Origin of the sequence: Streptomyces sp. HP-A2021, from assembly GCF_022807935.1 — a bacterium.
Lineage (GTDB): Bacteria > Actinomycetota > Actinomycetes > Streptomycetales > Streptomycetaceae > Streptomyces > Streptomyces afghaniensis.
Map to the genome: position 1 here is coordinate 7,975,151 of NZ_CP094344.1, position 57,671 is coordinate 8,032,821.

The 57,671-nt window shown below is 70.9% G+C and carries 53 protein-coding genes (2 of these 53 running past the window's edge); 44 read left to right on the forward strand and 9 right to left on the reverse strand.

The window, feature by feature from the left end; genetic code table 11:
• Together MQE23_RS36090 and relA are read left to right on the forward strand one after the other, a co-directional pair.
• A protein-coding gene (locus tag MQE23_RS36090; protein WP_020276523.1) for an adenine phosphoribosyltransferase crosses the window boundary here: on the forward strand, window positions 1-263 show its 3' portion. It extends 277 nt beyond the left edge of the window; the window shows 263 of its 540 coding nt (coding positions 278-540); the start codon falls outside the window, past its left edge; the stop codon is at window positions 261-263.
• A 205-nt stretch (window positions 264-468) separates the two neighbouring features.
• Complete coding sequence (gene relA, locus MQE23_RS36095) at window positions 469-2,982, forward strand: GTP pyrophosphokinase (RefSeq protein WP_020276525.1); 2,514 nt, start codon at window positions 469-471, stop codon at window positions 2,980-2,982.
• A gap of 65 nt (window positions 2,983-3,047) precedes the next feature.
• Here relA and MQE23_RS36100 read toward each other — a convergent pair whose 3' ends face one another.
• Together MQE23_RS36100 and MQE23_RS36105 are read right to left on the reverse strand one after the other, a co-directional pair.
• The gene (locus MQE23_RS36100) at window positions 3,048-4,277 is read right to left on the reverse strand and encodes a DUF349 domain-containing protein (RefSeq protein ID WP_020276526.1); all 1,230 of its coding nucleotides are present in this window, start codon (window positions 4,275-4,277) and stop codon (window positions 3,048-3,050) included.
• A 136-nt stretch (window positions 4,278-4,413) separates the two neighbouring features.
• Window positions 4,414-5,259: a peptidylprolyl isomerase gene (locus MQE23_RS36105; protein ID WP_020276527.1), complete on the reverse strand. Its 846-nt coding sequence runs from the start codon at window positions 5,257-5,259 to the stop codon at window positions 4,414-4,416.
• A gap of 167 nt (window positions 5,260-5,426) precedes the next feature.
• Here MQE23_RS36105 and MQE23_RS36110 point away from each other — a divergent pair, with 167 nt between their 5' ends.
• Window positions 5,427-6,134 (forward strand): MBL fold metallo-hydrolase, encoded by a 708-nt coding sequence (locus MQE23_RS36110; protein WP_243381317.1) that lies wholly within the window; start codon window positions 5,427-5,429, stop codon window positions 6,132-6,134.
• Between the two features lie 11 nt (window positions 6,135-6,145).
• Window positions 6,146-7,408, forward strand: a complete 1,263-nt coding sequence (gene hisS, locus MQE23_RS36115) for a histidine--tRNA ligase (protein ID WP_020272905.1) — start codon at window positions 6,146-6,148, stop codon at window positions 7,406-7,408.
• A 54-nt stretch (window positions 7,409-7,462) separates the two neighbouring features.
• Here the strand turns inward: hisS and MQE23_RS36120 are convergent, their stop codons facing one another.
• Genes MQE23_RS36120 through MQE23_RS36135 form a run of 4 tightly spaced genes read right to left on the reverse strand, consistent with a single transcriptional unit; the run spans window position 7,463 to window position 10,993 of the window.
• A complete protein-coding gene (locus MQE23_RS36120; RefSeq protein ID WP_020272906.1) occupies window positions 7,463-8,089 on the reverse strand; it encodes a response regulator transcription factor in 627 nt (208 codons plus the stop codon).
• Window positions 8,086-9,282 (reverse strand): sensor histidine kinase, encoded by a 1,197-nt coding sequence (locus MQE23_RS36125; RefSeq protein WP_243381319.1) that lies wholly within the window; start codon window positions 9,280-9,282, stop codon window positions 8,086-8,088. Before MQE23_RS36125 ends, MQE23_RS36120 begins: the two co-directional genes overlap by 4 nt.
• On the reverse strand, window positions 9,279-10,124 hold the full coding sequence (locus tag MQE23_RS36130; RefSeq protein WP_243381321.1) for an ABC transporter permease: 846 nt from the start codon (window positions 10,122-10,124) through the stop codon (window positions 9,279-9,281). Before MQE23_RS36130 ends, MQE23_RS36125 begins: the two co-directional genes overlap by 4 nt.
• Window positions 10,121-10,993, reverse strand: coding sequence for an ABC transporter ATP-binding protein (locus MQE23_RS36135; RefSeq protein ID WP_243381322.1), 873 nt, complete (start codon window positions 10,991-10,993; stop codon window positions 10,121-10,123). The genes MQE23_RS36130 and MQE23_RS36135 overlap by 4 nt, the downstream gene beginning before the upstream one ends.
• 142 nt (window positions 10,994-11,135) lie before the next feature.
• Between MQE23_RS36135 and MQE23_RS36140 the strand changes: the two genes are divergently transcribed.
• From MQE23_RS36140 to nusB, 17 genes are all read left to right on the forward strand, one after another.
• On the forward strand, window positions 11,136-11,792 hold the full coding sequence (locus MQE23_RS36140) for a vitamin K epoxide reductase family protein (RefSeq protein ID WP_243381331.1): 657 nt from the start codon (window positions 11,136-11,138) through the stop codon (window positions 11,790-11,792).
• A 56-nt stretch (window positions 11,793-11,848) separates the two neighbouring features.
• On the forward strand, window positions 11,849-13,204 hold the full coding sequence (locus MQE23_RS36145) for a replication-associated recombination protein A (protein ID WP_243381332.1): 1,356 nt from the start codon (window positions 11,849-11,851) through the stop codon (window positions 13,202-13,204).
• A 300-nt stretch (window positions 13,205-13,504) separates the two neighbouring features.
• Complete coding sequence (gene rpsD / locus MQE23_RS36150) at window positions 13,505-14,119, forward strand: 30S ribosomal protein S4 (RefSeq protein ID WP_010046470.1); 615 nt, start codon at window positions 13,505-13,507, stop codon at window positions 14,117-14,119.
• Window positions 14,120-14,297: 178 nt separating this feature from the next.
• Complete coding sequence (locus MQE23_RS36155; protein WP_082319874.1) at window positions 14,298-14,738, forward strand: DUF948 domain-containing protein; 441 nt, start codon at window positions 14,298-14,300, stop codon at window positions 14,736-14,738.
• A 9-nt stretch (window positions 14,739-14,747) separates the two neighbouring features.
• A complete protein-coding gene (locus MQE23_RS36160) occupies window positions 14,748-15,119 on the forward strand; it encodes a hypothetical protein (protein WP_020272913.1) in 372 nt (123 codons plus the stop codon).
• Window positions 15,119-17,791 carry an alanine--tRNA ligase gene (gene alaS, locus MQE23_RS36165; protein WP_020272914.1) on the forward strand — a complete coding sequence of 891 codons (2,673 nt, stop codon included), beginning with the start codon at window positions 15,119-15,121 and terminating at the stop codon, window positions 17,789-17,791. The genes MQE23_RS36160 and alaS overlap by 1 nt, the downstream gene beginning before the upstream one ends.
• A gap of 16 nt (window positions 17,792-17,807) precedes the next feature.
• On the forward strand, window positions 17,808-18,272 hold the full coding sequence (gene ruvX, locus MQE23_RS36170; protein ID WP_020272915.1) for a Holliday junction resolvase RuvX: 465 nt from the start codon (window positions 17,808-17,810) through the stop codon (window positions 18,270-18,272).
• A gap of 121 nt (window positions 18,273-18,393) precedes the next feature.
• Entirely contained in the window at window positions 18,394-20,124 is a 1,731-nt protein-coding gene (gene mltG / locus MQE23_RS36175; RefSeq protein ID WP_020272917.1) for an endolytic transglycosylase MltG, read from the forward strand.
• A gap of 40 nt (window positions 20,125-20,164) precedes the next feature.
• The gene (locus MQE23_RS36180; protein WP_243381333.1) at window positions 20,165-20,992 is read left to right on the forward strand and encodes a shikimate dehydrogenase; all 828 of its coding nucleotides are present in this window, start codon (window positions 20,165-20,167) and stop codon (window positions 20,990-20,992) included.
• Window positions 20,993-21,043: 51 nt separating this feature from the next.
• Window positions 21,044-21,439, forward strand: a complete 396-nt coding sequence (locus tag MQE23_RS36185; protein ID WP_020272919.1) for a hypothetical protein — start codon at window positions 21,044-21,046, stop codon at window positions 21,437-21,439.
• A 143-nt stretch (window positions 21,440-21,582) separates the two neighbouring features.
• Window positions 21,583-22,767, forward strand: coding sequence for a chorismate synthase (aroC, locus tag MQE23_RS36190; protein WP_037669457.1), 1,185 nt, complete (start codon window positions 21,583-21,585; stop codon window positions 22,765-22,767).
• Complete coding sequence (locus MQE23_RS36195) at window positions 22,764-23,276, forward strand: shikimate kinase (RefSeq protein WP_243381334.1); 513 nt, start codon at window positions 22,764-22,766, stop codon at window positions 23,274-23,276. Before aroC ends, MQE23_RS36195 begins: the two co-directional genes overlap by 4 nt.
• Window positions 23,273-24,364, forward strand: coding sequence for a 3-dehydroquinate synthase (gene aroB / locus MQE23_RS36200; RefSeq protein WP_020272922.1), 1,092 nt, complete (start codon window positions 23,273-23,275; stop codon window positions 24,362-24,364). Before MQE23_RS36195 ends, aroB begins: the two co-directional genes overlap by 4 nt.
• A 164-nt stretch (window positions 24,365-24,528) precedes the next feature.
• Complete coding sequence (locus MQE23_RS36205; RefSeq protein WP_082319875.1) at window positions 24,529-25,392, forward strand: Pro-rich N-terminal domain-containing protein; 864 nt, start codon at window positions 24,529-24,531, stop codon at window positions 25,390-25,392.
• 389 nt (window positions 25,393-25,781) lie between these two features.
• On the forward strand, window positions 25,782-26,891 hold the full coding sequence (locus MQE23_RS36210) for an aminopeptidase P family protein (protein WP_020272924.1): 1,110 nt from the start codon (window positions 25,782-25,784) through the stop codon (window positions 26,889-26,891).
• A gap of 49 nt (window positions 26,892-26,940) precedes the next feature.
• Window positions 26,941-27,507: an elongation factor P gene (gene efp / locus MQE23_RS36215; RefSeq protein WP_010046444.1), complete on the forward strand. Its 567-nt coding sequence runs from the start codon at window positions 26,941-26,943 to the stop codon at window positions 27,505-27,507.
• A 2-nt stretch (window positions 27,508-27,509) separates the two neighbouring features.
• On the forward strand, window positions 27,510-27,944 hold the full coding sequence (gene nusB / locus MQE23_RS36220; protein ID WP_020272925.1) for a transcription antitermination factor NusB: 435 nt from the start codon (window positions 27,510-27,512) through the stop codon (window positions 27,942-27,944).
• 252 nt (window positions 27,945-28,196) lie between these two features.
• Here the strand turns inward: nusB and bldD are convergent, their stop codons facing one another.
• On the reverse strand, window positions 28,197-28,700 hold the full coding sequence (gene bldD, locus MQE23_RS36225; protein WP_010046440.1) for a transcriptional regulator BldD: 504 nt from the start codon (window positions 28,698-28,700) through the stop codon (window positions 28,197-28,199).
• 266 nt (window positions 28,701-28,966) lie between these two features.
• On the opposite strand from bldD, the gene pyrR reads away from it, so the two are divergent.
• The 14 genes from pyrR (at window position 28,967) to MQE23_RS36295 (ending at window position 45,618) form a co-directional block, all read left to right on the forward strand.
• Window positions 28,967-29,533, forward strand: a complete 567-nt coding sequence (pyrR, locus tag MQE23_RS36230) for a bifunctional pyr operon transcriptional regulator/uracil phosphoribosyltransferase PyrR (RefSeq protein ID WP_020272926.1) — start codon at window positions 28,967-28,969, stop codon at window positions 29,531-29,533.
• A 102-nt stretch (window positions 29,534-29,635) separates the two neighbouring features.
• Window positions 29,636-30,613, forward strand: a complete 978-nt coding sequence (locus MQE23_RS36235; RefSeq protein WP_020272927.1) for an aspartate carbamoyltransferase catalytic subunit — start codon at window positions 29,636-29,638, stop codon at window positions 30,611-30,613.
• Window positions 30,614-30,618: 5 nt separating this feature from the next.
• A complete protein-coding gene (locus tag MQE23_RS36240) occupies window positions 30,619-31,905 on the forward strand; it encodes a dihydroorotase (RefSeq protein ID WP_020272928.1) in 1,287 nt (428 codons plus the stop codon).
• Complete coding sequence (locus MQE23_RS36245; RefSeq protein WP_020272929.1) at window positions 31,902-32,471, forward strand: hypothetical protein; 570 nt, start codon at window positions 31,902-31,904, stop codon at window positions 32,469-32,471. Before MQE23_RS36240 ends, MQE23_RS36245 begins: the two co-directional genes overlap by 4 nt.
• Window positions 32,468-33,610 (forward strand): glutamine-hydrolyzing carbamoyl-phosphate synthase small subunit, encoded by a 1,143-nt coding sequence (gene carA / locus MQE23_RS36250; RefSeq protein WP_020272930.1) that lies wholly within the window; start codon window positions 32,468-32,470, stop codon window positions 33,608-33,610. Before MQE23_RS36245 ends, carA begins: the two co-directional genes overlap by 4 nt.
• Window positions 33,603-36,911 (forward strand): carbamoyl-phosphate synthase large subunit, encoded by a 3,309-nt coding sequence (gene carB, locus MQE23_RS36255; RefSeq protein WP_020272931.1) that lies wholly within the window; start codon window positions 33,603-33,605, stop codon window positions 36,909-36,911. Before carA ends, carB begins: the two co-directional genes overlap by 8 nt.
• A gap of 71 nt (window positions 36,912-36,982) precedes the next feature.
• Window positions 36,983-38,089 (forward strand): quinone-dependent dihydroorotate dehydrogenase, encoded by a 1,107-nt coding sequence (locus MQE23_RS36260; RefSeq protein WP_020272932.1) that lies wholly within the window; start codon window positions 36,983-36,985, stop codon window positions 38,087-38,089.
• A complete protein-coding gene (gene pyrF / locus MQE23_RS36265) occupies window positions 38,086-38,931 on the forward strand; it encodes an orotidine-5'-phosphate decarboxylase (RefSeq protein WP_243381335.1) in 846 nt (281 codons plus the stop codon). The genes MQE23_RS36260 and pyrF overlap by 4 nt, the downstream gene beginning before the upstream one ends.
• A gap of 299 nt (window positions 38,932-39,230) precedes the next feature.
• Window positions 39,231-39,554, forward strand: coding sequence for an integration host factor (locus tag MQE23_RS36270; RefSeq protein ID WP_003977346.1), 324 nt, complete (start codon window positions 39,231-39,233; stop codon window positions 39,552-39,554).
• Window positions 39,555-39,612: 58 nt separating this feature from the next.
• The gene (gene gmk / locus MQE23_RS36275; RefSeq protein ID WP_037669465.1) at window positions 39,613-40,206 is read left to right on the forward strand and encodes a guanylate kinase; all 594 of its coding nucleotides are present in this window, start codon (window positions 39,613-39,615) and stop codon (window positions 40,204-40,206) included.
• A gap of 71 nt (window positions 40,207-40,277) precedes the next feature.
• Window positions 40,278-40,550, forward strand: a complete 273-nt coding sequence (rpoZ, locus tag MQE23_RS36280) for a DNA-directed RNA polymerase subunit omega (RefSeq protein ID WP_003988945.1) — start codon at window positions 40,278-40,280, stop codon at window positions 40,548-40,550.
• Window positions 40,551-40,664: 114 nt separating this feature from the next.
• Complete coding sequence (gene coaBC, locus MQE23_RS36285) at window positions 40,665-41,867, forward strand: bifunctional phosphopantothenoylcysteine decarboxylase/phosphopantothenate--cysteine ligase CoaBC (protein ID WP_020272935.1); 1,203 nt, start codon at window positions 40,665-40,667, stop codon at window positions 41,865-41,867.
• Window positions 41,868-42,104: 237 nt separating this feature from the next.
• A complete protein-coding gene (gene metK / locus MQE23_RS36290; protein ID WP_243381336.1) occupies window positions 42,105-43,313 on the forward strand; it encodes a methionine adenosyltransferase in 1,209 nt (402 codons plus the stop codon).
• Window positions 43,314-43,470: 157 nt separating this feature from the next.
• Complete coding sequence (locus tag MQE23_RS36295) at window positions 43,471-45,618, forward strand: primosomal protein N' (RefSeq protein ID WP_243381337.1); 2,148 nt, start codon at window positions 43,471-43,473, stop codon at window positions 45,616-45,618.
• 113 nt (window positions 45,619-45,731) lie between these two features.
• Here the strand turns inward: MQE23_RS36295 and MQE23_RS36300 are convergent, their stop codons facing one another.
• Window positions 45,732-46,277 (reverse strand): hypothetical protein, encoded by a 546-nt coding sequence (locus MQE23_RS36300; protein WP_037670065.1) that lies wholly within the window; start codon window positions 46,275-46,277, stop codon window positions 45,732-45,734.
• Window positions 46,278-46,603: 326 nt separating this feature from the next.
• Between MQE23_RS36300 and fmt the strand changes: the two genes are divergently transcribed.
• Both fmt and MQE23_RS36310 read left to right on the forward strand, forming a co-directional pair.
• On the forward strand, window positions 46,604-47,536 hold the full coding sequence (gene fmt, locus MQE23_RS36305) for a methionyl-tRNA formyltransferase (RefSeq protein WP_020273542.1): 933 nt from the start codon (window positions 46,604-46,606) through the stop codon (window positions 47,534-47,536).
• Between the two features lie 69 nt (window positions 47,537-47,605).
• The gene (locus MQE23_RS36310; RefSeq protein WP_243381338.1) at window positions 47,606-49,033 is read left to right on the forward strand and encodes a transcription antitermination factor NusB; all 1,428 of its coding nucleotides are present in this window, start codon (window positions 47,606-47,608) and stop codon (window positions 49,031-49,033) included.
• Here MQE23_RS36310 and MQE23_RS36315 read toward each other — a convergent pair.
• A complete protein-coding gene (locus MQE23_RS36315; RefSeq protein WP_051185607.1) occupies window positions 49,014-51,206 on the reverse strand; it encodes an MMPL family transporter in 2,193 nt (730 codons plus the stop codon). The two genes, MQE23_RS36310 and MQE23_RS36315, sit on opposite strands and share 20 nt — an antisense overlap.
• 14 nt (window positions 51,207-51,220) lie before the next feature.
• Here MQE23_RS36315 and rpe point away from each other — a divergent pair, with 14 nt between their 5' ends.
• From rpe to MQE23_RS36350, 7 genes are all read left to right on the forward strand, one after another.
• Window positions 51,221-51,907 (forward strand): ribulose-phosphate 3-epimerase, encoded by a 687-nt coding sequence (gene rpe / locus MQE23_RS36320; RefSeq protein ID WP_243381339.1) that lies wholly within the window; start codon window positions 51,221-51,223, stop codon window positions 51,905-51,907.
• Window positions 51,908-51,985: 78 nt separating this feature from the next.
• Complete coding sequence (locus tag MQE23_RS36325) at window positions 51,986-53,029, forward strand: sugar-binding domain-containing protein (protein ID WP_020273537.1); 1,044 nt, start codon at window positions 51,986-51,988, stop codon at window positions 53,027-53,029.
• A 24-nt stretch (window positions 53,030-53,053) separates the two neighbouring features.
• Window positions 53,054-53,407 carry a barstar family protein gene (locus MQE23_RS36330; protein WP_037670069.1) on the forward strand — a complete coding sequence of 118 codons (354 nt, stop codon included), beginning with the start codon at window positions 53,054-53,056 and terminating at the stop codon, window positions 53,405-53,407.
• A 109-nt stretch (window positions 53,408-53,516) separates the two neighbouring features.
• A complete protein-coding gene (locus MQE23_RS36335) occupies window positions 53,517-54,959 on the forward strand; it encodes a GuaB1 family IMP dehydrogenase-related protein (RefSeq protein ID WP_037670068.1) in 1,443 nt (480 codons plus the stop codon).
• A gap of 78 nt (window positions 54,960-55,037) precedes the next feature.
• Window positions 55,038-55,604 (forward strand): GNAT family N-acetyltransferase, encoded by a 567-nt coding sequence (locus MQE23_RS36340; RefSeq protein ID WP_020273534.1) that lies wholly within the window; start codon window positions 55,038-55,040, stop codon window positions 55,602-55,604.
• Between the two features lie 168 nt (window positions 55,605-55,772).
• Window positions 55,773-57,239 carry an amino acid permease gene (locus tag MQE23_RS36345; RefSeq protein WP_037670063.1) on the forward strand — a complete coding sequence of 489 codons (1,467 nt, stop codon included), beginning with the start codon at window positions 55,773-55,775 and terminating at the stop codon, window positions 57,237-57,239.
• A 10-nt stretch (window positions 57,240-57,249) separates the two neighbouring features.
• Window positions 57,250-57,671, forward strand: partial view of an Lrp/AsnC family transcriptional regulator gene (locus MQE23_RS36350; RefSeq protein WP_010046396.1) — the 5' portion only. The gene runs 31 nt beyond the window's last position; the window shows 422 of its 453 coding nt (coding positions 1-422); the start codon lies at window positions 57,250-57,252; its stop codon lies off the right edge, out of view.

A 57,671-nucleotide genomic window follows, 5' to 3' on the forward strand; every position in this document is an offset into this window, starting at 1 on the left:
TCGGCCAGGCCTACGACCTGGAGTACGGCTCGGCGGAGATCGAGGTGCACGCCGAGGACCTGACCGCCGACGACCGTGTCCTGGTCGTCGACGACGTCCTCGCCACCGGCGGCACCGCCGAGGCCTCGGTCCAGCTCATCCGCCGGGCCGGCGCGGAGGTCGCCGGCCTCGCCGTCCTCATGGAGCTCGGCTTCCTCAACGGCCGCGCCCGCCTGGAACCGGCTCTGAACGGCGCCCCGCTGGAGGCGCTGCTCACGGTCTAGGAAGCCCCCGGCAGTCCGGTGGACATCGCCATGACACCGGCACGACACCGCGGAGGCGGGCCCGGAGAAATCCGGCGCCCGCCTCTCGTGTTTCTTGGGTAGACGGTCCTCACATTGGCCTGAAGGCGATCCTGGGGTCCAGGATGGCTACCATGGGGTCTCCGGAGCCTGACCGGGGGACCCGGATCGCGCACGAGGAGCCCTCTTGCCAGACGAGGCCCAGCACCTGACCGCCGCCAAGCCCGAGTCCGCCTCGGCAGCCGCGGCCAAGCCCGCGCCGAACGCGCCCCACGCGAAGAACGACACCCGCGGGCCGGTCGAGCACGCCCAGTCGGCGCCGGTCGACAAGCCCGCCGAGCAGGCGCGCCCCAAGCCGGCCCCGCCCGTGCGCCAGGCAGGCGGCCAGCCGGCCCGTACCGGCTCCTCCAACCGCGTCCGCGCCCGCCTGGCCCGTCTCGGCGTGCAGCGCGCGAACCCGTACAACCCGGTGCTGGAGCCGTTGCTGCGGATAGTGCGCAGCAACGACCCGAAGATCGAGACGTCGACGCTCCGCCAGATCGAGCGTGCCTACCAGGTCGCCGAGCGCTGGCACCGCGGCCAGAAGCGCAAGAGCGGCGACCCGTACATCACGCACCCCCTCGCCGTGACGACCATCCTCGCCGAGCTGGGCATGGACCCGGCCACCCTGATGGCGGGCCTGCTGCACGACACGGTCGAGGACACCGAGTACGGCCTGGACGACCTGCGCCGCGACTTCGGCGACGTCGTCACGCTGCTCGTCGACGGTGTCACCAAGCTGGACAAGGTCAAGTTCGGCGAGGCCGCGCAGGCCGAGACCGTGCGCAAGATGGTCGTCGCCATGGCCAAGGACCCGCGCGTCCTGGTCATCAAGCTCGCCGACCGCCTGCACAACATGCGCACCATGCGCTACCTCAAGCGCGAGAAGCAGGAGAAGAAGGCGCGCGAGACCCTGGAGATCTACGCGCCGCTCGCCCACCGCCTGGGCATGAACACCATCAAGTGGGAGCTGGAGGACCTCGCCTTCGCGATCCTCTACCCCAAGATGTACGACGAGATAGTCCGTCTGGTCGCCGAGCGCGCCCCGAAGCGTGACGAGTACCTCGCCATCGTCACCGACGAGGTCCAGCAGGACCTGCGTGCGGCCCGCATCAAGGCGACCGTCACCGGCCGCCCGAAGCACTACTACAGCGTCTACCAGAAGATGATCGTCCGCGGTCGTGACTTCGCGGAGATCTACGACCTGGTGGGCATCCGCGTCCTCGTGGACACCGTCCGCGACTGCTACGCGGCCCTCGGCACGGTGCACGCGCGATGGAACCCGGTCCCCGGCCGGTTCAAGGACTACATCGCGATGCCCAAGTTCAACATGTACCAGTCGCTGCACACGACGGTCATCGGCCCCGGCGGCAAACCGGTCGAGCTCCAGATCCGTACGTTCGACATGCACCGCCGCGCCGAGTACGGCATCGCCGCGCACTGGAAGTACAAGCAGGAAGCCGTCGCCGGTGCCTCCAAGGTGCGCACGGACGCGCCCAAGTCCTCCGGCAAGGACAAGGACGCCATCAACGACATGGCGTGGCTGCGGCAGCTGCTCGACTGGCAGAAGGAGACCGAGGACCCCGGCGAGTTCCTGGAGTCGCTGCGCTTCGACCTCTCCCGCAACGAGGTCTTCGTCTTCACCCCCAAGGGCGACGTCATAGCGCTCCCGGCGGGAGCCACCCCCGTGGACTTCGCCTACGCGGTCCACACCGAGGTCGGCCACCGCACGATAGGGGCCCGGGTCAACGGCCGGCTGGTCCCGCTGGAGTCCACCCTCGACAACGGCGACCTGGTGGAGGTCTTCACCTCCAAGGCCCCCGGCGCCGGTCCCTCCCGCGACTGGCTCGGCTTCGTCAAGTCGCCGCGAGCTCGCAACAAGATCCGGGCCTGGTTCTCCAAGGAGCGCCGCGACGAGGCGATCGAGCAGGGCAAGGACGCCATCGTCCGCGCCATGCGCAAGCAGAACCTGCCGATCCAGCGCATCCTGACCGGCGACTCCCTGGTGACCCTCGCGCACGAGATGCGCTACGCGGACATCTCAGCGCTGTACGCGGCGATCGGCGAGGGCCATGTCTCGGCGCAGAACATCGTGCAGAAGCTGGTCCAGGCCCTCGGCGGCGAGGAGGCCGCCACCGAGGAGATCGACGAGTCGATCCCGCCGGCCCGCGGACGCAGCCGCAAACGCCGCTCCAGCGCCGATCCGGGCGTCGTCGTGAAGGGCGTCGAGGACGTGTGGGTCAAACTGGCCCGCTGCTGTACGCCCGTCCCCGGCGACCCCATCATGGGCTTCGTCACGCGAGGCAGCGGCGTATCGGTTCACCGCACCGACTGCGTCAACGTCGACTCGCTGTCCCGTGAGCCCGAGCGCATTCTCGAGGTCGAGTGGGCGCCCACCCAGTCCTCGGTCTTCCTGGTCGCCATCCAGGTCGAGGCCCTGGACCGCTCCCGGCTTCTGTCGGACGTCACCCGCGTCCTGTCCGACCAGCACGTCAACATCCTCTCCGCGGCCGTGCAGACCTCCCGCGACCGCGTCGCCACCTCCCGCTTCACCTTCGAGATGGGCGACCCGAAGCATCTCGGCCATGTGCTGAAGGCGGTCCGGGGCGTGGAGGGCGTCTACGACGTGTACCGGGTGACGTCGGCGCGCAGCAGGTCGTAACAGTCCGTAGCACCATGCGAAAGGGGGCCCGTACGGCAGGTACGGGCCCCCTTTCGACGGGCTGATCAGCCTCCGAACTCCTGGAGACCCTTCAGCGCCTGGTCCAGCAGCGCCTGGCGGCCCTCGAGCTCACGCTCGAGCTTGTCGGCCTTGGCGTTGTTGCCCTGCGCCCGGGCCTGCTCGATCTGGCCCCTCAGCTTGTCCACGGCGGCCTGGAGCTGGCCGGTCAGGCCCTCGGCACGCGCACGTGCCTCCGGGTTCGTCCGGCGCCACTCGGTCTCCTCCGCCTCCTGGAGGGCCCGCTCGACGGCGTGCATACGGCCCTCGACCTTGGGCCGGGCGTCGCGCGGCACATGACCGATGGCCTCCCACCGCTCGTTGATCGAACGGAACGCGGCCCGCGATGCCTTCAGGTCCGTGATCGGCAGGAGCTTCTCGGCCTCCTCGGCCAGCTCCTCCTTGAGCTTCAGATTCTCCGCCTGCTCGGCGTCCCGCTCGGCGAAGACCGAGCTGCGCGCGGCGAAGAAGACGTCCTGGGCGCCGCGGAAGCGGTTCCACAGGTCGTCCTCGTGCTCGCGCTGGGCCCGGCCGGCGGCCTTCCACTCGGCCATCAGCTCGCGGTAGCGCGCTGCCGTCGCACCCCAGTCCGTCGAGTTCGACAGCGCCTCGGCCTCGGAGACCAGCCGCTCCTTGGTCCGCCGCGCCTCCTCGCGCTGGGCGTCCAGCTGCGCGAAGTGCTGCTTGCGCCGCTTGGAGAACGCCGACCGCGCGTGCGAGAACCGGTGCCACAGCTCGTCGTCGGACTTGCGGTCCAGCCGCGGCAGACCCTTCCAGGTGTCCACCAGGGCCCGCAGCCGCTCACCGGCCGCCCGCCACTGGTCGGACTGCGCCAGCTCCTCCGCCTCGACGACCAGCGCCTCCTTGGCCTTGCGCGCCTCGTCGGACTGCTTCGCCCGCTGCGCCTTGCGCTCCTCGCGGCGCGCCTCCACCAGCTCGGTGAGCTTGTCCAGCCGGACCCGCAGGGCGTCCAGGTCGCCCACCGCGTGGTGTGCGTCGACCTGCTCCCGGATGTGGTCGATGGCCGCCTGGGCGTCCTTCGCCGACAGGTCGGTGGTCTTCACTCGCTTCTCGAGGAGGCCGATCTCGACAACCAGGCCCTCGTACTTGCGCTCGAAATAGGCCAGCGCCTCCTCAGGGGAGCCTGCCTGCCACGAACCGACGACCTGCTCGCCGTCGGCCGTACGCACGTACACGGTCCCCGTCTCGTCGACGCGGCCCCACGGGTCGCTGCTCACAGCGCCTCCTCCACATGATGCCTGCGAGGGGCCTGAAGCTCCCCCGGGCATCGTCCACAGTTTCGTCACGGCCAACATAGGCGACCGGCGGGGGGCCTGTCCGCATCCCGCGCGACCGAAATTACGCAGTTGAGGGTCAGGATTTCGCGACCGTGGCCTTGTTGATCACGACCGTCGCGTTGGGCGCCGTGTTGCCCGTCTGAGGGTCGGGAGCCTGGGCTCCGGCGGCGGCGATTTTCTTGAGAACCTTCATGCCCGCCTCGGACACCGTCCCGAACGGTGTGTAGTCGGGCGACAGCTGACTGTCCTGGTAGACGAGGAAGAACTGGCTGCCGCCGCTGTTGCGGCCCTGCTTCGTCTGGGCGTTGTACTGGTTCGCCATCGCGACCGTGCCCGCCGGGTACACCCCGCCCTTGAGGCTCTTGTCCTTCAGATTCTCGTCCGGGATCGTGTAGCCGGGCCCGCCCATGCCGGTGCCCTGCGGGTCGCCGCACTGCAGGACGTAGATGCCCTGGTTGGTGAGCCGGTGGCACTTGCTGTGGTCGAAGTAGCCCTTGCCGGCGAGGAAGTTGAACGAGTTGACGGTGTGCGGGGCCGCCGACGCCTTCAGCGCGATGTCTATCTCGCCGCAGGTCGTGTCCAGCTTCATCGTGTACTTCGCCGACTCGTCGATCGTCATCGCCGGCTCCTTCTTCCAGGTCTCCGGCTTGACCTTGCCCGCGGCCGGCTTCTCGCACGGGTCCGGGGCCTTGCTGGGCGATGCGCTCGGGGTGACCTCCGCGCCCGCGTTCTCCTTCTTGCCGTCGTCCTCGAACGGCTTGGTCAGGTAGACCGACACGGAGAGCACCACGACCACGCCGAGAACCGAGGCGATCACGGAGTTGCGGATACGGGCCTTGCGTCGCGCATCAGTGCGCCGCTGCTGCTGCCGCAAGTACTTCTCACGGGCGAGCTGACGCCGCCGCTGTTCCTGGCTGACCACCGGGTTCTCTCCTCATGCGTCTCGAACGTCGACCGGTACGCGTGGGGCCTGTGCGCCGACCGCCTGCGTGTGCCCCGTACCGTATATGGGTTCGCTGAGGAATCGGCAGCGCCGGTAGGCTCTGACAGCAGCCGCAGCCGCCCGTATCGACACAACGAAGGACGATCGTGCTCATTGCCGGGTTCCCCGCCGGGGCCTGGGGGACGAACTGCTACCTCGTCGCCCCCGCCGCCGGTGAGGAGTGCGTGATCATCGACCCCGGCCATCAGGCCGCCGACGGCGTCGAGGAAGCGATCAGGAAGCATCGGCTCAAGCCCGTCGCCGTCGTCCTCACCCACGGCCACATCGACCACGTGGCCTCGGTCGTCCCGGTGTGCGGCGCGCACGACGTGCCGGCCTGGATCCACCCCGACGACCGGTACATGATGAACGACCCCGAGAAGGGCATAGGCCGTTCCATCGGGATGCCGCTCCTGGGCGAGCTGACCGTGGGGGAGCCCGACGACGTCAAGGAGCTGGCCGACGGGGCGAGGCTGGAGCTGGCGGGCCTGGAGCTGTCCGTCGCGCACGCGCCCGGCCATACCAAGGGGTCGGTGACCTTCGGCATGCCCGAGGCGGCGGACATCCCGCCGATCCTGTTCTCGGGCGACCTGCTGTTCGCCGGCTCCATCGGACGCACCGACCTGCCCGGCGGTGACATGGCCGAGATGCTCGACTCGCTGGCCCGCGTGTGCCTGCCGCTCGACGACTCGACCGTGGTGCTGTCCGGCCACGGCCCCCAGACGACCATCGGCCAGGAGCGCGCCACCAACCCGTATCTGCGGCAGGTGGCGGCCGGCCAGGGAGCTTCCGAGGCTCCCCGACGAGGAATGTGACGAGACCTTCCGTGAGCACCTTCAAGGCCCCCAAGGGCACGTACGACCTGATCCCGCCGGACTCCGCGACGTTCCTGGCGGTCCGCGAGGCGATCGCCGCACCGCTGCGCAACTCCGGCTACGGCTACATCGAGACGCCGGGCTTCGAGAACGTCGAACTCTTCGCGCGCGGCGTCGGCGAATCGACGGACATCGTGACGAAGGAGATGTACGCCTTCGAGACGAAGGGCGGCGACAGGCTGGCCCTGCGCCCCGAAGGCACGGCCTCCGTCCTGCGTGCCGCGCTGGAGGCCAACCTGCACAAGGCGGGCAACCTCCCGGTCAAGCTCTGGTACTCCGGCTCGTACTACCGCTACGAGCGTCCCCAGAAGGGCCGTTACCGCCACTTCTCCCAGGTCGGTGCCGAGGCGATCGGTGCCGAGGACCCGGCACTGGACGCCGAGCTGATCATCCTGGCCGACCAGGCGTACCGCTCGCTGGGCCTGAGCAACTTCCGGATCCTGCTCAACAGTCTGGGCGACAAGGAGTGCCGCCCGGTGTACCGGACGGCGCTCCAGGACTTCCTGCGCGGCCTGGACCTGGACGAGGACACCCTGCGCCGGGCGGAGATCAACCCGCTGCGCGTCCTCGACGACAAGCGCGAGTCGGTCCAGAAGCAGCTCGGGGACGCGCCGCTGCTGCGCGACTACCTCTGTGACGCCTGCAAGGCGTACCACGAGGAGGTCCGCGAGCTGATCACGGCGGCGGGCGTCGCCTTCGAGGACGACCCGAAGCTGGTGCGCGGCCTGGACTACTACACCCGCACGACGTTCGAGTTCGTCCACGACGGCCTCGGCTCCCAGTCCGCCGTCGGCGGCGGCGGGCGCTACGACGGCCTGTCCGAGATGATCGGCGGCCCCGCGCTGCCGTCCGTCGGCTGGGCCCTCGGCGTCGACCGCACGGTCCTCGCCCTGGAGGCGGAGGGCGTCGAGCTCGAACTCCCCGCCACCACCAGCGTGTTCGCCGTCCCGCTCGGCGAGGAGGCCCGCCGGGTCCTGTTCGCCAAGGTCACGGAGATGCGCAAGAACGGCATCGCGGCCGACTTCTCCTACGGCGGCAAGGGCCTCAAGGGCGCGATGAAGAACGCCAACCGCAGCGGCGCCCGCTACACGATCGTCGCCGGCGAACGCGACCTCGCCGAGGGCGTCGTCCAGCTCAAGGACATGGAGTCGGGCGAGCAGACGGCGGTCGGGGTGAACGAGATCGTGGCGGAACTCGAGGCGCGACTCGGCTAGCAGCAGACCAGAAGCGAAGGCGCCGGACACCTGCCGAGGTGCCCGGCGCCTTCGTCACTGCTCCAGCAGCCCGTGCCGCAGCGCGCTCGTCACCGCCGCCGTCCGGTCGTCCACCCCCAACTTGCCGAAGACGCGCAGCAGATACGTCTTCACCGTGGACTCCCCGATGAACAACCGGCGCCCGATCTCCGCGTTCGTGCAGCCCTCGGCGACCAGCCGCAGCACGGCCGTCTCGCGTTCCGACAGCCGCGGCCGCTCCGGCTTCGTCCGTAACTGGTCCACCAGCCGCGCCGCGACGGACGGGGCCAGGACCGTCTCGCCACGGGCCGCCGCCCGCACCGCGTCCGCGAGTTCGGCACGCGGCAGGTCCTTCAGCAGATAACCCGCCGCCCCGGCCTCCACCGCCCGCAGGATGTCCCGGTCCGTCTCGTACGTCGTCAGCACGACCACCCGGCACGGCAGCCCGGCCCGTGTCATCCGCACGATGGAGTCCACGCCCCCGCCCCCCGGCATCCGCAGATCCATCAGCACGATGTCGGGCCGCAACTCCTGCGCCAGCGCCTCCGCCTGCGGCCCGCTGGACGCGTCGGCGACGACCTCCAGATCGGACTCCGCACTGAGCATCGCCCGCAGCCCCTCCCGTACGACGGGATGGTCGTCGGCCAGGACGATCCGGATCACGGCGTCTCCCTCCTCACCAACGGCAGGCGGACGGTCACGACCGTGCCGCCGCCGGGTGCACTGCGCACCTCGGCGGTTCCGCCCACCTCGACGGCCCGGGCCCGCAGCCCCGCCAGACCGTACCCACCGCGAACGGCACCCGGGTCAAATCCGGGCCCGTCGTCCCGCACGGACACGGTCAGCAGGTCGTCGGCGTACGCCAGCGACACCCCGACCACCACCGAAATCCCCGCGTGCTTACGGGCGTTGGCCAACGCCTCCTGGCAGGCGCGCAGCGCGACCACCTCGGGGCCCGCGGGCAGCGTGCGCACCGGGCCGGTCACCTCCAGCACCGCGTCATGCCGCGCGGCGAGCCGCCCCAGCGCATCCGGCAGGGACGCACCGTCCAGGTCGGCGGGCGCGCCCCCGGCGACCAGGGCCCGGGCCTCGGCGAGGTTCTGCCGGGCCGTCTCGTCCATCAGGCGCAGATGGCGCCGCGCCTCGGGCAGGTCGTGGTCCAGCTCCGCCTCGACCGCCTGGATCAGCATCACCAGACTGGTGAATCCCTGCGCCAGCGTGTCGTGGATCTCCCGGGCCAGCCGCTCCCGTTCGGCCAGCGCCCCGTGCGCCTCGGACAGCCGCCCGATCTCGTGCCGGCTCGCGTCGAGCTCCGCGATCAGCTCGGCCCGCTCCTGGCTCTGCTCGATGATCCGGATGATCCAGATGCCGACGGCGACCGAGAACACGAAACTGACCAGGGAGAACAAGGCGTTGAAGACCACGTCCCGGGTGCTGGGCCGCCACAGCAGCGCCCAGCCGGCCACGGGTACGAGGTTCACCACGGCCACGGCCACCAGCGCCGACCGCAACCGCAGCGTCATGAAGCACTGCGGGATCAGGGCGAAGGCCAGCAGCCGCGTCTCGCCCACGAGGACCGCCGACGGCAGGACCAGCGCCAGCGCCGCCGTCAGATAGCCGATCGTCCGCCGCTGGTCGGGCGGGTCGCCCTGGATCAGCCGGCGCCCTTCCCTCACGTACAGCGGGACCAGCGGGACAAGCAGCGCCGCCGCGACCGCACGGACCGGCCGGCCGGGGTGATCGGCGGCGAGCACGGAGACCAGGGTCGCCACCCAGATGAGCGCGAAGTACGTGTCCCAGAGCCGGAACGAGCGCTCCCAGGTGTAGGCGCTGCCGGCATCCGCCGCACCGCTCATCCCTCGCGCCGGTCCTTCCAGCGGAACGTCAGCAGGCACAGCACCAATCCTCCGGCGCACCACGCCGCGAGCACCAGGGCCACGCGTCCCGTCTCCCAGCTCCCCGCCTGCTCCAGCACCTGCGCCGACTCCGGCAGGAACACCCCGCGCAGCCCCTGGCACATCCACTTCAGCGGGAACAGCGCACCTATGGTCAGCATCCAGTCCGGGACGGTGCCGATGGCGATGTACACCCCGGAGATGAACTGGAGCACCAGGAAGGGCAGCACGACCACGGAACTCGCGCTGTTCGCGGACGTCGGCACCGAGCTGATCGCGATGCCGAGCAGCGCGCAGGCCGTGATCCCGAGCACGAAGATCCACGCCAGGTCGAACCAACGGCCGGCGTCGGACGGCAGGTTCACGTCGTACACGGTCGTGCCGACGAGGAGGAGGATCACCGTCTCCAGCAGACCGGTGAACAGAACGAGCCAGATCTTGCCGAGGAAGTACGCCGTCGGCGGCATCGGTGTGCCGCGCAGCCGGCGCAGCACCTTCTCCTCCCGCTCCACGGCGATCGAGATGCCGAGCGCCTGGAAACTCGTCGACATGATGCCGGCGGCCATCATCGCCGGGACGTAGAGCTGCGAGGCGGTGATGCCCGCGCCCGCCACGTCGTCCCGGAAGATCGACGCGAACAGGAACAGGAAGACGACCGGGAAGGCGAACGTGAACACCACCTGGTCGCGCTGCCGGAAGAACTGCCTGATCTCCAGGGCACCCCGCCGCAGCCCCAGCCCCCAGGCGCCGGGCAGCCCCCCGACGCCGACCGCACGGCGCTCCCGTACGGCGGTCGTCGTCATCGCGCGTCCTCCTGCCGCTGTCCGGTCAGCCGGAGGTAGACGTCCTCCAGCGTGGGCCGGCTCACCGCCAGCCCCGGGATCTCCCCGTCGAAGCGCCGCATGAGCCCGGCGATCGTCCTGGTCGGCGTGCCCGTGCGCTCCCTGCGCGGGGTGCCGTCCGGCTCGGTCCACTCGACGAGGGCCTCGGTGCCGTACCGCTCCCGCAGCGCCCCGGGCTCGCCCTCGGCGACGATCCGGCCCTTCGCGACGACGGCCAGCCGGTGCGCGAGGGCCTCCGCCTCCTCCAGATAGTGCGTGGTCAGCAGGATGGTCGTGCCGTCGTCGGCCAGGGCGCGGATCAGCGACCAGAACTGCCGCCGGGCCGCCGGATCGAACCCGGTCGTCGGCTCGTCCAGAAGCAGCAGGTCCGGACCGCCGATCACGCCGAGCGCCACGTCCAGACGCCGGCGCTGGCCACCCGACAGCGCCTTGATCCGGCTGTCCGCCTTCGCCTCCAGACCGACCAGTCCGATCACCTCCTCCGGGTTCCGCGGCCGGGGGTAGTAGCCGGCGAAGTGCCGCACCGTCTCCCGGACCGTCAACTCCGCGGGCGCCGATTCGTCCTGCCAGACGATTCCGACACGTGAGCGCCACGCGCGCGTGCCGGTCGCCGGGTCCGACCCGAGCACGGACACCTCGCCCGAGTCCCGGTCCCGGTTGCCCTGGAGGATCTCCACCGTGGTGCTCTTGCCCGCGCCGTTGGGCCCGAGCAGGCCGAACACCTCGCCCCGGCGGATGCCCAGATCGATGCCGTCGACGGCGGTCACGTCCCCGTACCGCTTGCGCAGCCCCCGCACCCGCACGGCGAGGTCGTACCCGTGTGCTGTCATGCGACGAGCGTCGGCCGGAACGCAACCCTCAGGGACGACCTTGTGGACACGCTTATGTCCACTGAACGGTGGACACAGGCCCTCGTGCGGCAGAATGGCCCTGACCGAAGCAGTCCGGGTCTCAAGTGACGGAATCGGCGGGATGAGCAAGACGACAGTCAAGGACGTCTCCATGGAGCCCGAGTCGGAGCACGCCGAGATCGCGCCCCGCACCGAGGGCGGCAGCCGGGCCCTCGCCCTGCTGCTGGTGATCACCGGCGCGGCCGGACTGCTCGCCTCGTGGGTCATCACGATCGACAAGTTCAAGATCCTCGAGGCCAAGGTCGAGGGCAAGACGTTCACCCCCGGTTGCAGCCTCAACCCCGTCGTCTCCTGCGGCAGCGTCATGGAGAGCAAGCAGGCCGCGGTCTTCGGCTTCCCGAACCCGATACTCGGCCTCGTCTGCTACGCCATCGTCATCGGCGTCGGCGTGAGCCTGCTCGCCCGGGCCCGCTTCCCGCGCTGGTACTGGCTCACCTTCAACGCCGGCTGCCTGTTCGGCGTCGGCTTCTGCGCCTGGCTGATGTTCCAGTCCCTGTACCGGATCAACGCACTGTGCCTGTGGTGCTCCCTGGCCTGGGTCGCGACGATCCTCATGTTCTGGTACGTGACGTCGTTCAACATCCGCAAGGGCTTCCTGCCCGCCCCGCCCTGGCTCAAGGGCTTCTTCGGCGAGTTCACCTGGGTCATGCCCGTGCTGCACATCGGCATCATCGGCATGCTGATCCTGACCCGCTGGTGGGACTTCTGGATGAGCTGAGCCGGGAGCACCGGGGCCCGGCGGCATTGTCAGTGCCGTGATTTAGGGTTTCTGACGTGGAGCCCGACCTGTTCACCGCCGCAGCAGAAGAACGCCAGGAGAAGGAGCCGTCCAGCAGCCCCCTGGCGGTGCGGATGCGCCCGCGCACCCTCGACGAGGTCGTGGGCCAGCGGCATCTGCTGAAGCCGGGCTCGCCCCTGCGCAGACTGGTCGGCGAGGGCGCCTCCGGCCCGGCCGGCCCCTCCTCGGTGATCCTCTGGGGCCCGCCCGGCACCGGCAAGACCACCCTGGCGTACGTGGTCTCCAAGGCCACCAACGCCCGCTTCGTCGAACTCTCGGCGATCACCGCGGGCGTCAAGGAGGTCCGCGCGGTCATCGACGGCGCCCGCCGCGCCTCCGGCGGATTCGGCAAGGAGACCGTCCTCTTCCTCGACGAGATCCACCGCTTCAGCAAGGCCCAGCAGGACTCCCTGCTCCCGGCCGTCGAGAACCGCTGGGTGACACTGATCGCGGCGACGACGGAGAACCCGTACTTCTCGGTGATCTCCCCCCTGCTGTCCCGCTCCCTGCTGCTCACCCTCGAACCGCTCACGGACGACGACATCAAGGGCCTCGTCCAGCGGGCCCTGACCGACGAGCGCGGTCTCAAGGGCGCCGTCGCCCTCCCCGAGGAGACCGAGAACCACCTCCTGCGCATCGCCGGCGGCGACGCCCGCCGCGCCCTGACCGCCCTGGAGGCCGCCGCCGGAGCCGCCCTGGACAAGGGCGAGACGGAGATCGGCCTGACCACCCTGGAGGAGACGGTCGACCGGGCGGCCGTGAAGTACGACCGCGACGGCGACCAGCACTACGACGTGGCCAGCGCCCTGATCAAGTCCATCCGCGGCTCCGACGTCGACGCCGCCCTGCACTACCTGGCCCGGATGATCGAGGCCGGCGAGGACCCCCGCTTCATCGCCCGGCGCCTGATGATCTCCGCCAGCGAGGACATCGGCCTCGCCGACCCGAACGCGCTGTCCATCGCGGTCGCCGCCGCCCAGGCCGTCGCCATGATCGGCTTCCCGGAGGCCGCCCTCACCCTCAGCCACGCCACCATCGCCCTCGCCCTGGCGCCCAAGTCCAACGCCGCGACGACCGCGATCGGCGCCGCCCTGGAGGACGTACGCAAGGGACTGGCCGGGCCCGTGCCCGCGCACCTGCGCGACAGCCACTACAAGGGCGCCACCAAGCTCGGCCACGGCCAGGGCTACGTCTACCCGCACGACCTGCCCGAGGGCATCGCCGCCCAGCAGTACGCCCCGGACGCTCTGAAGGACCGCGAGTACTACGAGCCCACCCGGCACGGCGCGGAGGCCCGCTACGCGGACGCGGTCGAGTGGACCCGGAAGAACCTCGGTCGAAAGCGGTCCTGAGCACCCTGTAAACTCGTTCGGAGTGCCGCGTCCCGTGCAGTCAGAACGGGACAGTCGGCCGGAGCCCGGTCCTCCGGGATCGGCTCCAGGAGCGTCGCGCACCGTCGAACGGTGTCGCGGGCAGCCCACCACCACTCGTCGCACGACGGGAACGGCCGGTGGGCCACTCGCGTGCTGCACGTATGTGCCCAGACCAGGGGAGCGGCTGCCCACCCCGTCCGCAAGGACGAGGAGGGTTTCCCCGGCTGCGGATGCGACCTCCCACAACCCTGACAAGCCGACACTAGGAAACGAGAAACAGTGGCGAACCAGTCCCGCCCCAAGGTCAAGAAGTCGCGTGCCCTCGGCATCGCGCTCACCCCGAAGGCCGTCAAGTACTTCGAGGCCCGTCCGTACCCGCCCGGTGAGCACGGCCGTGGCCGCAAGCAGAACTCGGACTACAAGGTCCGTCTGCTCGAGAAGCAGCGCCTGCGCGCGCAGTACGACGTGTCCGAGCGCCAGCTCGTCCGCGCCTACGAGCGTGCCTCCAAGGTCCAGGGCAAGACCGGTGAGGCCCTGATCATCGAGCTGGAGCGCCGTCTCGACGCCCTGGTCCTGCGTTCGGGCATCGCCCGCACGATCTACCAGGCCCGCCAGATGGTCGTCCACGGCCACATCGCGGTCAACGGCAAGAAGGTCGACAAGCCCTCCTTCCGTGTCCGCCCGGACGACGTGGTGCAGGTCCGCGAGCGCTCCAAGGAGAAGACCCTCTTCACGATCGCCCGTGAGGGTGGCTTCGCCCCCGACGGCGAGACCCCGCGCTACCTCCAGGTGAACCTCAAGGCCCTGGCGTTCCGCCTGGACCGCGAGCCGAACCGCAAGGAGATCCCGGTGATCTGCGACGAGCAGCTCGTCGTCGAGTACTACGCCCGCTGATCCACGGCAGGCACGCGGTACCCCAGCCCGTCGTCTCCCCGCCCCTCCGGGCGGGCGAGGCGGCGGGCTTTCGCGAATCCGCCGTCCCCGGGCGCTAATCCGGTACGGAGCCGCATCCCCGGCGCGATAGGCTCGTCGCACGACTTTTTCGATGTTCAGGCACGTTTTCAGGGAGCGGGTGCACACAGTGTCCGGTGGCGAGGTGGCCGGAATCCTGGTGGCCGTCTTCTGGGCGATCCTGGTCTCCTTCCTCGCCGTCGCGCTGGCGAGGCTGGCCCAGACGCTCAGGGCGACCACCAAGCTCGTGGCGGACGTGACCGATCAGGCCGTCCCGCTGCTGGCCGACGCCTCCGCGGCGGTGCGCTCCGCGCAGACCCAGATCGACCGGGTCGACTCGATCGCCTCCGACGTCCAGGAGGTCACGTCGAACGCCTCCGCGCTGTCGACCACCGTCGCCTCCACGTTCGGCGGTCCCCTGGTCAAGGTCGCAGCCTTCGGCTACGGCGTGCGCCGGGCCCTCGGCGGCCGCAAGGAGGACGTGCCCGGCAAGGCGTCGAGGCGTACCGTGATCGTGGGCCGCACGGTCTCTCGGCGCAACGCCCGAGGGAAGAGGGACTGAGAGCCAGCGATGTTCCGCCGTACGTTCTGGTTCACCACCGGCGTCGCCGCCGGAGTGTGGGCCACCACCAAGGTCAACCGGAAGCTGAAGCAGCTGACGCCCGAGAGCCTCGCCAGAACCGCGGGCAACAAGGCGCTCGAGGCCGGCCACCGGCTCAAGGACCGCGCGGTCGACTTCGCGCTCGACGTCCGCGACAACATGGCCCAGCGGGAGGCCGAACTGGGCGACGTGCTCGGGCTCAACGCCCCCGTCGACCCCGAACTCCCCGCGCCCAGGCGGTACGCCGCCATCGAGAACCGCACAGAGCCGAAGACGTACGTCATCGACAGCACGTCGTCCACGTACAAGAAGAATTCGTACAACCGGAATGAGGACCACTGATGGAGTCGGCTGAGATTCGCCGCCGCTGGTTGAGCTTCTTCGAGGAGCGCGGTCACACCGTCGTCCCTTCGGCGTCGCTCATCGCGGACGACCCGACTCTGCTGCTCGTCCCGGCCGGCATGGTGCCCTTCAAGCCGTACTTCCTCGGTGAGGTCAAGCCGCCCTTCGCCCGCGCCACCAGCGTGCAGAAGTGCGTGCGCACGCCGGACATCGAAGAGGTCGGCAAGACCACCCGGCACGGCACGTTCTTCCAGATGTGCGGCAACTTCTCCTTCGGCGACTACTTCAAGGAAGGCGCCATCAAGCTCGCCTGGGAGCTGCTCACCAGCCCCCAGGACAAGGGCGGTTACGGCCTCGACCCCGAGCGCCTGTGGATCACGGTCTACAAGGACGACGACGAGGCCGAGCGCATCTGGCACGAGGTCGTCGGCGTGCCGAAGGAGCGCATCCAGCGCCTCGGCATGAAGGACAACTACTGGTCCATGGGCGTCCCCGGCCCCTGCGGCCCCTGCTCCGAGATCAACTACGACCGCGGCCCCGAGTTCGGCGCCGAGGGCGGCCCCGCCGTCAACGACGAGCGGTACGTGGAGATCTGGAACCTCGTCTTCATGCAGTACGAGCGGGGCGAGGGCACCGGCAAGGACAACTTCGAGATCCTCGGCGACCTGCCCAGCAAGAACATCGACACCGGCCTCGGCCTCGAGCGGCTCGCCATGATTCTGCAGGGCGTGCAGAACATGTACGAGATCGACACCTCGATGGCCGTCATCGACAAGGCCACCGAGCTGACCGGCGTCCGCTACGGCGACGCCCACGCCTCGGACGTGTCCCTGCGCGTGGTCACCGACCACATGCGCACCGCCACCATGCTCATCGGCGACGGCGTCACCCCCGGCAACGAGGGCCGTGGTTACGTGCTGCGCCGCATCATGCGCCGCGCCATCCGCAACATGCGCCTGCTCGGCGCCACCGGCCCGGTCGTCAAGGACCTGATCGACGTCGTCATCGGCATGATGGGGCAGCAGTACCCCGAGCTCATCACCGACCGCGAGCGCATCGAGAAGGTCGCCCTCGCCGAGGAGAACGCCTTCCTCAAGACGCTGAAGGCCGGCACCAACATCCTCGACACCGCCGTCAGCGACACCAAGGCCGCCGGCTCCACCGTGCTGCCCGGCGACAAGGCCTTCCTGCTCCACGACACCTGGGGCTTCCCGATCGACCTCACCCTGGAGATGGCCGCCGAGCAGGGCCTCTCCGTGGACGAGGAGGGCTTCCGCCGCCTGATGAAGGAGCAGCGGGAGCGCGCCAAGGCCGACGCCCAGTCCAAGAAGACCGGCCACGCCGACCTCGGTGCCTACCGTGAGATCGCCGACCGGGCCGGTGCCACCGACTTCATCGGCTACACCGACACCGAGGGCGAGTCCACGGTCGTCGGCATCCTCGTCGACGGCGTCTCCTCCCCGGCCGCCACCGAGGGCGACGAGGTCGAGATCGTCCTCGACCGCACCCCGTTCTACGCCGAGGGCGGCGGCCAGATCGGCGACACCGGCAAGATCAAGACCGACTCCGGCGCCGTCATCGAGGTCCGCGACTGCCAGAAGCCGGTCCCGGGTGTCTACGTCCACAAGGGCGTCGTCCAGGTCGGCGAGGTCACCGTCGGCGCCAAGGCCCACTCCGCCATCGACGACCGCCGCCGCAAGGCCATCGCCCGCGCCCACTCGGCCACGCACCTGACCCACCAGGCCCTGCGCGACGCCCTCGGCCCGACGGCCGCCCAGGCCGGTTCCGAGAACCAGCCCGGCCGCTTCCGCTTCGACTTCGGCTCGCCGTCCGCCGTCCCGACGGCCGTGATGACCGACGTCGAGCAGAAGATCAACGAGGTGCTCGCCCGCGACCTGGACGTCCGCGCCGACGTCATGGGCATCGACGAGGCCAAGAAGCAGGGCGCCATCGCCGAGTTCGGCGAGAAGTACGGCGAGCGCGTCCGCGTGGTCACCATCGGAGACTTCTCCAAGGAACTGTGCGGCGGCACCCACGTGCACAACACCGCCCAGCTCGGCCTGGTGAAGCTGCTCGGCGAGTCCTCCATCGGCTCGGGTGTCCGCCGTATCGAGGCCCTGGTCGGTGTCGACGCCTACAACTTCCTCGCCCGGGAGCACACGGTCGTCGCCCAGCTCCAGGAGCTGATCAAGGGCCGCCCGGAGGAGCTCCCGGAGAAGGTCTCCGCCATGCTCGGCAAGCTGAAGGACGCCGAGAAGGAGATCGAGAAGTTCCGCGCCGAGAAGGTCCTGCAGGCCGCCGCCGGTCTCGCCGAGTCCGCCAAGGACATCCGTGGCATTGCTGTCGTGACCGGTCAGGTCCCCGACGGCACCACCGCCGACGACCTGCGCAAGCTCGTGCTCGACGTGCGCGGACGCATCCAGGGCGGCCGGGCCGCCGTGGTCGCCCTGTTCACGGTGGCGAACGGCAAGCCGCTGACGGTCATCGCCACCAACGAAGCCGCCCGCGAGCGCGGCCTGAAGGCCGGCGACCTGGTCCGTACGGCTGCCAAGACCCTCGGCGGCGGTGGCGGCGGCAAGCCGGACGTCGCCCAGGGCGGCGGCCAGAACCCGGCCGCGATCGGCGACGCCGTGGACGCCGTCGAGCGCCTGGTCGCCGAGACGGCCAAGTAAGAAACGGGTCTGGAAGATGCGCAGAGGACGTCGACTCGCGATCGACGTCGGGGACGCCCGTATCGGGGTCGCCTCGTGCGACCCCGACGGGATCCTCGCCACCCCGGTGGAGACGGTCCCGGGGCGTGACATCCCCGCAGCTCAACGGCGGTTGAAGCAGCTCGTCGAGGAGTACGAGCCCATCGAGGTCGTCGTCGGTCTGCCGCGCTCCCTCAAGGGAGGCGAGGGCCCGGCGGCGGTCAAGGTCCGGGGCTTCGCACAGGAACTGGCGCGCATGATCTCCCCGGTTCCGGTGAGACTCGTGGACGAACGCATGACGACGGTGACGGCCAGTCAGGGGCTGCGCGCTTCGGGCGTGAAGTCGAAGAAGGGCAGGTCCGTCATCGACCAGGCGGCGGCGGTGATCATCCTGCAACAGGCCCTTGAATCCGAACGGGTGTCAGGTAAAGCACCCGGAGAAGGCGTCGAAGTGGTCATCTGATCGCGATACGGTAACGTTCCGCGCGATGCAGCGGCGTTCGAACAGCCGCCGCACAGCAAGAGGCGGGACGGGAGCCGAGCCGGAAGCCGCGTGACCGCCGCCTCGCGGCTCTAGGGGATCGATGACTGAGTATGGCCGGGGCCAAGGCTCCGAACCGTGGCATCCGGAGGACCCGTTGTACGGGGACGGCGGATGGGGAGGAGAGCAGGCCCACCAGGGTCAGCATTCCCCCTACGGCGGCCAGCCGCAGCACTATCCAGAGCAGCCGCAGCAGCCGCAGTACGGCGACTGGGGCACCGGCGAACAGCCCGGATACGGTCAGGCGCAGCAGCAGTACCAGTACGACCAGCAGCAGTACGCGGCACAGGGCCCTGGGCATCAGCAGTACCCGGGGCAGGGGCACCAGGGGAACCAGCACGACCCGGGTTATCAGCAGGACCCGGCCTACCACCAGCAGCAGTACGACAACGGCGGCTGGGCCACCGGCGGGCACCAGCAGGTCTCGTACCCCGGCGACCCCGCCGACCCGTACGGTCAGCAAACCGGTGCATACGGCCAGGACCAGTCCGACTACTACGGCACGCCCGACGCGTATCCGCCGCCCGAGCCGCCCGGTCGGCGGCGGGCCGAGCCGGAGCCGGAGACCGACTGGGACCCCGGCCCCGACCAGGGTGAGCACGCCTTCTTCGCGGGCGGTGACGACGATGACGATGCCGACGAGCCGGGCGACCGGCGCCGGCGCGACGACCAGCGGGGACGCGGCGGCAAGCCCAAGAAGCGCCGCAGCGGGATGGCCTGCCTGGTGGTCGTCCTGGTCCTCGGCGGCGGCCTGGCGGGCGTCAGCTACTTCGGCTACCAGTTCTTCCAGGATCGTTTCGGCGACGCCCCGGACTACGCGGGCGACGGCAACGGGCAGGAGGTGTCCGTCGAGATCCCCGAGGGAGCGCTCGGCTACAAGATCGGCCAGGTGCTGAAGAGCGCAGGGGTCGTCAAGAGCGTCGACGCGTTCGTCGCTGCGCAGGAGAGCAATCCGCAGGGCAAGACCATCCAGGACGGCGTGTACACGCTGCAAAAGCAAATGTCGGCCGACAGTGCGGTCGAACTGATGCTCAGCCCGGAGAGCCGCGACAACCTGATCATCGCCGAGGGCAAGCGCAACGCCGACATCTACCGGCTCATCGACAAGCGGCTCGAGGTCAAGGACGGCACCACCGCCGCGGTCGCCAAGAAGGACTGGAAGAAGCTCGGCCTGCCCGACTGGGCGCTCGGCCACGAGAACGTCAAGGACCCGCTGGAAGGGTTCCTCTACCCCTCCAGCTACGGCATCGCCAAGGGTGAGAAGCCCGAGGACGTGCTGAAGGACATGGTGACCCGGGCCACCCAGACGTACGAGAAGCTCGGCGTGGAGAAGAAGGCCCAGAGCCTCGGACTCGAAGACCCCTGGCAGCTGATCACCGTCGCGAGCCTGGCCCAGGCCGAGGGCACGAGCCACGACGACTTCCGCAAGATGGCCGAGGTCGTCTACAACCGCATGAAGCCGGGGAATCCGCAGACCAACGGCATGCTGGAGTTCGACTCCACCTACAACTACATCAAGAACCAGAGCAAGATCGACCTGAGTCTGAGCGAGCTGCGGAACTACGACAACCCGTACAACACGTACTTCCACAAGGGCCTGCCGCCCGGACCGATCGACAACCCGGGCGAGGCGGCGCTCAAGGGAGCTCTCAACCCGACGAAGGACGGCTGGTACTACTTCATCTCGCTGGACGGCAAGACCAGCGAGTTCACCAAGACCAACGCCGAGCACCAGAAGCTGGTCGACAAGTTCAACGCCTCGCGGAACAACTGATCGCGGAACAACTGATCGCGGAACGACTGAGGAAGACCTGATGGCCGCACCACGCCGAGCCGCCGTACTCGGCTCCCCGATCGCTCACTCGCTCTCCCCGGTCCTGCACCGCGCGGCCTACGAAGAGTTGGGGCTGACCGGCTGGACGTACGACCGATTCGAGGTCGACGAGGCCGCGCTGCCCGGGTTCTTCGAGACGCTCGGTCCCGAATGGGCGGGGCTGTCGCTGACCATGCCGCTGAAGCGGGCCGTGATCCCGCTGCTCGACGGGATCAGCGAGACCGCGGCCTCCGTCGACGCCGTCAACACGGTCGTCCTCACCCAGGACGGCCGCCGGACCGGCGACAACACCGACGTCCCCGGCATGGTCGCGGCTTTGCGCGAGCACGGCATCGACAAGGTCGAGGCCGCCGCGATCCTGGGCGCGGGCGCCACCGCCTCGTCCGCACTGGCCGCGCTGTCCCGGGTCTGCCCGGGCGAGATCGCCGTGTACGTGCGCAGTGAGGCCCGGGCTGCCGAGATGCGGCAGTGGGCCGAACGGCTGGAGGTCTCGGTGCGCATCGCCGACTGGGCGGACGCCGAGCAGGCCCTGCACGCCCCGCTGGTGATCAGCACCACGCCGGCGGGTGCCACCGACGCCCTCGCCCGATCCGTCCCGGAGCGCCCGACGGCCCTGTTCGACGTGCTCTACGACCCGTGGCCGACCGCCCTCGCCGCCCGCTGGTCGGCGTACGGCGGCGCGGTCGTCAGCGGCCTCGACCTGCTGGTGCACCAAGCCGTGCTGCAGGTCGAGCAGATGACGGGGCGGGTTCCGGCCCCGCTGGACGCCATGCGAAAAGCGGGCGAGCGCGCACTGGCGGCCCGATAAGATCCGCTCTCGGTTCCGCAGGGGGCGGAACAGGGGAGGGAAGAACCAGCCATGTCCACCGGCATGCCTCAGGCGTCCGTCAAGTCCCAGATATTCGAGTCCCTGCTGGGATTCCTGCCCGACTGGGTGCAGATCACGGTGCTCGCGCTGATCGTGCTCGCGGTCCTCGCGTCCTGGACGGTCAAGATCAAGCGCAAGATCGCCTACCGGCGGGCCGTGCGGAGCGGCGGGCCCGTCCACGCGGCGGCCCAGTACGGGCAGGGACGCGGAGCGGACTACCTGGGGGAGTACGCACCGCAGCAGGTGCAGCAGCAGGGCAGCGGAGCCGACCATCTGGGCACTTACGCACCGCAGCAGACGCAGACCGCGCAGCAGCCGAGCGGCGCGGACTTCCTGGGCGCGTACGCGCCGCAGCGGCAGACCGGAGGCCCGGCCTCGTCCGCCTGATGGACCGGCGGCCGGGTCCACCCTCCGGACGTGGCAGGATCGTGGGTGGCGGACCGGGGCCGCGCACCCGGTCGGGCCGTCGCCGTACGCGATGAGGTGCGTACGCTGGGCAGTAAGCACGCCGCGAACACTGAGGAGCACCGTTGAGCAGGTTGCGCTGGCTGACCGCGGGGGAATCCCACGGTCCCGCACTCGTCGCGACGCTGGAGGGCCTTCCCGCCGGCGTGCCGATCACCACGGACATGGTGGCGGACCATCTCGCGAGGCGGCGCCTGGGCTATGGGCGCGGTGCCCGGATGAAGTTCGAGCAGGATGAGATCACCTTCCTCGGCGGCGTCCGGCACGGCCTCAGCCTCGGCTCCCCGGTCGCGATCATGGTGGGCAACACCGAGTGGCCGAAGTGGGAACAGGTCATGGCGGCCGACCCGGTCGACCCGGAGATCCTCGACGGACTCGCCCGCAACGCCCCGCTGACCCGTCCCCGCCCCGGCCACGCCGACCTCGCCGGGATGCAGAAGTACGGCTTCGACGAGGCCCGGCCGATCCTGGAGCGCGCCTCCGCGCGGGAGACCGCGGCCCGGGTGGCCCTCGGCGCGGTGGCCCGGTCGTACTTGAAGGAGACGACCGGCATCGAGATCGTCTCCCACGTGGTGGAGCTCGCGGCCGCCAAGGCACCGTACGGCGTGTACCCGACGCCCGCGGACGTGGAGAAGCTGGACGCCGACCCGGTGCGCTGCCTGGACGCCGACGCGTCGAAGGCGATGGTCGCCGAGATCGACCAGGCCCACAAGGACGGCGACACCCTCGGCGGCGTGGTCGAGGTACTGGCCTACGAGGTGCCGGTCGGCCTCGGTTCGCATGTGCACTGGGACCGCCGCCTGGACGCCCGCCTGGCCGCCGCCCTGATGGGCATCCAGGCGATCAAGGGAGTCGAGGTCGGCGACGGCTTCGACCTGGCCCGTGTCCCCGGCTCCAAGGCGCACGACGAGATCGTCGCGACCGACGAGGGCATCAAGCGGACCACCGGCCGCTCCGGCGGCACCGAGGGCGGGCTGTCCACCGGTGAGCTGCTGCGCGTGCGGGCGGCGATGAAGCCCATCGCGACCGTGCCGCGGGCGCTGAAGACGGTGGACGTCGTCACCGGCGAGGCCACGGCCGCCCACCACCAGCGGTCGGACGTGTGCGCGGTGCCGGCCGCGGGCATCGTCGCCGAGGCCATGGTCGCCCTCGTCCTCGCGGACGCGGTCGCGGAGAAGTTCGGCGGCGACAGCGTGGCCGAGACCCGCCGCAACGTCCGGTCCTACCTCGACAACCTGGCCATCCGATGAACCCGCTGATCGTGCTGGTCGGGCCGATGGGCGTGGGCAAGTCCACCGTCGGGCAGCTGCTGGCCGAGCGGCTCGGGACCGGATACCGGGACACCGACGACGACATCGTCGCCGCACAGGGCCGGACCATCGCCGAGATCTTCGTCGAGGAGGGCGAGCCCGCCTTCCGCGCGATCGAGAAGCAGGCCGTGCGCGAGGCACTGGCCGGGCACGATGGTGTGCTGGCACTGGGCGGCGGCGCCGTCCTCGACCCGGACACGCGCGCTCTGCTCGCCGGGCAGCGGGTGGTGTACCTGTCGATGGACGTCGAAGAGGCGGTCAAGCGCACGGGCCTCAACGCGGCCCGGCCGCTGCTCGCCATCAATCCGCGCAAGCAGTGGCGCGAGCTGATGGAGGCCCGCCGGCACCTCTACGAGGAGGTCGCCACGGCCGTGGTCGCCACCGACGGCCGCACCCCCGAAGAGGTCACCCGAGCCGCCCTGGACGCACTGGAGTTGAAGGAAGCATGAGCGAGGCACTGACCCGGATCCAGGTCGGCGGCACGGCGGGCACCGATCCCTACGAGGTCCTCGTAGGGCGTCAACTCCTCGGCGAGCTGCCCGGGTTGATCGGCGGCAAGGCCAAGCGGGTCGCGATCGTCCACCCCGAGGCACTGGCCGAGACCGGTGACGCCCTGCGCGCCGACCTGGCCGGACAGGGCTACGAGGCGGTCGCCATCCAGGTGCCCAACGCCGAGGAGGCCAAGACCGCCGAGGTCGCCGCCTACTGCTGGAAGGCGCTGGGCCAGTCCGGATTCACCCGCACCGACGTCATCGTCGGCGTCGGCGGCGGCGCGACCACGGACCTGGCCGGGTTCGTGGCCGCCACCTGGCTGCGCGGGGTGCGCTGGATCGCGATCCCGACGACGGTCCTGGCCATGGTCGACGCGGCCGTCGGCGGCAAGACCGGCATCAACACCGCCGAGGGCAAGAACCTGGTCGGTGCCTTCCACCCGCCCGCCGGTGTGCTCTGCGACCTGGCCGCGCTGGACTCCCTCCCGGTCAACGACTACGTCTCCGGACTCGCGGAGGTCATCAAGGCCGGCTTCATCGCCGACCCGGTGATCCTCGACCTGATCGAGTCCGACCCCGAGGCCGCCCGCACTCCGGCCGGTCCGCACACCGCCGAGCTCATCGAGCGCTCCATCCGGGTCAAGGCCGACGTGGTGTCGTCCGACCTGAAGGAGTCGGGCCTGCGCGAGATCCTCAACTACGGCCACACGCTCGGCCACGCCATCGAGAAGAACGAGCGCTACAAGTGGCGGCACGGCGCGGCGGTCGCGGTGGGCATGCACTTCGCCGCCGAACTGGGCCGTCTCGCCGGGCGGCTGGACGACGCCACGGCCGACCGCCACCGGTCCGTCCTCGAATCCGTCGGGCTGCCGCTGCACTACCGGCACGACCAGTGGCCCAAGCTGCTGGAGACCATGAAGGTCGACAAGAAGTCCCGCGGCGACCTGCTGCGCTTCATCGTCCTCGACGGTCTGGCCAAGCCCACGGTCCTGGAGGGACCCGACCCGGCCGTGCTGCTCGCCGCGTACGGCGAAGTCGGACAGTAAGTACCCAGGCGCGCCTTCCGCCCGAAACAGCCTTACGGGGCCGGGCACTTCGGACCGCCCCCGGCCGTTCACACAACACTGGCCGGGGGCGGTACCGTTCGGTAGCAGCGGGCTCCGCCCCGCTGTTCAGCGCCCATCGCCTGTACGAGACGGAGTGGCACCGGATGCAGCACGCAGTGGGTTCTCCGCTGCCGCCGCCCCACCAGCCGGGGCACGGACCGGCCGTCGGCTGGTCGCCGGCCGCACACCACCCGGGCCCCCAGCACCCGGGCGCGCACCAGGGCCCCGCGCCCGTGCCCCCACCGCCCCCTGCGCCCGGCTATCCCGTGCCCTCGCCCGGGCCGGGCGCGCCCCCGCCGCAGGCCTCCGTTCCTCCGGTGCCGGACACCACCGGCCATGTGCCGCTGCCGCCCGGCGGTCCGGTCGCCATGCCCAGTGCGCCGCCCGCGACGGCGGTCCCCGACCCGGCCGGTACGACGCTCGCCGTGCTGCTCATCGGGCCCGCCGGTGCCGGGAAGACCAGCGTCGCCAAGTACTGGGCGGACCATCGCCGGGTCCCCACGGCGCACATCAGCCTCGACGACGTACGCGAGTGGGTCCGCTCGGGCTTCGCCGACCCCCAGTCCGGGTGGAACGACAACTCCGAGGCGCAGTACCGTCTCGCCCGCCGCACCTGCGGTTTCGCCGCGCGGAACTTCCTGGCCAACGGCATCTCCTGCATCCTCGACGACGCGGTCTTTCCCGACCGGCCCGTGGTCGGCCTCGGCGGCTGGAAGCGGCACGTCGGGCCGGGCCTGCTGCCGGTCGTCCTGCTGCCCGGGCTGGACATCGTCCTGGAACGCAACGCCGAGCGCACGGGGAACCGGCGGCTGTCGGACGAGGAGGTCGCCCGTATCCATGGCCGGATGGCCGGGTGGTACGGGTCCGGTCTGCCGATCATCGACAACTCGCAGCTGGATGTCCCGGAGACGGCGCGGGTGCTGGACGATGTCCTGGCCAGGTCCATTGCGAGTCCGCCGAAGTGGTAGTCGGCGTGGGGTTGGTGCGGTAACCCGCTTTCCGGTGTCCTGGGCGTTGGTGCTGAGGCCGGGGCGTTGCGCAGCCCGGCGGATCGGGGTGCCGCTGCGCCCACCCGTGCCGCCCTTAGCGGCACGATTGCCCGCAGCTGAGTGCGCCCGCAGCCGCCTACGCACGGAAGGGGACGTGCCGGGGGGTGTCCGCCCGCAGCGGTTGGCGCGTCAACGGACGGTTAGTCGGTGTCCGACCCCGTCGCGCCGTTCCGAGGACGGACACCCCCGGCGCGGCCCCGACCCACAGCCACCGCCAAGGCGCAGGCCCGCACCCTCAGCCGCCGCGGACAACCCCCACTCGGCCCTCCCGACCGGCGACATCCCCCGGTCGCTCGTAGGCTCGGGTCATGTCAGAGGTGTACGCGGCCCGCCGGACGCGTCTGAGGGAATACTGCAACGCGGGCGGCAGCGCGGCGGCGCTGGTCTCCCGCCCCGCCAACGTGCGCTATCTCGCGGGCGCGGCCCCGCACGGCGCCGTTCTCCTGCTGGGCAAGACCGAGGACCTCCTGGTGTGTGCCGGCCCGACGGCCGACCGCCCCACTCAGGAGCGCCCCGACGAAGCCCTGCGCGTACAGACCCTGCCCGGTGCCGGAGGCGGCGACCCGGCCGTCGCGGCCGCAGGCCTCGCCGCGGGCCAGGGCGCCGACTCCCTCGCCGTGGAGGAGCACCACCTCACCGTGGCCCGGCACCGTGCCCTCGGCTCGGTCGCCCCCCGGCTGCGCCTGGCCAACCTCGGCGGTGCCGTCGAGCAGCTCAGGGTCGTCAAGGACGAGGAAGAGATCTCCTGCCTCCGCATCGGCGCCGAGATCGCCGACCAGGCCCTCGGCGAACTGCTGGAGTCCATCCTGGTCGGGCGGACCGAACGCCATCTCGCCCTGGAACTCGAAAGACGCCTCGTGGATCACGGGGCCGACGGCCCGGCCTTCCCCACCTCCGTCGCCACGGGGCCGAACGCCGGACGGCCCGGGCACCGGCCCACCGACCGGCGCGTCGAGGAGGGCGACTTCCTCTCCGTCTGCCTGGGCGCCATGTACCGCGGCTACCGCTGTGAGATCGGCCGTACCTTCGTCATCGGCACCGCCCCCGCGGACTGGCAGATCGAGCTGTACGACCTGGTCTTCGCTGCGCAGCGCGCCGGACGTGAGAGCCTGGTACCCGGCGCCGCCTGCCGGGACGTCGACCGTGCCGCCCGCCAGGTCCTGGACTCCGCGGGGTACACCGAGGGCCTCACGGTTCTCACCGGACACGGGGTCGGGCTCGAAATCGACGAGGACCCTCAATTGAGTCCCGCGGCCATGGGTAAACTGGACGCTTGCGTGCCGGTCACCGTCGAACCTGGGGTCCACCTCCCGGGCCGGGGCGGTGTCCGGATCGATGACACGCTCGTCGTCCGCCCAGAGGCGGACGGCGGACCCGAGCTACTCACCATCACGACCAAGGAGCTGCTCGCCCTGTAGGCAGGTGCGTGCCCCGGGGTCGTACGTCAGTCCAGGAGATTCCGCAACCGTGGCTTCCACGAACGACCTCAAGAACGGCATGGTGCTCAAGCTCGAAGGCGGCCAGCTCTGGTCCGTCGTCGAGTTCCAGCACGTCAAGCCCGGCAAGGGCCCGGCCTTCGTGCGCACCAAGCTCAAGAACGTGCTCTCCGGCAAGGTCGTCGACAAGACCTTCAACGCCGGCGTCAAGGTCGAAACGGCCACCGTCGACAAGCGCGACATGCAGTTCTCCTACATGGACGGCGAGTACTTCGTCTTCATGGACATGGAGACCTACGACCAGCTCATGGTCGACCGGAAGGCCGTCGGCGACGCCGCCAACTTCCTCGTCGAGGGCTTCACGGCCACGGTCGCGCAGCACGAGGGCGAGGTGCTCTTCGTCGAGCTGCCGGCCGCCGTCGAGCTGACCGTCCAGGAGACCGAGCCGGGCGTGCAGGGCGACCGCTCCACGGGCGGCACCAAGCCCGCCACGCTGGAGACCGGCCACCAGATCCAGGTCCCGCTCTTCATCACCACCGGTGAGAAGATCAAGGTCGACACCCGCACCAGCGACTACCTCGGCCGGGTGAACAGCTAACCGTGGCTGCCCGCAACACGGCCCGCAAGCGCGCCTTCCAGATCCTCTTCGAGGGCGACCAGCGCGGCGCCGAGGTCCTCACGGTCCTCGCCGACTGGGTCCGGCTCTCCCGGGCCGACACCCGGCAGCCGCCGGTGAGCGAGTACACGATGGAGCTGGTCGAGGGCTACGCGCAGCACGCGAAGCGCATCGACGAGCTCATCGCCCAGTACTCGGTCGGCTGGACGCTCGACCGCATGCCGGTCGTCGACCGCAACATCCTGCGGCTCGGCGCCTATGAGCTGATCTGGGTCGACGAGACCCCGGACGCCGTCGTCCTCGACGAGATGGTGCAGCTGGCGAAGGAGTTCTCCACGGACGAGTCGCCCTCGTTCGTGAACGGCCTGCTCGGACGGCTGAAGGACCTCAAGCCCTCGCTCCGCCGCGACGAGGTCTGAGACAGACGGAACGTCTGAGGCAGACGGAGCGCCGGAGACAGACAGAACGCCGGAGGGCCCGCGGCAGCGTGACAGCCGCGGGCCCTCCGGCGTTCCCGTACCGCCGAGAGCTTCTCGTACCGGTCGAGAGCTATCCCGTACCGTCGAGGGCTGCCGGGCCCTCACAACGCCGCCGGGGTGGCCGAAACCCATATGGTTTCGGCCACCCCGGCGGCACGTTTCTGCTGACCCCTCCGCTACCCCCGGGAGTGGTCAGCCCTCCTCGTGGGTCGCCACCGCGCGGCGCGCGTCCGCGTCCAGGACGCCCCAGCTGATCAGCTGCTCGGTGAGGACCGAGGGCGACTGGTCGTAGATGACGGCGAGTGTGCGCAGGTCGTCCTGGCGGATGGAGAGCACCTTGCCGTTGTAGTCACCGCGCTGCGACTGGATCGTGGCCGCGTAGCGCTGCAGGGGGCCCGCCTTCTCGGCCGGCACCGTGGCCAGCCGCTCCAGGTCCAGGACCAGCTTCGGCGGCGGCTCGGCGGCGCCGCCCGGGGTCGTGCCCGGGAGCAGCTCCTGCACCGGAACGCCGTAGAAGTCCGCCAGCTCGGCAAGGCGCTGCACGGTCACGGCACGGTCGCCGCGCTCGTACGAACCGACCACGACCGCCTTCCAGCGTCCCTGGGACTTCTCCTCGACACCGTGGAGGGAAAGGCCCTGCTGGGTGCGGATCGCCCGGAGCTTGGCCCCGAGCTGTTTGGCGTATTCGCTGGACATATAGCTCCCCGGCACTGTGTCGACGCGTCTGGCGTGGGTGCCAGGCCGCGCGGCTGGTAACTCACTGTGAGGTTACGCAGCGTTACTCTGCCGCGTCAAGCCGAATGGTCCGCACCGACTCTTCCGTGGTATCGGCACTCAGTTGGGCCGAGTGGGTGATCCAGGGGGGCCGTCCGGGTGGCGGTGAGGGCCTGCTACCGTGGATGGCGCAATCCCGACGTCCTTTAAGGTCCGTCCCGTGAGGCGGAGAAGGAGGTCCGTTTCGTATGGACAAGCACGGCTCACAGTCCGATGCCCGGCCCGTTCTCGAAGGGCCCGACATCGCGCGGGTACTGACCCGCATCGCCCACGAGATCGTCGAACGCGCGAAAGGCGCCGACGACGTGGTGCTCCTCGGCATTCCGACCCGGGGCGTCTTCCTCGCCCGGCGGATCGCCGACAAGCTCGAGGAGATCACCGAGCGCAAGGTTCCGTGCGGCTCGCTCGACATCACCATGTACCGCGACGACCTGCGCATGCACCCGCCGCGTGCGCTGGCCCGCACCGAGATCCCCGGTGACGGCATCGACGGCAAGCTGGTCGTCCTCGTCGACGACGTCCTCTTCTCCGGCCGCACCATCCGCGCCGCCCTCGACGCCCTGAACGACATCGGGCGCCCCCGCGCGGTGCAGCTCGCGGTCCTCGTCGACCGCGGTCACCGCGAACTGCCCATCCGCGCCGACTACGTCGGCAAGAACCTCCCCACGTCGTTGCGGGAGACGGTCAAGGTCCAGCTCGCCGAGGAGGACGGTCGCGACACCGTGCTGCTCGGTGCCAAGCCGGCCGCCCAGTAGCGCTTCAGGCGTACGCCCCTGTCGTACGCCGGCTCAGTGCGCGCCCTAGCGCGCCCGTCTGCCCCGATTCTCTCGTTTGAACTGCCTTACGGAGCCTGACAGATGCAGCGTCATCTCATCTCGGCCGCCGACCTCACCCGCGACGACGCCGTCCTGATCCTCGACACCGCCGAGGAGATGGCCCGGGTCGCCGACCGGCCGATCAAGAAGCTGCCGACCCTGCGCGGCCGCACGATCGTCAACCTCTTCTTCGAGGACTCCACCCGGACCCGGATCTCCTTCGAGGCCGCCGAGAAGCGCCTCTCCGCGGACGTCATCAACTTCTCCGCCAAGGGTTCGAGCGTCTCCAAGGGCGAGTCCCTGAAGGACACCGCCCAGACGCTGGAGGCCATGGGCGTCGACGCCGTCGTCATCCGGCACGGCGCCTCGGGAGCCCCGTACCGGCTGGCGAACTCCGGCTGGATCGACGCGGTCGTCGTCAACGCCGGCGACGGCACCCACCAGCACCCCACCCAGGCCCTGCTGGACGCCTTCACCATGCGCCGCCGCCTGATCGGCCCGGACGCCGGGATCGGCCAGGACCTCGACGGCAAGCGCATCACGATCGTCGGCGACGTCCTGCACAGCCGGGTCGCCCGCTCCAACGTCGACCTGCTGCACACCCTCGGCGCCGAGGTCACCCTCGTCGCCCCGCCGACCCTGCTGCCGGTCGGCATCGAGACCTGGCCCTGCGAGGTGTCGTACGACCTCGACAGCACGCTTCCCAAGTCCGACGCGGTGATGATGCTGCGCGTGCAGCGCGAGCGCATGAACGCCGCCTTCTTCCCGACCGAGCGCGAGTACTCCCGGCGCTACGGCCTCGACGGCGACCGTATGGCGCGGATGCCCGAGCACGCCGTCGTGATGCACCCCGGCCCGATGGTCCGCGGCATGGAGATCACCGCCGAGGTCGCCGACTCCGACCGCTGCACCGTCGTCGAGCAGGTCGCGAACGGAGTCTCCATCCGGATGGCCGTCCTGTACCTGCTGCTGGGCGGAAACGAACCCGCCGTCACCCAGACCCGTACCGAGGAGAAGTAAGACAGATGAGCAAGATCCTGATCCGTGGTGCGAAGGTGCTGGGCGGCGAGCCGCAGGACGTGCTGATCGACGGCGGGACCATCGCGGAGGTGGGCAGCGGGCTGTCCGCCGAGGGCGCGGAGGTCGTCGAGGCCGAGGGCAAGGTGCTGCTGCCGGGCCTGGTCGACCTGCACACCCATCTGCGCGAGCCGGGCCGCGAGGACTCCGAGACCGTCCTCACCGGCACCCGGGCCGCGGCCTCCGGCGGCTACACCACCGTGTTCGCCATGGCCAACACCTTCCCGGTCGCCGACACCGCCGGTGTCGTCGAGCAGGTCTGGCGGCTCGGCAAGGAGCACGGCTACTGCGACGTCCAGCCGATCGGCGCCGTCACCGTCGGGCTGGAGGGCCGCAAGCTCGCCGAGCTGGGCGCCATGCACGAGTCGGCCGCCGGGGTCACCGTCTTCTCCGACGACGGCAAGTGCGTCCACGACGCGGTGATCATGCGCCGCGCCCTGGAGTACGTGAAGGCCTTCGGCGGTGTCGTCGCGCAGCACGCGCAGGAGCCGCGGCTGACCGAGGGCGCCGAGATGAACGAGGGCGTCGTCTCCGCCGAGCTGGGCCTCGGGGGCTGGCCCGCGGTGGCCGAAGAATCGATCATCGCCCGGGATGTCCTGCTCGCCGAGCACGTCGGCTCCCGCGTCCACATCTGCCACCTGTCGACCGCCGGGTCCGTCGAGATCGTCCGCTGGGCCAAGTCCCGCGGCATCGCCGTCACCGCGGAGGTCACTCCGCACCACCTGCTCCTCACCGACGAGCTGGTCCGCACGTACAACCCCGTCTACAAAGTCAACCCGCCGCTGCGCACCGAGCGCGACGTGCTGGCCCTGCGCGAAGCGCTCGCCGACGGCACGATCGACATCGTCGCCACCGACCACGCCCCGCACCCGCACGAGGACAAGGACTGCGAGTGGGCCGCGGCCGCCATGGGCATGGTCGGCCTGGAGACCGCGTTGTCAGTGGTGCAGGAGACCATGGTCGACACGGGCCTGCTGGACTGGGCCGGCGTCGCCGACCGTATGTCCTTCAAGCCCGCGCAGATCGGACAGGCCAAGGGGCACGGCCGTCCCGTCTCGGCAGGTGAGCCCGCCAACCTCACTCTCGTCGACACGGCATACCGTGGCTCTGTGGACCCCGCGGGCTTCGCCTCGCGCAGCCGCAACACCCCCTACGAGGGGCGTGAGCTGCCGGGCCGTGTGACGCACACGTGGCTGCGGGGCAAGGCCACGCTCGTCGACGGGAAGCTCACGTGACACCTGTACTCCTGCTCGCCGCCGAGAAGGAATCGGCGCAAGTGACCGACTGGGCCGCCCGCATCGGCTGGGTCGTCGGCCTCGCCCTGTTCGTCGCGCTCGTCTACTGGCTGATGCGCGAGGGCTGGAAGTGGCGCGGCACGCTCCAGGGCGACCTGCCCGAGCTGCCCGCGGCTCCGGACGACCCGGGCCCGGAGCGCCTGACGATGAGTGGTCGCTACCACGGCTCCACCACCGCCGGGCAGTGGCTCGACCGCATCGTCGCGCACGGCCTGGGCACCCGCAGCCGCGCCGAGCTGACCCTCACGGACGCCGGACTGGACGTCGTACGCCCCGGAGCGAGCGACTTCTTCGTCCCGGCCGCACAGCTGCGCGAGGCCCGGCTCGACAAGGGCATCGCCGGCAAGGTGCTCACCGAGGGCGGCCTGCTCGTCGTCACCTGGGAGCACGGCGACCGGCTGATCGACTCCGGCTTCCGCTCCGACCACGCGGCCGAACACAACGAGTGGGTCGAGGCCATCAACTCCATGATCGAAACGAACAGCAGGGAAGGCGCCGAACGATGACCACCTCCACCAGGGGAGCCGCCAAAACTCCCGCCGTACTCGTCCTGGAGGACGGCCGGGTCTTCCGCGGCCGTGCCTACGGGGCCGTGGGGGAGACCTTCGGCGAAGCGGTGTTCTCCACGGGCATGACCGGCTACCAGGAGACCCTCACCGACCCCTCCTACCACCGCCAGGTCGTGGTGATGACCGCCCCGCACGTCGGCAACACCGGCGTCAACGACGAGGACCCCGAGTCCAAGCGCATCTGGGTCTCCGGGTACGTCGTGCGCGACCCCGCGCGCGTGCCGTCCAGCTGGCGCTCCCGGCGCACGCTGGACGAGGAGCTCGCCGCCCAGGGCGTCGTCGGCATCTCCGGCATCGACACCCGCGCCCTCACCCGCCACCTGCGCGAGCGCGGCGCGATGCGCGTGGGCATCTTCAGCGGCGACGCCGTGAAGGACGACAGCGCACTCCTCGCGCGCGTGCAGGAAGCCCCGCAGATGAAGGGCGCAAACCTCTCCGCCGAGGTCGCCACCACCGAGCCGTACGTCGTCCCGGCGATCGGCGAGAAGAAGTTCACGGTCGCCGCCGTCGACCTCGGCATCAAGGGCATGACCCCGCACCGCATGGCCGAGCGCGGCATCGAGGTGCACGTGCTGCCCGCGACCGCGACCGTCGAGGACGTCTACGCGGTCAACCCGGACGGCGTGTTCTTCTCCAACGGCCCCGGCGACCCCGCCACCGCCGACCACCCCGTCTCCGTGATGCAGGGCGTCCTGGAGCGCGGCACCCCGCTGTTCGGCATCTGCTTCGGCAACCAGATCCTGGGCCGCGCGCTCGGCTTCGGCACCTACAAGCTGAAGTACGGCCACCGCGGCATCAACCAGCCCGTGCAGGACCGTACGACCGGCAAGGTCGAGGTCACCGCGCACAACCACGGCTTCGCCGTCGACGCTCCGCTCGAGAAGGTCTCCGAGACCCCGTTCGGCCGCGCCGAGGTGTCCCACGTCTGCCTGAACGACAACGTGGTGGAGGGGCTCCAGCTCCTCGACCGCCCCGCCTTCAGCGTCCAGTACCACCCCGAAGCGGCAGCCGGCCCGCACGACGCCGCCTACCTGTTCGACCGCTTCGTATCCCTGATGGAGGGCCAGCGTGCCTAAGCGCACCGATATCCAGTCCGTCCTGGTCATCGGCTCCGGCCCGATCGTCATCGGCCAGGCCGCCGAGTTCGACTACTCCGGCACCCAGGCGTGCCGCGTCCTGAAGGCCGAGGGCCTCAGGGTCGTCCTGGTGAACTCCAACCCGGCGACGATCATGACCGACCCGGAGATCGCCGACGCCACCTACGTCGAGCCGATCACCCCCGAGTTCGTCGAGAAGATCATCGCCAAGGAGCGCCCGGACGCGCTGCTGCCCACCCTGGGCGGCCAGACGGCCCTCAACACCGCGATCTCGCTGCACGAGGCGGGGACGCTCGACAAGTACGGCGTCGAGCTGATCGGCGCCAACGTCGAGGCGATCCACAAGGGCGAGGACCGCGACCAGTTCAAGGAGGTCGTGGAGGAGGTCCGCAAGAAGATCGGCCACGGCGAGTCCGCCCGGTCCTACATCTGCCACTCCATGGACGACGTCCTCAGGGGCGTCGAGGAGCTCGGCGGCTACCCGGTCGTCGTCCGCCCGTCCTTCACCATGGGCGGCGCCGGCTCCGGCTTCGCCCACGACGAGGAGGAGCTGCGCCGCATCGCCGGCCAGGGCCTCACGCTCTCGCCGACCACCGAGGTGCTCCTGGAGGAGTCCATCCTCGGCTGGAAGGAGTACGAGCTGGAGCTGATGCGCGACAAGCACGACAACGTCGTGGTCGTCTGCTCCATCGAGAACTTCGACCCCATGGGCGTGCACACCGGCGACTCGATCACCGTCGCGCCCGCGATGACCCTCACGGACCGCGAGTACCAGACCCTCCGCGACATCGGCATCGCCGTCATCCGCGAGGTCGGCGTCGACACCGGCGGCTGCAACATCCAGTTCGCGGTGAACCCCGAGGACGGCCGGGTCATCGTCATCGAGATGAACCCGCGCGTGTCGCGCTCCTCGGCGCTCGCCTCCAAGGCCACCGGCTTCCCGATCGCCAAGATCGCCGCCAAGCTCGCCGTCGGCTACACGCTGGACGAGATCCCGAACGACATCACGCAGGAGACCCCGGCCTCCTTCGAGCCGACGCTCGACTACGTGGTCGTGAAGGCCCCGCGCTTCGCCTTCGAGAAGTTCCCGAGCGCGGACTCCACCCTCACCACCACCATGAAGTCGGTCGGCGAGGCCATGGCCATCGGCCGCAACTTCACGGAGGCCTTCCAGAAGGCCCTGCGCTCGCTGGAGAAGAAGGGCAGCCAGTTCACCTTCGTCGGCGACCCCGGCGACAAGGACGAGCTGCTCCGCGACGCCGTGCGCCCCACCGACGGCCGGATCAACACGGTCATGCAGGCCATCCGCGCGGGAGCCACGCCCGAGGAGGTCTTCGAGTACACGAAGATCGACCCCTGGTTCGTCGACCAGCTCTTCCTGATCAAGGAGATCGCGGACGAGCTCGCGGCCGCCGCCGAGCTCACGCCCGACCTGCTCGCCGAGGCCAAGCGGCACGGCTTCTCCGACTCGCAGATCGGCGAGATCCGCGGCCTGCGCGAGGACGTCGTCCGCGAGGTCCGGCACGCACTGGGCATCCGCCCGGTGTACAAGACGGTCGACACCTGCGCCGCCGAGTTCGCCGCGAAGACGCCGTACTTCTACTCCTCCTACGACGAGGAGACGGAGGTCGCGTCCCGCGAGAAGCCGGCCGTGATCATCCTGGGATCCGGCCCGAACCGCATCGGCCAGGGCATCGAGTTCGACTACTCCTGCGTCCACGCCTCCTTCGCACTGAGCGACGCGGGCTACGAGACGGTGATGGTCAACTGCAACCCGGAGACCGTCTCCACGGACTACGACACCTCCGACCGCCTGTACTTCGAGCCGCTGACGCTCGAGGACGTGCTGGAGATCGTCCACGCAGAGCAGCAGGCCGGGCCGGTCGCGGGCGTGGTCGTCCAGCTCGGCGGCCAGACCCCGCTGGGCCTGTCGCAGGCGCTCAAGGACAACGGCGTGCCGATCGTGGGCACCTCCCCGGAGGCCATCCACGCCGCCGAGGACCGGGGTGCCTTCGGCCGGGTCCTGAAGGAGGCCGGCCTCCCGGCCCCCAAGCACGGCACCGCCACCACCTTCGCCGAGGCCAAGGCCATCGCCGACGAGATCGGCTACCCGGTCCTGGTCCGTCCCTCGTACGTCCTCGGCGGGCGCGGCATGGAGATCGTCTACGACGAGACGCGCCTGGAGGCGTACATCGCCGAGTCGACGGAGATCAGCCCGTCCCGGCCGGTCCTGGTCGACCGGTTTCTGGACGACGCGATCGAGATCGACGTCGACGCGCTCTACGACGGTCAGGAGCTGTACCTCGGCGGCGTCATGGAGCACATCGAGGAGGCCGGCATCCACTCCGGCGACTCGGCGTGCGCCCTGCCCCCGATCACGCTCGGCGGCTTCGACATCAAGCGCCTGCGCGCGTCCACGGAGGGCATCGCCAAGGGCGTCGGGGTGCGCGGCCTGATCAACATCCAGTTCGCGCTGGCGGGCGACATCCTCTACGTCCTGGAGGCCAACCCGCGCGCCTCGCGCACCGTCCCCTTCACCTCGAAGGCGACCGCGGTGCCGCTGGCCAAGGCCGCCGCGCGGATCTCGCTGGGCGCGACCATCGCCGAGCTGCGCGCCGAGGGCATGCTCCCGGCCACCGGTGACGGCGGCGAGCTGCCGTTCGACGCGCCGATCTCTGTCAAGGAGGCCGTCATGCCGTGGTCGCGCTTCCGCGACATCCACGGCCGCGGCGTCGACACGGTCCTCGGCCCGGAGATGCGCTCCACCGGCGAGGTCATGGGCATCGACTCCGTCTTCGGCACGGCGTACGCCAAGTCGCAGGCGGGCGCCTACGGCCCGCTGCCCACCAAGGGCCGCGCGTTCATCTCGGTCGCCAACCGCGACAAGCGCTCGATGATCTTCCCGGCCCGGGAGCTGGTCGCGCACGGCTTCGAGCTGCTCGCCACCTCCGGCACGGCCGAGGTCCTCAAGCGCAACGGCATCAACGCCACGATCGTGCGCAAGCAGTCCGAGGGCACCGGCCCGAACGGCGAGAAGACCATCGTCCAGCTCATCCACGACGGCGAGGTCGACCTCATCGTCAACACCCCGTACGGCACCGGTGGCCGCCTCGACGGCTACGACATCCGCACGGCGGCCGTGGCACGCTCCGTGCCCTGCCTGACGACGGTCCAGGCGCTCGCGGCGGCGGTCCAGGGCATCGACGCCCTCAACCGCGGCGACGTGGGCGTCCGATCGCTCCAGGAACACGCGGAACACCTGACCGCGGCCCGCGACTAGCAGCCGAAGAGGGGGACACCGGAAACGGTGTCCCCCTCTTCGTGAGGACGCCAAGTCTTCGTGAGGACACCATGTACAAGATCTTTTTCAGTCTGTTCTTCAAGCGGATGGACCCGGAGCAGGCCCACCACCTCGCCTTCCGCTGGATCCGGCTGGCCGCCCGCGTGCCCGTGCTGCGCACCTTCCTCGCGGCCGCCCTCGCGCCCCGCCACAAGGAACTGCGCACGGAGGCCTTCGGGCTGCGCATGCACGGCCCCTTCGGGCTCGCCGCGGGCTTCGACAAGAACGCCGTCGGCATCGACGGCATGGCGATGCTCGGCTTCGACCATGTCGAGATCGGCACGGTCACCGGCGAGCCGCAGCCCGGCAACCCCAAGCAGCGGCTGTTCCGCCTGGTCAAGGACCGGGCGCTGATCAACCGCATGGGCTTCAACAACGACGGATCGCTCCGCGTCGCCGCCCGTCTTGCCTCCCGGACGCCCGTCTTCAAGACCGTCGTCGGCGTCAACATCGGCAAGACCAAGGTCGTACCCGAGGAGGAGGCCGTCGCGGACTACGTGAAGTCCGCCGAGCGGCTGGCGCCGTACGCCGACTACCTCGTGGTCAACGTCTCCTCCCCGAACACGCCCGGTCTGCGCAACCTCCAGGCCACTCAGGCGCTGCGCCCCCTGCTGAGCGCGGTGCGCGAGGCCGCCGACCGCGCGGTGTCCGCGCGGCGCGTCCCGCTCCTGGTCAAGATCGCGCCGGACCTCGCCGACGAGGACATCGACGCCGTCGCCGACCTCGCCCTGGAACTCGGCCTCGACGGGATCATCGCCACGAACACCACCATCGCGCGCGAGGGACTCGGCCTGAGGTCCGACCGCTCCCTGGTCAAGGAGACCGGCGGCCTGTCCGGCGCGCCCCTGAAGGAACGCTCCCTGGAGGTCCTGCGCCGCCTCTACGCGCGCGTGGGCGACCGGATCACCCTGGTGGGCGTCGGGGGCGTGGAGAACGCCGAGGACGCCTGGCAGCGCATCCTGGCCGGTGCCACGCTGGTCCAGGGCTACAGCGCCTTCGTCTACGAGGGGCCCTTCTGGGGCCGCGCGATCCACAAGGGGCTCGCCGCGCGCCTGCGCACCAGCCCGTACGCCACGCTCGCCGACGCGGTGGGCGCCGACGTGAGGAAGACGGCATGAGTGGTCTCGAACCCTTCGGCGCCCGCCTGCGCCGATCCATGGACGAGCGCGGCCCGCTCTGCGTCGGCATCGACCCGCACGCCTCCCTGCTCGCCGAGTGGGGTCTCAACGACGACGTGACGGGCCTGGAGCGGTTCAGCCGCACGGTCGTCGAGGCGGTGGCCGACCGGGTCGCCGTGCTCAAGCCGCAGAGCGCGTTCTTCGAGCGGTTCGGCTCGCGCGGCGTCGCCGTCCTGGAGAAGTCGGTCGCCGAGGCGCGGGCGGCGGGCGCGCTCGTCGTGATGGACGCCAAGCGCGGCGACATCGGCTCGACCATGGCCGCGTACGCCGAGTCCTTCCTGCACAAGGACGCCCCGCTGTTCTCCGACGCGCTGACCGTCTCGCCCTACCTCGGCTACGGCTCGCTCAGCCCGGCCGTCGCGCTGGCCCGGGAGAGCGGGGCCGGGCTGTTCGTGCTGGCGCTGACCTCCAACCCGGAGGGCGGCGAGGTCCAGCACGCCGTGCGGTCCGACGGCCGGAACGTCGGAGCGACCATGCTCGCGCACCTGTCCGCCGAGAACGCGGGGGAGGAGCCGCTGGGGTCCTTCGGTGCCGTCGTCGGCGCGACCCTCGGTGACCTGTCGTCGTACGACCTGGACATCAACGGCCCGCTCCTCGCGCCCGGCATCGGCGCCCAGGGGGCGACGCCGGCCGATCTTCCAGGGGTCTTCGGGGCGGCGGTGCGCAACGTGGTGCCGAACGTCAGCCGGGGAGTGCTGCGCCACGGTCCCGACACGGTCGCGCTGCGTGACGCCGCGGAACGCTTCGCGGAGGAGATCAGGCACGCCGTGACCTCCGTCTGACCTCCGAGCGACCTCTTTCCGACCTCCTCCTGACCTCCTGCGGAGTCCTCCGATGAGTGGTCCGGGACCCGCTTGAGTCTGAATACATCCTCAAATCCGGGGCAGTATGTCCTAAATGTCCGTTCAGATGAAGGCTGACCAGGACTTTTCCGCTGTTCTCGCTGACTCTGGCGGACTTGCCCGCTAGTCTCCGACGAGAGAACGGGCAAGCGTGTGTTGCTCGTGGCTCCCCAGGTGTGGGGCGACTAGGTTCCTCACCGGTCCGTATCCGACAGTTCGACATCCGAGGTGACGTAGGCGTGGCTCTTCCGCCCCTTACCCCTGAACAGCGCGCAGCCGCGCTCGAAAAGGCCGCCGCGGCTCGCCGGGAGCGGGCCGAGGTCAAGAATCGACTCAAGCACTCCGGCGCCTCTCTTCACGAGGTCATCAAGCAGGGCCAGGAGAACGACGTCATCGGCAAGATGAAGGTCTCCGCCCTCCTCGAGTCCCTGCCGGGCGTGGGCAAGGTCCGCGCCAAGCAGATCATGGAGCGACTCGGTATCTCCGAGAGCCGCCGCGTGCGTGGTCTCGGTTCCAACCAGATCGCCTCCCTTGAGCGTGAGTTCGGCAGCACCGGCTCCTGAACCGGGCAGTCCGGGGGAGCGAGTCCCGGGCACTCCGGGATTGCTGGATAATCGCTGCATGGCTGCAACACCCCGGGGGACCACCCCCGTGCCCCCGGACGTACGTCCGCGGCTGACCGTGCTCTCCGGCCCCTCCGGGGTCGGCAAGAGCACGGTCGTCGCTCATATGCGCAAGGAACATCCCGAGGTCTGGCTCTCGGTGTCGGCGACGACCCGCAAGCCCCGCCCCGGCGAGAAGCACGGAGTCCACTACTTCTTCGTCACCGACGACGAGATGGACAAGCTGATCGCCAACGGCGAGCTGCTGGAGTGGGCCGAGTTCGCGGGCAACCGCTACGGCACGCCGCGTGCGGCCGTGCAGGAGCGCCTGGAGAAGGGCGAGCCGGTGCTCCTCGAGATCGACCTCCAGGGTGCCCGTCTGGTCCGGGAGTCGATGCCCGAGGCCCGGCTGGTGTTCCTGGCTCCCCCCTCCTGGGAGGAGCTGGTGCGCAGACTCACCGGGCGGGGCACCGAACCGCCCGAGGTCATCGAGCGCCGGCTCGAGGCGGCGAAGACCGAACTGGCCGCGGAGCCGGAGTTCGACACGACCCTGGTGAACACCTCCGTCGAGGACGTGGCTCGCGAGCTGCTAGCCTTGGTGGACGTCGTGTGACCATCGCTGATCGTTTCCGGGTCTCGCTGATCACCCCGACAGAATCTTTCCCATCCATCGGAAGGTAGAGCGTGTCCTCTTCCATCTCCGCGCCCGAGGGCATCATCAACCCGCCGATCGACGAGCTCCTCGAGGCCACCGACTCGAAGTACAGCCTCGTGATCTACGCGGCCAAGCGGGCCCGCCAGATCAACGCGTACTACTCGCAGCTCGGCGAGGGTCTCCTCGAGTACGTCGGTCCTCTCGTCGACACCCACGTCCACGAGAAGCCGCTCTCGATCGCCCTTCGCGAGATCAACGCGGGGCTGCTGACGTCCGAGGCCGTCGAGGGCCCGGCGCAGTAAGTACTATTTGCAGCTTGACGCTGACTTTTCCACAGGCCCGGCAGGCCGACTGCCGGGCCTGTGGTGTGTCATGGAGTCGTACGGTGTGCCGGTTGCCGAGGTCCGGGGAGAGACGTGGACAAGCCGAAGGTCGTTCTGGGGGTCAGTGGCGGCATCGCCGCGTACAAGGCCTGTGAGCTGCTGCGGCGGCTGACGGAGTCGGGTCATGACGTGCGCGTCGTCCCCACCGCCTCCGCGCTGCACTTCGTCGGCGCCGCCACCTGGTCCGCGCTCTCCGGGAACCCGGTCTCCACGGAGGTGTGGGACGACGTGCACGAGGTCCCGCACGTCCGCATCGGACAGCACGCCGACCTGGTTGTCGTCGCCCCCGCCACCGCCGACATGCTCGCCAAGGCGGCCCACGGCCTCGCCGACGACCTCCTGACCAACACCCTGCTCACCGCCCGCTGCCCGGTCGTCTTCGCCCCCGCCATGCACACGGAGATGTGGGAGCACCCGGCCACCCGGGAGAACGTGGCGACGCTGCGCCGCCGCGGCGCCCTCGTCATCGAACCGGCCGTGGGCCGCCTCACCGGCGTCGACACCGGCAAGGGCCGGCTGCCCGACCCCGGCGAGATCTTCGAGGTCTGCCGCCGGGTGCTGGCCCGGGGCGTGACCGAGCCCGACCTGAAGGGCCGGCATGTCGTGGTCAGCGCCGGCGGCACCCGCGAGCCCCTGGACCCCGTCCGGTTCCTCGGCAACCGCTCTTCGGGCAAGCAGGGCTACGCCCTCGCCCGCACCGCGGCCGCCCGCGGCGCCCGCGTCACGCTGATCGCGGCCAACAGCGCCCTGCCCGACCCGGCCGGCGTGGACGTCGTCCCCGTGGGCACCGCCGTGCAACTGCGCGAGGCGGTGCTGAAGGCCTCCGCCGACGCCGACGCGGTGGTCATGGCGGCGGCGGTGGCGGACTTCCGCCCGGCGGTGTACGCGGCCGGGAAGATCAAGAAGAAGGACGACCAGGAGCCCGAGCCGATCACCCTGGTGCGGAATCCGGACATCCTCGCGGAGATCTCCGCCGAGCGCGCCCGCCCCGGCCAGGTGATCGTCGGCTTCGCGGCGGAGACCGACGACGTGCTCGCCAACGGCCGTGCGAAGCTCAAGCGCAAGGGCTGTGATCTGCTGGTGGTGAACGAGGTCGGGGAGAGCAGAACCTTCGGTTCCGAGGAGAACGAGGCCGTCGTCCTCGGCGCCGACGGCAGCGAGACCGCGGTGCCGCACGGCCCCAAGGAAGCCCTGGCCGAAACCGTGTGGGGCCTGGTGGCCGAGCGCCTCCGCTGATGTTTCAGTCGCCCTGCGCCCCCGTGAAACCCGGCCGATCGGGGCGTGGCGCCTCTGGCCAACGCAGCTCGGCATTGGGCAGAATGCCCGTGCCGCAGGTCACAGCACTCCCGAGTGTCGAGACGGGGGGACCGTGGCCGAAGCGTGACCGATAAACTGTTCCACGGACGGCGCCGGGTGCAGCCCCCGCCGTCCGCCAATGATCAGCCAGCAGCCGCTGCAACCCCAGGGAGCGTTGTGTCCCGTCGCCTGTTCACCTCGGAGTCCGTGACCGAGGGTCACCCCGACAAGATCGCTGACCAGATCAGCGACACCATTCTCGACGCGCTGCTCCGCGAGGACCCCACCTCCCGGGTCGCCGTCGAGACCTTGATCACGACCGGCCTGGTGCACGTGGCCGGAGAGGTCACCACCAAGACGTACGCGGACATCGCGACGCTGGTCCGGAGCAAGATCCTCGAAATCGGCTACGACTCCTCGAAGAAGGGCTTCGACGGCGCCTCCTGCGGCGTCTCGGTGTCGATCGGCGCGCAGTCCCCGGACATCGCCCAGGGCGTGGACACGGCGTACGAGTCCCGTGTCGAGGGCGACGAGGACGAGCTCGACAAGCAGGGCGCGGGCGACCAGGGCCTGATGTTCGGCTACGCGACGGACGAGACGCCGACGCTGATGCCGCTGCCGATCTTCCTGGCCCACCGCCTGTCGAAGCGCCTGTCCGACGTGCGCAAGAACGGGACCATCCCGTACCTGCGCCCGGACGGCAAGACCCAGGTCACCATCGAGTACGACGGCGACAAGGCCGTCCGCCTGGACACCGTCGTGGTCTCCTCGCAGCACGCCTCCGACATCGACCTGGACTCGCTCCTGGCTCCGGACATCAAGGAGTTCGTCGTCGACCCGGAGCTCAAGGCGCTGCTCGACGAGGGCATCAAGATCGACACGGAGAACTACCGCCTCCTGGTCAACCCCACCGGCCGCTTCGAGATCGGCGGCCCGATGGGTGACGCCGGTCTGACCGGCCGCAAGATCATCATCGACACCTACGGCGGCATGGCCCGCCACGGCGGCGGCGCCTTCTCCGGCAAGGACCCGTCCAAGGTCGACCGCTCCGCGGCGTACGCCATGCGCTGGGTCGCCAAGAACGTGGTCGCAGCGGGTCTCGCCACCCGCTGCGAGGTCCAGGTGGCGTACGCCATCGGCAAGGCCGAGCCGGTCGGTCTGTTCGTCGAGACCTTCGGCACCGCCAAGGTCGACACGGAGAAGATCGAGAAGGCGATCGACGAGGTCTTCGACCTCCGTCCGGCCGCCATCATCCGCGACCTCGACCTGCTCCGCCCGATCTACTCCCAGACGGCGGCGTACGGCCACTTCGGCCGCGAGCTTCCCGAGTTCACCTGGGAGCGGACGGACCGCGTGGACGCGCTGCGCAAGGCCGCGGGGCTGTAAGTCCCAGCAGGGCGGCGGGGCCACAGGCCCGGCGCCGCCGCGGTACGTCGCGAGGCCCGGCACCCTTCGGGGCGCCGGGCCTCGTCGTGCGTCCGGTGCGGGCGGACGGGTACTCGGGGCCCGCCGGATGTCAGTGGCGTTTGGTAAGAATGCAAGCGTGAGCAGCGAGAACGAACAGGCGGGCGGCGGCGCGGAAGGTGCGCCGCCCGAGCAGCTCGCGCTCATCCGGGAGAGTGTGCGCAAGGCCAGGACGCCCCGGGCGAAGCCGCGGACCTGGCGGGGGGCCGCGCTCGCCAAGGACCTGCCCGTCGCGCGGGTGCTCGTCGACAAGGGCGTGCTCCATCTCGACCGGTACTTCGACTACGCCGTGCCCGAGGAACTGGACGAGCAGGCTCAGCCCGGCGTGCGGGTGCGGGTCCGGTTCGGGGCCGGGCGACACCGGGTGCGGGACGGGCGGCGCGAGGGCGGCGGGCTGATCGACGGGTTCCTCGTCGAGCGGCTGGCCGAGTCCGACTACACCGGGCCGCTGGCCGCCCTCGCCCAGGTCGTGTCGCCCGAGCGGGTACTGAGCGAGGAGCTGCTCGGGCTGGCCCGGGCGGTCGCCGACCGGTACGCGGGCAGCCTCGCCGACGTCCTGCAACTCGCGGTGCCGCCGCGCAACGCCCGGGCCGAGCAGCGCCCCTCGCCCGCACCGCTGCCGCCGCCCCCGACGCCCGATGCGGGCTCCTGGCAGCGGTACGAGCGGGGAGCGGCCTTCCTGGAGTCGCTGGCCTCCGGCGGTGCGCCACGGGCCGTGTGGAACGCGCTGCCCGGCCCGGAGTGGAGCGAGGAGCTGGCCCGGGCCGTCGGGGCGACGCTGGCCTCCGGTCGCGGCGCGCTCGCCGTCCTGCCCGACGGGCGGGCGGTCGCGCGGGTCGACGCCGCCCTGACCGCCCTGCTGGGGGAGGGGCGGCACGCGGTGCTCACCGCCGACGCGGGGCCCGAGAAGCGGTACGCGCAGTGGCTCGCGGTCCGGCGGGGCTCCGTCCGGGCCGTGATCGGGACCCGGGCCGCGATGTTCGCACCGGTCCAGGACCTCGGACTGGTCGCCATCTGGGACGACGGGGACGACAGCCACAGCGAGCAGCACGCCCCGCAGCCCCACGCACGCGAGGTGCTGCTGCTGCGGGCTGCCCAGGACAAGTGCGGCTTCCTGCTGGGCAGCTGGGGCTGCACGGTGGAGGCCGCGCAGCTCGTCGAGAGCGGGTGGGCCCGCCCGCTGGTCGCCGGGCGTGACCAGGTGCGCGCCACCGCTCCGCTCGTCCGCACCGTCGGGGACGGAGACCTCGCCCGGGACGAGGCCGCCCGGGCCGCCCGGCTGCCGACCCTCGCCTGGCAGGTCGTCAGGGAGGGCCTGCGGCACGGTCCGGTGCTGGTGCAGGTGCCCCGGCGGGGGTACGTGCCGCGCATGGCGTGCGCCAACTGCCGGGCGCCCGCGCGGTGCCGGCACTGCTCCGGGCCGCTGGAAACGCGGGACGGCGGCGCGTTGTGCTGCGGGTGGTGCGGCCGTGAGGAGAGCGGCTGGCACTGCCCGGAGTGCGGCGCCTTCCGGCTGCGCGCCTCGGTGGTGGGCGCGCGGCGGACCGCCGAGGAACTCGGACGGGCCTTCCCCGCCGTTCCGGTGCGGACCTCGGGTCGTGAACACGTGCTCGACACGGTGCCGGGGGCGCCCGCCCTGGTGGTGAGCACGCCGGGGGCCGAGCCCGTCGCCGAGGGCGGATACGCGGCGGCGCTGCTGCTGGACGGGTGGGCCATGCTCGGGCGGCCCGACCTGCGGGCCGGAGAGGACGCGTTGCGGCGGTGGATCGCGGCCGGGTCGCTCGTCCGGCCGCAGCCGGCCGGCGGCACGGTGGTGGTCGTGGCCGAGCCGACGCTGCGGCCCGTCCAGGCGCTCGTACGGTGGGACCCCGTCGGTCACGCGGTGCGGGAGCTCGCCGAGCGGGCCGAGCTGGGGTTTCCGCCGGTGTCGCGGATGGCCGCCGTGTCGGGGCCGGCGGAGGCGGTGGCGGAGTTTCTCCGGACGGCCGAACTGCCGCCGGAGGCCGAGGTGCTGGGACCGGTGCCGTTGCCCGTCCCCGCGGCGGGGCGACCGCGGCGGGCGGGAGCGCCGCCGCCCGGGGAGCAGTGGGAACGGGCGTTGGTCCGGGTGCCGCCGGGGAAGGGGGCGGCGCTGGCCGCCGCCCTGAAGGCCGCGCAGGCCGCGCGGATGGCCCGGGGGAGTGCGGAGCCTGTCTGGGTGCGGATCGATCCGGCTGACATCGGGTGAGCCGCTGCCGGGGTCCGGCGGGGCGGCTTTCGCACGACACCGGGACGGCAGCGTCCGGATACGTCGCTGCCCTCCCGGAAGTGCTCCGGGAAGGCAGGGGACAGGAGGGTGGCTCAGCCGTTGCGGGGGCCGGGGAAGGCCGTCGGCCTCGCCTCGTCGCGGAGGGCCGGGCTGCCCGCCGTCGGCTGGGTGGGCATGGAGCGGGCCGCCGGGACCGTCGGGACCGTGGGAAGGCCGGTGTTCACACTGACCGAGCGGGAGCCCGACGGCTCCGGTGTGCGCTCCGCCTCGGCCGCGGCCGGCTGGGCCGAGGCCCGGCGTGCGCCGTAACGGCGGTGGACCGCCTGTTTGGTGACTCCGAGCGCGGAGCCCACCGCGTCCCACGAGAAGCCGAGTGAGCGGTCGAAGTCCACGGCCGCCGTGACCAGGGTCTCGACACTGTCCCGCAGCTCCTGGGCGAGACGTACCGTCGGGGCGGGGGCGCGTCCGTAGACGACGAAGCCCGTGGAGGGGCCGGAGCGGCGCGGGCGGTAGACGTTGCCCAACTGGGCGGTGAGTGTGCGCAGTGCGTCCACCTGCCGGCGGACCCGCTCGATGTCCCGCACCAGCAAGTGCAGGCTGGCCCGAGCCTGGGCGTCGTGGGTTGCGTGGTCGGCCATGAACAAGCCTCTCGAACCGGCGTTGAAAGGAATGGGCCGCGATCGCGGCCCGATGTGGTCAACTCTGTCTTGACCAACGCGGATTCGCTCCGCGGGTCACGGTGTGGGGGCGTGGGGGCATATGCGTGCGCCTGTTTGCGCGGGGTGTGCGCCTCAGCCTTCGGCCATCGGCTTTGGTCTCCCACCCGCGCACCGCCCGTAACTCTCCACCAAGTGGCCCGGCTCTCCCGTGGGTGGCCGGGCGCCGTCGGCGGCTCTCCGTGTCCGGCTCATAGACTTGGGCGTTGCCCGTCATCGACCCCCGTCCGAGAGGCCCCCACCACCCCATGAAGCTCGTCTTCGCCGGTACACCCGAGGTCGCCGTTCCCGCTCTGGACGCTCTTCTCGCCTCTGAGCGGCACGAGGTGGCCGCTGTCGTCACGCGGCCCGACGCGCCGGCCGGGCGGGGGCGCAGGCTCGTCGCGTCGCCCGTCGCCGAGCGGGCGGAGGAGGCCGGGATCGAGGTGCTGAAGCCGGCGAAGCCGAAGGACCCCGAGTTCCTGGAGCGGCTGCGGGAGATCGGGCCGGACTGCTGTCCCGTCGTCGCCTACGGCGCCCTGCTGCCCCGCGTCGCTCTCGACGTCCCCGCGCACGGCTGGGTCAATCTGCACTTCTCCCTGCTGCCCGCCTGGCGCGGTGCCGCGCCCGTGCAGCACGCCATCATGGCCGGGGACGAGATCACCGGGGCTTCCACCTTCCTCATCGAGGAGGGACTCGACTCCGGGCCGGTGTACGGGACGGTCACCGAGGAGATCCGGCCCACCGACACCAGCGGGGACCTGCTGACGCGGCTGGCCTTCGCCGGTGCCGGGCTGCTCGCGGCGACCATGGACGGGATCGAGGACGGCACGCTGAAGGCCGTACCGCAGCCGGCCGACGGCGTCAGCCTGGCCCCGAAGGTCAACGTCGAGGACGCTCACATCGACTGGAGCGCTCCCGCGCTGCGCGTCGACCGGATGGTGCGGGGCTGCACTCCGGCCCCCGGCGCCTGGACCATGTTCCGCGGTGAGCGGCTCAAGCTCATCCAGGTCGCCCCCGTGCCGGACCGGACGGATCTCGCCCCGGGGCAGATCTCCGCCAGGAAGAACAACGTGTACGTCGGCACCGGCTCGTACGCCGTCGAGCTGCTCTGGGTGCAGGCCCAGGGCAAGAAGCCGATGCGGGCGGCGGACTGGGCCCGCGGGGCGCGGATCACCGAGGGCGAGCGGCTCGGGGGCTGACGCGGCGACACGTCCGGGGCGGCGTAGGCTGGACGGCGCACTTCTTCTCACACCCGGAGCACCTTTTTCGTGAGCGACCAGCCCCGTCGGCCCCGTACGTCCGGCAAGCCCTACCGGCGGCCCAAGAAGGACCCCGTCCGCATCCTCGCCTTCGAGGCGCTGAGGGCCGTGGACGAGCGGGACGCCTACGCCAACCTCGTCCTCCCGCCGCTGCTGCGCAAGGCGCGGGAGAAGGAGGGACCCGAGAACTTCGACGCCCGGGACGCGGCGCTGGCCACCGAGCTGGTGTACGGCACGCTGCGGCGGCAGGGGACGTACGACGCGGTCCTCTCGGCCTGCGTGGACCGGCCGCTGGGGGAGGTCGACCCGCCGGTGCTGGACGTGCTGAGCCTCGGCGCGCACCAGCTGCTCGGGACCCGGATTCCGACGCACGCGGCGGTGTCCGCCACCGTCGAGCTCGCCCGGGTCGTGCTCGGCGACGGGCGCGCCAAGTTCGTCAACGCCGTGCTGCGGAAGGTCGCGCAGCACGATCTGGACGGCTGGCTGGAGCGGGTCGCGCCGCCGTACGACGACGATCCCGAGGACCATCTCGCCGTCGTCCACTCGCATCCGCGGTGGGTCGTGTCGGCACTGTGGGACTCCCTCGGCGGTGGCCGCGCCGGCATCGAGGACCTGCTGCGCGCCGACAACGAGCGGCCCGAGGTCACCCTGGTGGCCCGGCCCGGGCGGGCCACCACCGAGGAACTGCTCGAAGAGGACGCTGCCGTGCCGGGGCACTGGTCGCCGTACGCCGTGCGGCTGACCGAGGGCGGTGAGCCGGGCGCCGTCGCGGCGGTGCGGGACGGACGAGCGGGCGTGCAGGACGAGGGCAGCCAGCTCGTGGCGCTCGCCCTCGCGGGCGCGCCGCTGGACGGGCCCGACCGGCGGTGGCTGGACGGGTGTGCGGGGCCCGGCGGCAAGGCCGCGCTGCTCGGCGCCCTCGCGGCCCAGCGGGGCGCGCTGCTCGTCGCCTCCGAGAAGCAGACCCACCGCGCCGGGCTCGTGGCCAGGGCGCTGGAGGGCAACCCCGGGCCGTACCAGGTGATCGCCGCGGACGGGACGCGTCCGGCGTGGCGGCCCGGCAGCTTCGACCGCGTGCTGGTCGACGTGCCGTGCACCGGGCTCGGTGCCCTGAGACGACGCCCCGAGGCACGCTGGCGGCGCCGGCCGGAGGACCTGGAGGGGTTCGCGCCGTTGCAGCGCGGCCTGCTGCGCACCGCCCTGGAGTCGGTGCGGGTCGGCGGCGTCGTCGGCTACGCGACCTGCTCGCCGCACCTCGCCGAGACCAGAGCCGTGGTCGCCGACGTCCTCAAGCAGTACCCGGACACCGAGCTCCTCGACGCCCGGCCGCTGCTGCCCGGCGTACCGGATCTCGGCGAAGGGCCCGACGTGCAGCTGTGGCCGCATCTGCACGGGACCGACGCCATGTACCTGGCGCTCATCCGCCGGACCGGCTGACCCCCGCTCCGACGCTCTCCCGGTCGGCCGCACCGCCGTCCTCCCCGGCCAGCCGGTGCGGCCACCACACCTTCGGACCGATGTCCAGGAACAGCGACGTCACCAGGACTGAGCGCACGACGAACGTGTCGATGAGGACGCCGAGGGCGACCGCGAAGCCGATCTCGGCGAAGGCGACCATCGGGAGGGTGCCGAGGGCGGCGAAGGTGCCGGCCAGGACCAGGCCGGCGGAGGTGATGACGGCGCCGGTGGTGGCGAGCCCGGTGACCACGCCCGTTCTGGTGCCCTGGCGGGCCGCCTCCTCGCGGATGCGGGTGGTCAGGAAGATGTTGTAGTCGATGCCCAGGGCGACCAGGAACACGAAGACGAACAGCGGGAAGTCGGTCGCCTCGCCCGCGTAGTCGAAGACGTACCGGAACGCGAGCGCGCTGATGCCGAGGGCCGCCGCGAACGACAGGATCACCGTCCCGATCAGCAGCAGCGGGGCGATCAGCGCGCGCAGCAGGACGCACAGGATCAGCAGGACGACCGCCAGCACCAGCGGGATGATCAGCACGTTGTCGCGGGTGATCGCCTCGTCCATGTCCACGAGGCCGGCCGTACCGCCGCCCACCTTGGCATCGGCGTCCGGTACCGCACGGACGGCGTCCCGTACCCGCTCCACGGTCTGTTTCGCCGCGTCGCTGTCGGCCGGGGCGGTCATCGTGGCCTCGAAGAGGACCCTGCCCTGGAAGGACGGTTTCGTGCCCGGCGGCAGGCCCAGCGACTGCGGGACCACGCCCGGCGTGGCGGCGACCGCGCGGCCCACCTGCTGGGCCTGCGCCTGGTCGCTGACGATGACGAGCGGGCTGCCGCTCCCGGCCGGGAAGTAGCGTGCGGAAACCTCCTGGCCGACGATCGAGTCCGGTTTCCCGGTGAACGCGTCCGCGTTGCCGATGCCCTCGGCGCGCAGCTGGATCAGGCCCAGCGAACAGACCGCCAGGGCCAGTGCCGTGACGGCCCAGGTCATGCGCGGCCGGCGGGCGATACGGCGGCCCGTGCGCGCCCAGATGCCGCGCTCGGTCGGGTCGGGCGTGCCGTAGTGCGGGATCGCCGGCCAGAAGATCCACCGGCCGACGATCACCAGCAGCGCCGGGAACAGGGTCATCATCGCCAGCAGGGCGACGGCGACACCGATCGCGGCGACCGGGCCCAGGCCGCTGGTCGAGTTCATCTCGGCGACCAGCAGCACCAGCATGCTCAGCACGACCGTCGCGCCGGAGGCGAGCACCGCGGGGCCTGCGCGGTGCAGTGCCAGGGCCATCGCCTCGTGCCGGTCCTCGTGCCGGCGCAGCTCCTCCCGGTAGCGGGCGACCAGCAACAGGGCGTAGTCCGTCCCCGCTCCGAAGACCAGCACCGTCAGGATGCCGGCGCTCTGGCCGTTCACCGTCAGGCCCGCGTGCTCGGCCAGCAGATAGATCAGCGCCTGGGAGGTGAACAGCGCGCAGACCACGGAGACCAGGGGGACCAGCAGCAGGGTCAGGCTGCGGTAGGTGATGAGCAGCATGACGATGACGACGGTCATCGCCGCGAACAGCAGTGTCGAGTCGATGCCCTCGAAGGCCTCCGAGAAGTCCGCCGACGTGCCGCCCGGGCCCGTGATGTGCACGGCCAGGCCGCCGCCGCCCTCGCCGACGTCGTCCCGGACGGAGTCGACGGCGGGCGCGATCCGCTCCCAGCCCTTCTCGTCCATCGTGATCGGCACGAAGACCTGCGCCGCCCGCGGATCGGTCTGCCGGTCGAAGACCGGCCCCCGGGTCTCCGCACCCCGGATGCCGTGGTCACGCAGCTCCTTGAGCTGCCGCACGTCCTCGGCGATCTCCGCCCGGTCCCGGGCCGTCAGCCCGCTGTCCCGGGCGTAGATCACGACCGCCGGGATCTGCTCCGGCCGGAAGTCCTCGGAGATCTCCAGCACCTGCGTCGACTCCGCGGACCCCGGCAGCCAGGACGACGCGTCGTTGTCCTGGGCGTCGGTGAGCTTCATCGCGAGGGGTGCCGTCACGAACAGCACCACCACCCACAACACCAGCACCAGCCACTTGGCCCGCCGACCGCAGACGAGATGTGCGACGCCCTGTTTCACGGCAACCCCCTCTGCGACCCGGGACCGATGCCCACAACCCCCGGAGGGCATGGCAGTCTTAGGTCATGGCCGCGCAGATCAACCCCAGCATCCTGTCCGCCGATTTCGCCCGCCTCGCGGACGAGGCGAAGGCCGTGGAGGGAGCCGACTGGCTCCACGTCGACGTCATGGACAACCATTTCGTCCCGAACCTCACGCTCGGTGTGCCGGTCGTAGAGTCGCTCGCCCGTGCGACGGACACCCCGCTGGACTGCCATCTGATGATCGAGGCCCCCGATCGGTGGGCGCCCCAGTACGTCGAGGCGGGGGCCGGTTCCGTCACCTTCCACGTCGAGGCGGCCGCCGCCCCGGTCCGGCTCGCCCGGGAGATCCGCGCCAAGGGCGCCCGCGCCTCCATGGCGCTGAAGCCCGCGACCCCCATCGAGCCGTACGAGGACCTGCTCCCCGAGCTCGACATGCTGCTGATCATGACGGTCGAACCGGGCTTCGGGGGACAGGCCTTCCTCGACATCATGCTTCCGAAGATTCGCCGCACCCGCGAGTTGATCAGCAAGCACGGTCTGGAGCTCTGGCTCCAGGTCGACGGCGGAGTCTCCGCTTCCACTATCGAGCGGTGCGCGGACGCCGGAGCCGACGTCTTCGTGGCCGGATCGGCGGTCTACGGGGCAAACGACCCGGCAGAGGCAGTACGTGCACTACGCACGCAGGCGGATGCGGCGACCGCCAAGGCCTCCTGGGCCTGCGACCACTGAGCCACAGCAAAGTGAACGGCTCTCATCAGGGCTGATCATCCGCGCCGGATCTGCAAGGATGAACGGCGAATCCAGAGTGTGAACAGCAGTGAGGAGATCGCCGTGTCGGGTATGTCGGCGGGCCGGTCAGCCATGCGGATGGGACCCGCTGAGCTGGTGCAGGCGGCGGCCATGGCCCGCCGCTTCTACCTCGAGGGCAAGTCCAAGATCCAGATCGCGGAGGAGTTCGGCGTCAGCCGCTTCAAGGTGGCCCGGGTCCTGGAGACCGCCCTCGAGCGGGATCTCGTGCGGATCGAGATCCGTGTGCCTGCGGAGCTGGACGCCGAGCGCTCGGACGCGCTCCGCGCCCGCTACGGCCTCAGGCACGCCGTCGTGGTCGAGTCCCCGGCCGACGCCGAGGAGTCGCCCGACCCCGAGAACCTGGGAGAGGTGGCCGCCGACCTGCTCGGCGAACTGGTCAACGAAGGAGATGTGCTGGGCCTGGCCTGGGGCCGCTCCACCATCCACATGGCAGCGGCGCTCGACCGGCTGCCGCCCTGCACGGTGGTGCAGCTGACAGGCGTGTACGACGCCGGGACTGCCGAGCGCGGCTCCGTCGAGGCGGTACGCCGTGCCGCCCAGGTGTCCGGCGGTGACGCGCACCCCATCTACGCGCCGATGCTGCTGCCCGACGCGGCCACGGCCACGGCACTGCGCAACCAGACGGGGATCGCCCGGGCCTTCGAGCACTTCGACAAGGTCACCGTCGCCTGCGTCTCCATCGGCTCCTGGGAGCCGGGCATCTCCACGGTGCACGACATGCTCAGCGACGAGGAGCGCGCGCACTACGCCTCCCTGGGTGTCGCCGCCGAGATGTCCGCGCACCTCTTCGACTCCGAGGGCCGAAGGGTCGGCCGGGACCTGGGCGAGCGGTGCATCACCGTCAAGGCAGACCAGCTCCGCCGAATCCCCGAGGTCGTCGCGATCGCCGGCGGACAGCGCAAGGGACCCGCGATCGACGCGGTGCTGCGGTCCGGGCTCGTCACCAGCCTGGTGACGGACACGTCGGCCGCGGACTATCTGATGACGGCGGGCCCGGCACCGAAGTCCGCGCTCAACAGGTCCGACCCGGACGGAGTCTGACAGATGGTCAGCCAGTCGCACGAGGTGCCGGACGACCCGGCCGGCCGGATCGTGCTCGTGCTGGACCTCGACGGGGTCACGGACAAGGCGGGCCTCATGGACCGCTGCGCCCGTGACCTGGCCCTGCCCGAGTGGTTCGGCCGCAACTGGGACGCCCTCGCCGACTGCCTGGCCGACCCCGGCCTCTGGCCCGAGGGAGCCGTGGAGCGGGGGCTGCTGGTCGTCGTCCGGGGCTGGCGGGCGTACGCCGAGAAGCGGCCCGAGGAGTGGCAGGTCGCGGAGGAGATCTTCGCCGAGGCGACGGACCGGGGCCCGGGTCTCTTCGTGACCCTCGGCCTTGGAGCATCCTCCGAACGAGGCCCTGACCAGCCTGGATGATCCGCTGGGGGTTGTTCGCGGGCTCGTCATGGGAGAATGAAGTACGTGCTCTTTTCCCCCTGGCCGGCCGGTCGGGGGGTCACCTCTGATCGACTGGGATGTGCAGCACGTGCGTTTCCTCAATGACATCCAGCCCGGGTACGACCTGACGTACGACGACGTCTTCATGGTGCCGAGCCGCTCCTCGGTGGGCTCGCGGCAGGCCGTCGACCTCAGCTCCCCGGACGGCACGGGCACCACCATCCCGCTCGTCGTCGCCAACATGACCGCCATCGCCGGGCGCCGCATGGCCGAGACCGTGGCCCGTCGCGGCGGCCTCGTCGTCATACCGCAGGACATCCCGATCGACGTGGTCACCGACGTCGTCTCCTGGGTCAAGAGCCGCCATCTGGTCCTGGACACCCCGATCATGCTGGTGCCCCACCAGACCGTCGCGGACGCGCTGTCCCTGCTGCCCAAGCGCGCGCACAACGCCGGAGTCGTCGTCGACGAGAACCACCGGCCGGTCGGCGTGGTCACCGAATCCGACCTGTCCGGCGTGGACCGGTTCACGCAGCTGGGCGAGGTCATGTCCCGGGACCTGCTGCTCATCGACGCGGACATGGACCCGGGCGAGGCCTTCGACACCCTCGACCACGCCAACCGCCGCTACGCCCCCGCGGTCAACGAGGACGGCACGCTCGCCGGCATCCTCACCCGCAAGGGCGCCCTGCGCGCCACGCTCTACAAGCCGGCCACGGACGCGCAGGGGCGCCTGCGGATCGCCGCCGCCGTCGGCATCAACGGCGACGTCGCCGGCAAGGCCAAGCAGCTCCTGGACGCGGGCGTCGACACACTCGTCATCGACACCGCGCACGGCCACCAGGAATCGATGATCAGCGCCCTGAAGCTGGTGCGCGACCTCGACCCGCAGGTGCCGATCGTCGCGGGCAACGTGGTGGCCGCCGCGGGCGTGCGTGACCTGATCGAGGCGGGCGCGGACATCGTCAAGGTCGGTGTCGGACCCGGCGCCATGTGCACCACGCGCATGATGACCGGCGTCGGTCGGCCGCAGTTCTCCGCCGTCCTGGAGTGCGCCGCCGAGGCCAGGAAGTACGGCAAGCACGTGTGGGCCGACGGCGGGATCCGCCACCCGCGCGACGTGGCCATGGCCCTCGCCGCCGGCGCGTCCAACGTGATGGTCGGCTCCTGGTTCGCGGGCACCTACGAGTCCCCGGGCGACCTCCAGCACGACGCCCAGGGGCGCGCCTACAAGGAGTCCTTCGGCATGGCCTCCGCCCGTGCCGTGCGCAACCGCACCTCGGAGGAGTCGGCGTACGACCGGGCCCGCAAGGCGCTGTTCGAAGAGGGCATCTCCACGTCCCGGATGTTCCTCGACCCGGCCCGCCCGGGCGTCGAGGACCTGATCGACTCGATCATCGCGGGCGTCCGCTCCTCCTGCACCTACGCCGGCGCGGGCTCCCTGGAGGAGTTCGCCGAGAAGGCCATCGTCGGCATCCAGAGCGCCGCCGGCTACGCCGAGGGCAAGCCGCTGCACGCCAGCTGGAACTGACGGTCCCCACACCCTCGTCCAGGCCCCCGACGAAAAATCGGGGGCCTCGTGCGTGCGGGCGCCCTACCGTCGTAGGTCATGGAGATCACCGTCTGCCGGGCCGCCGACGTGGCGCTGCTCGACCAGTACATCGGCTCGCCGGGCGCCACCTCGTTCCACGCGCGCCGCTTCGAACGCCAGGAGCGGGGGCAGAGCACGTACCTCGTCGCCTGGCTCGACGGACGTCCGGTCGGGCACACGGAGCTGCGCTGGGGCGGCTGCGACGACGCGGCCGTACGGGCGGCACGGCCCGGCTGCCCGGAGATCAACGCGCTGACCGTGTGGCCCGAGCCGCTGCGCTCGCGCGGCATCGGCAGCGCCCTGGTCCGCGCCGCCGAGGAACGCGCGCGGGAGCGGGGCCGCACGGCCATCGGCCTGGGCGTCGCCGACGACAACCCGCGCGCCGCCGCCCTCTATGCCAGGCTCGGCTACCGGCCCCTCGCCACCTACCTCGGCCGCTGGTCCTACGAGGGCCACGACGGTGTCACGCACGAGTGTGTCGAGGAGCTCACGTTCCTGGTGAAAGAGCTGGTCCGAGCAAGTCCCGTGCAACGGACGAACGCGGATGTGCAACGAACCTCCGGCCAGTCCCGAGGAACGCAATGATCTTGCGGGCACGCGCAAGGTTGCTGCATTACACGGGCAACGCCGCTCCTCGTAGGCTGTCGCCTCGTACGTGGCGTGGCGGGGACCCCGCTCGGTGGGTCCCGGCTGTCGGGCGGGACGCTGCCGGTTCCCGCCGCCCAAGACCGGCAGTGACGAAGGAGTCAGCGCGTGCTCGACCAAGGCGCACCCCCGCACAGCAGTAGTCAGACCGCCCCGCCGTCCCCGGGCGTCGGCGCGCGCCTCATGCGTCGCAAGCCGGTGGAGAACCTGGTCGCGGAGGGTGGCCAGGGCGAGGGGGGCTCGCTGCGGCGCTCCCTCGGCCTGTGGCAGCTCACCATGATCAGCATCGGTGCCACCCTCGGCACCGGCATCTTCGTCGTGCTCGGCGAGGCCGTCCCCAAGGCGGGACCGGCCGTCACGCTCGCCTTCGTCATAGCCGGTCTGACCGCCCTGTTCTCGGCCCTGTCCTACGCCGAGCTGGCGGGCACCATCCCGGTCTCCGGCTCCTCGTACTCGTATGCGTACGCAACGATGGGCGAACTGATCGCCTGGATCTGTGGCTGGTGCCTGGTCCTGGAGTACGGCGTGTCCGTCGCCGCCGTCGCGGTCGGCTGGGGCGAGTACCTCAACGAACTGCTCGACGGGACCGTCGGCGTCACCATCCCGGCCGCCCTGTCCGCCCCGCCCGGCGACGGCGGCGTGTTCAACCTCCCCGCGCTGATCGTCGTGCTGCTCGCGATGGCGTTCCTGCTGGGCGGCGCCCGCGAGTCCGCCCGGGCCAACACCGTCATGGTCATCGTGAAGATCGGCGCGCTGGTGCTCTTCTGCGCCATCGGCGTCCAGGGCTTCCGCTCCGGCAACTACGAGAACTTCATGCCGCTGGGCATGGCGGGCGTCAGCGCCGCCGGGGCGACGCTGTTCTTCTCCTACATCGGCTTCGACGCCGCCTCCACCGCCGGCGAGGAGGCCAAGAACGCCCAGCGCGACCTGCCGCGCGCGATCATGCTGTCGCTGGTCATCGTCACGGCGCTGTACGTCCTCGTCGCCGCCGTCGCGGTCGGCGCCAAGCCCTGGGAGAACTTCACCGACTCCGAGGCCGCCCTCGCCCAGATCATGCGCGAGGTCACCGGGCAGACCTTCTGGGGCACGCTGCTGGCGTTCTGCGCCGTCATCGCCATCGCGAGCGTGGTGCTGACCGTGCTGTACGGCCAGACCCGCATCCTGTTCGCCATGTCCCGCGACGGCCTGGTGCCGAAGGTGTTCGCCAGGGTCCACCCGAAGAGCGGCACGCCCCGCGCCAACACCCTGATCGTCTCCCTGTTCTGCGGTGTGCTGGCCGCCGCGATCCCGCTCGGGCAGCTCGCCGACGCCACCAGCATCGGCACCCTGTTCGCCTTCGCGCTGGTCAACGTGGCCGTCGTGGTGCTGCGCCGGACCCGGCCGGACATGCCCCGCACCTTCCGGGTGCCGCTCTCCCCGGTCCTGCCCGCGCTGGGCTTCGCCCTCTGCCTGTGGATGATGGGCAGCCTGTCGACCGTGACCTGGGTCGTCTTCGGTGTCTGGATGGCCGCCGGGCTCGTGTTCTACTTCGTGTACGGCTATCGCCGTTCCCGACTCGCACCATCCGAAAAGTGACCGACCCACTGTGCTGAACGATCTCGACGAACGCATCGTGCACGCCCTCGCCGAGGACGCCCGCCGCTCCTACGCCGACATCGGCCACATCGTCGGCCTGTCCGCGCCCGCCGTGAAACGGCGCGTGGACCGGCTGCGGGCCACCGGAGCCATCACCGGCTTCACCGTCCGGGTGGACCCGGGCGCCCTCGGCTGGCAGACCGAGGGGTTCGTCGAGATCTACTGCCGGGGCAACACCTCCCCGGAGACCATCCAGCGGGGCCTGGAGCGCTACCAGGAGGTCGTGGCCGCGTCCACCGTCACCGGGGACGCGGACGCGATCGCCCAGGTCTTCGCCTCCGACATGCGTCACTTCGAACGGGTCCTGGAGCGGATCGCCGGGGAGCCGTTCGTCGAGCGGACCAAGTCCGTACTCGTGCTGTCGCCGCTGCT

Excerpts from the sequence above, each read along its gene's own strand:
- MQE23_RS36130 (WP_243381321.1), bottom strand. The coding sequence starts at position 10,124 with ATGACGACGACCGCCGTACGGGAGCGCCGTGCGGTCGGCGTCGGGGGG.
- MQE23_RS36125 (WP_243381319.1), bottom strand. The coding sequence starts at position 9,282 with ATGAGCGGTGCGGCGGATGCCGGCAGCGCCTACACCTGGGAGCGCTCG.
- MQE23_RS36205 (WP_082319875.1), top strand. The coding sequence starts at position 24,529 with ATGCAGCACGCAGTGGGTTCTCCGCTGCCGCCGCCCCACCAGCCGGGG.
- MQE23_RS36240 (WP_020272928.1), top strand. The coding sequence starts at position 30,619 with ATGAGCAAGATCCTGATCCGTGGTGCGAAGGTGCTGGGCGGCGAGCCG.
- alaS (WP_020272914.1), top strand. The coding sequence starts at position 15,119 with ATGGAGTCGGCTGAGATTCGCCGCCGCTGGTTGAGCTTCTTCGAGGAG.
- MQE23_RS36340 (WP_020273534.1), top strand. The coding sequence starts at position 55,038 with ATGGAGATCACCGTCTGCCGGGCCGCCGACGTGGCGCTGCTCGACCAG.
- ruvX (WP_020272915.1), top strand. The coding sequence starts at position 17,808 with ATGCGCAGAGGACGTCGACTCGCGATCGACGTCGGGGACGCCCGTATC.
- bldD (WP_010046440.1), bottom strand. The coding sequence starts at position 28,700 with ATGTCCAGCGAATACGCCAAACAGCTCGGGGCCAAGCTCCGGGCGATC.
- MQE23_RS36160 (WP_020272913.1), top strand. The coding sequence starts at position 14,748 with ATGTTCCGCCGTACGTTCTGGTTCACCACCGGCGTCGCCGCCGGAGTG.
- fmt (WP_020273542.1), top strand. The coding sequence starts at position 46,604 with ATGAAGCTCGTCTTCGCCGGTACACCCGAGGTCGCCGTTCCCGCTCTG.
- MQE23_RS36185 (WP_020272919.1), top strand. The coding sequence starts at position 21,044 with ATGTCCACCGGCATGCCTCAGGCGTCCGTCAAGTCCCAGATATTCGAG.
- mltG (WP_020272917.1), top strand. The coding sequence starts at position 18,394 with ATGACTGAGTATGGCCGGGGCCAAGGCTCCGAACCGTGGCATCCGGAG.
- MQE23_RS36135 (WP_243381322.1), bottom strand. The coding sequence starts at position 10,993 with ATGACAGCACACGGGTACGACCTCGCCGTGCGGGTGCGGGGGCTGCGC.
- MQE23_RS36315 (WP_051185607.1), bottom strand. The coding sequence starts at position 51,206 with ATGCCCTCCGGGGGTTGTGGGCATCGGTCCCGGGTCGCAGAGGGGGTT.
- gmk (WP_037669465.1), top strand. The coding sequence starts at position 39,613 with ATGGCTGCAACACCCCGGGGGACCACCCCCGTGCCCCCGGACGTACGT.
- MQE23_RS36300 (WP_037670065.1), bottom strand. The coding sequence starts at position 46,277 with ATGGCCGACCACGCAACCCACGACGCCCAGGCTCGGGCCAGCCTGCAC.
- pyrF (WP_243381335.1), top strand. The coding sequence starts at position 38,086 with ATGAGTGGTCTCGAACCCTTCGGCGCCCGCCTGCGCCGATCCATGGAC.
- carA (WP_020272930.1), top strand. The coding sequence starts at position 32,468 with ATGACCACCTCCACCAGGGGAGCCGCCAAAACTCCCGCCGTACTCGTC.
- MQE23_RS36180 (WP_243381333.1), top strand. The coding sequence starts at position 20,165 with ATGGCCGCACCACGCCGAGCCGCCGTACTCGGCTCCCCGATCGCTCAC.
- pyrR (WP_020272926.1), top strand. The coding sequence starts at position 28,967 with ATGGACAAGCACGGCTCACAGTCCGATGCCCGGCCCGTTCTCGAAGGG.
- MQE23_RS36140 (WP_243381331.1), top strand. The coding sequence starts at position 11,136 with ATGAGCAAGACGACAGTCAAGGACGTCTCCATGGAGCCCGAGTCGGAG.
- MQE23_RS36260 (WP_020272932.1), top strand. The coding sequence starts at position 36,983 with ATGTACAAGATCTTTTTCAGTCTGTTCTTCAAGCGGATGGACCCGGAG.
- MQE23_RS36210 (WP_020272924.1), top strand. The coding sequence starts at position 25,782 with ATGTCAGAGGTGTACGCGGCCCGCCGGACGCGTCTGAGGGAATACTGC.
- MQE23_RS36235 (WP_020272927.1), top strand. The coding sequence starts at position 29,636 with ATGCAGCGTCATCTCATCTCGGCCGCCGACCTCACCCGCGACGACGCC.
- rpe (WP_243381339.1), top strand. The coding sequence starts at position 51,221 with ATGGCCGCGCAGATCAACCCCAGCATCCTGTCCGCCGATTTCGCCCGC.
- aroB (WP_020272922.1), top strand. The coding sequence starts at position 23,273 with ATGAGCGAGGCACTGACCCGGATCCAGGTCGGCGGCACGGCGGGCACC.
- MQE23_RS36195 (WP_243381334.1), top strand. The coding sequence starts at position 22,764 with ATGAACCCGCTGATCGTGCTGGTCGGGCCGATGGGCGTGGGCAAGTCC.